Origin of the sequence: Nonomuraea sp. NPDC049480, from assembly GCF_044465905.1 — a bacterium.
Lineage (GTDB): Bacteria > Actinomycetota > Actinomycetes > Streptosporangiales > Streptosporangiaceae > Nonomuraea.
In genome coordinates, this window is sequence record NZ_JBITMD010000001.1 from 585,911 (window position 1) to 640,859 (window position 54,949).

General features: G+C 71.7%; 55 protein-coding genes (2 of these 55 cut by a window edge). 25 read left to right on the forward strand and 30 right to left on the reverse strand.

Annotated elements, in window-relative coordinates; translation table 11 throughout:
* Positions 1-849: the 5' portion of a flavin-containing monooxygenase gene (locus tag ACIBX3_RS02755; RefSeq protein WP_397112361.1), read on the reverse strand. 606 nt of this gene lie to the left of the window's left edge; 849 of the gene's 1,455 nt are visible here — the first part of the coding sequence; its start codon is at positions 847-849; the stop codon falls past the left edge of the window.
* Between the two features lie 97 nt (positions 850-946).
* A complete protein-coding gene (locus ACIBX3_RS02760; RefSeq protein WP_397112363.1) occupies positions 947-1,120 on the reverse strand; it encodes a hypothetical protein in 174 nt (57 codons plus the stop codon).
* A gap of 105 nt (positions 1,121-1,225) precedes the next feature.
* Between ACIBX3_RS02760 and ACIBX3_RS02765 the strand changes: the two genes are divergently transcribed.
* Together ACIBX3_RS02765 and ACIBX3_RS02770 are read left to right on the forward strand one after the other, a co-directional pair.
* Positions 1,226-2,008 (forward strand): SURF1 family protein, encoded by a 783-nt coding sequence (locus ACIBX3_RS02765; RefSeq protein WP_397112364.1) that lies wholly within the window; start codon positions 1,226-1,228, stop codon positions 2,006-2,008.
* A gap of 3 nt (positions 2,009-2,011) precedes the next feature.
* Positions 2,012-2,326: a DUF3817 domain-containing protein gene (locus ACIBX3_RS02770; RefSeq protein ID WP_397112366.1), complete on the forward strand. Its 315-nt coding sequence runs from the start codon at positions 2,012-2,014 to the stop codon at positions 2,324-2,326.
* Between the two features lie 21 nt (positions 2,327-2,347).
* On the opposite strand, the gene ACIBX3_RS02775 is transcribed toward ACIBX3_RS02770, so the two are convergent.
* The 3 genes from ACIBX3_RS02775 to ACIBX3_RS02785 form a co-directional block, all read right to left on the reverse strand.
* Positions 2,348-2,539 carry a hypothetical protein gene (locus ACIBX3_RS02775; RefSeq protein ID WP_397112367.1) on the reverse strand — a complete coding sequence of 64 codons (192 nt, stop codon included), beginning with the start codon at positions 2,537-2,539 and terminating at the stop codon, positions 2,348-2,350.
* A 106-nt stretch (positions 2,540-2,645) separates the two neighbouring features.
* The gene (locus ACIBX3_RS02780) at positions 2,646-3,716 is read right to left on the reverse strand and encodes a protein kinase (RefSeq protein ID WP_397112369.1); all 1,071 of its coding nucleotides are present in this window, start codon (positions 3,714-3,716) and stop codon (positions 2,646-2,648) included.
* A gap of 39 nt (positions 3,717-3,755) precedes the next feature.
* Positions 3,756-4,610: an arylamine N-acetyltransferase gene (locus ACIBX3_RS02785; protein WP_397112371.1), complete on the reverse strand. Its 855-nt coding sequence runs from the start codon at positions 4,608-4,610 to the stop codon at positions 3,756-3,758.
* A gap of 72 nt (positions 4,611-4,682) precedes the next feature.
* Between ACIBX3_RS02785 and ACIBX3_RS02790 the strand changes: the two genes are divergently transcribed.
* The 6 genes from ACIBX3_RS02790 (at position 4,683) to ACIBX3_RS02815 (ending at position 13,037) form a co-directional block, all read left to right on the forward strand.
* Positions 4,683-5,366: a response regulator transcription factor gene (locus ACIBX3_RS02790; protein ID WP_397112372.1), complete on the forward strand. Its 684-nt coding sequence runs from the start codon at positions 4,683-4,685 to the stop codon at positions 5,364-5,366.
* Positions 5,363-8,539: a DUF4153 domain-containing protein gene (locus ACIBX3_RS02795; RefSeq protein WP_397112374.1), complete on the forward strand. Its 3,177-nt coding sequence runs from the start codon at positions 5,363-5,365 to the stop codon at positions 8,537-8,539. Before ACIBX3_RS02790 ends, ACIBX3_RS02795 begins: the two co-directional genes overlap by 4 nt.
* Positions 8,540-8,547: 8 nt before the next feature.
* Positions 8,548-10,152, forward strand: a complete 1,605-nt coding sequence (locus tag ACIBX3_RS02800; RefSeq protein ID WP_397112376.1) for an amidohydrolase family protein — start codon at positions 8,548-8,550, stop codon at positions 10,150-10,152.
* Positions 10,153-10,376: 224 nt separating this feature from the next.
* On the forward strand, positions 10,377-11,450 hold the full coding sequence (locus ACIBX3_RS02805) for an alanine racemase (RefSeq protein ID WP_397112378.1): 1,074 nt from the start codon (positions 10,377-10,379) through the stop codon (positions 11,448-11,450).
* Positions 11,451-11,831, forward strand: a complete 381-nt coding sequence (locus tag ACIBX3_RS02810; protein WP_397112380.1) for a RidA family protein — start codon at positions 11,451-11,453, stop codon at positions 11,829-11,831.
* Positions 11,832-11,840: 9 nt separating this feature from the next.
* Positions 11,841-13,037 (forward strand): hypothetical protein, encoded by a 1,197-nt coding sequence (locus ACIBX3_RS02815; protein WP_397112382.1) that lies wholly within the window; start codon positions 11,841-11,843, stop codon positions 13,035-13,037.
* On the opposite strand, the gene ACIBX3_RS02820 is transcribed toward ACIBX3_RS02815, so the two are convergent.
* The 4 genes from ACIBX3_RS02820 to ACIBX3_RS02835 form a co-directional block, all read right to left on the reverse strand.
* Positions 13,034-13,414 carry a VOC family protein gene (locus ACIBX3_RS02820; RefSeq protein ID WP_397112384.1) on the reverse strand — a complete coding sequence of 127 codons (381 nt, stop codon included), beginning with the start codon at positions 13,412-13,414 and terminating at the stop codon, positions 13,034-13,036. The genes ACIBX3_RS02815 and ACIBX3_RS02820 overlap by 4 nt on opposite strands.
* Positions 13,398-14,162 (reverse strand): class I SAM-dependent methyltransferase, encoded by a 765-nt coding sequence (locus ACIBX3_RS02825; RefSeq protein ID WP_397112386.1) that lies wholly within the window; start codon positions 14,160-14,162, stop codon positions 13,398-13,400. The genes ACIBX3_RS02820 and ACIBX3_RS02825 overlap by 17 nt, the downstream gene beginning before the upstream one ends.
* Before the next feature lie 97 nt (positions 14,163-14,259).
* Positions 14,260-14,730, reverse strand: coding sequence for a Clp protease N-terminal domain-containing protein (locus ACIBX3_RS02830; protein ID WP_397112388.1), 471 nt, complete (start codon positions 14,728-14,730; stop codon positions 14,260-14,262).
* Between the two features lie 9 nt (positions 14,731-14,739).
* Positions 14,740-14,943, reverse strand: coding sequence for a hypothetical protein (locus tag ACIBX3_RS02835; protein WP_397112390.1), 204 nt, complete (start codon positions 14,941-14,943; stop codon positions 14,740-14,742).
* Between the two features lie 52 nt (positions 14,944-14,995).
* Between ACIBX3_RS02835 and ACIBX3_RS02840 the strand changes: the two genes are divergently transcribed.
* On the forward strand, positions 14,996-16,417 hold the full coding sequence (locus ACIBX3_RS02840; protein WP_397112392.1) for an FAD-dependent oxidoreductase: 1,422 nt from the start codon (positions 14,996-14,998) through the stop codon (positions 16,415-16,417).
* A 10-nt stretch (positions 16,418-16,427) separates the two neighbouring features.
* Here the strand turns inward: ACIBX3_RS02840 and ACIBX3_RS02845 are convergent, their stop codons facing one another.
* Both ACIBX3_RS02845 and ACIBX3_RS02850 read right to left on the reverse strand, forming a co-directional pair.
* Complete coding sequence (locus ACIBX3_RS02845; RefSeq protein ID WP_397112394.1) at positions 16,428-17,075, reverse strand: response regulator; 648 nt, start codon at positions 17,073-17,075, stop codon at positions 16,428-16,430.
* Complete coding sequence (locus ACIBX3_RS02850; protein ID WP_397112396.1) at positions 17,072-18,181, reverse strand: histidine kinase; 1,110 nt, start codon at positions 18,179-18,181, stop codon at positions 17,072-17,074. Before ACIBX3_RS02850 ends, ACIBX3_RS02845 begins: the two co-directional genes overlap by 4 nt.
* Before the next feature lie 94 nt (positions 18,182-18,275).
* On the opposite strand from ACIBX3_RS02850, the gene ACIBX3_RS02855 reads away from it, so the two are divergent.
* From ACIBX3_RS02855 to ACIBX3_RS02870, 4 genes are all read left to right on the forward strand, one after another.
* A complete protein-coding gene (locus ACIBX3_RS02855; RefSeq protein WP_397112398.1) occupies positions 18,276-20,012 on the forward strand; it encodes a gamma-glutamyltransferase family protein in 1,737 nt (578 codons plus the stop codon).
* Between the two features lie 106 nt (positions 20,013-20,118).
* On the forward strand, positions 20,119-20,319 hold the full coding sequence (locus ACIBX3_RS02860) for a hypothetical protein (protein WP_397112400.1): 201 nt from the start codon (positions 20,119-20,121) through the stop codon (positions 20,317-20,319).
* Positions 20,320-20,366: 47 nt separating this feature from the next.
* Complete coding sequence (locus tag ACIBX3_RS02865; RefSeq protein ID WP_397113378.1) at positions 20,367-21,206, forward strand: sulfite exporter TauE/SafE family protein; 840 nt, start codon at positions 20,367-20,369, stop codon at positions 21,204-21,206.
* Between the two features lie 55 nt (positions 21,207-21,261).
* A complete protein-coding gene (locus tag ACIBX3_RS02870; protein WP_397112401.1) occupies positions 21,262-22,641 on the forward strand; it encodes a sel1 repeat family protein in 1,380 nt (459 codons plus the stop codon).
* Here the strand turns inward: ACIBX3_RS02870 and ACIBX3_RS02875 are convergent.
* A complete protein-coding gene (locus ACIBX3_RS02875) occupies positions 22,638-23,006 on the reverse strand; it encodes a VOC family protein (RefSeq protein ID WP_397112403.1) in 369 nt (122 codons plus the stop codon). The genes ACIBX3_RS02870 and ACIBX3_RS02875 overlap by 4 nt on opposite strands.
* A 61-nt stretch (positions 23,007-23,067) precedes the next feature.
* On the opposite strand from ACIBX3_RS02875, the gene ACIBX3_RS02880 reads away from it, so the two are divergent.
* Together ACIBX3_RS02880 and ACIBX3_RS02885 are read left to right on the forward strand one after the other, a co-directional pair.
* Positions 23,068-23,385 (forward strand): PadR family transcriptional regulator, encoded by a 318-nt coding sequence (locus tag ACIBX3_RS02880; protein WP_397112405.1) that lies wholly within the window; start codon positions 23,068-23,070, stop codon positions 23,383-23,385.
* Positions 23,382-23,831, forward strand: coding sequence for a VOC family protein (locus ACIBX3_RS02885; RefSeq protein WP_397112407.1), 450 nt, complete (start codon positions 23,382-23,384; stop codon positions 23,829-23,831). Before ACIBX3_RS02880 ends, ACIBX3_RS02885 begins: the two co-directional genes overlap by 4 nt.
* Positions 23,832-23,837: 6 nt before the next feature.
* Here the strand turns inward: ACIBX3_RS02885 and ald are convergent, their stop codons facing one another.
* Together ald and ACIBX3_RS02895 are read right to left on the reverse strand one after the other, a co-directional pair.
* On the reverse strand, positions 23,838-24,947 hold the full coding sequence (gene ald / locus ACIBX3_RS02890) for an alanine dehydrogenase (RefSeq protein WP_397112409.1): 1,110 nt from the start codon (positions 24,945-24,947) through the stop codon (positions 23,838-23,840).
* A 57-nt stretch (positions 24,948-25,004) separates the two neighbouring features.
* Complete coding sequence (locus tag ACIBX3_RS02895; RefSeq protein WP_397112411.1) at positions 25,005-26,387, reverse strand: aspartate aminotransferase family protein; 1,383 nt, start codon at positions 26,385-26,387, stop codon at positions 25,005-25,007.
* A 248-nt stretch (positions 26,388-26,635) separates the two neighbouring features.
* On the opposite strand from ACIBX3_RS02895, the gene ACIBX3_RS02900 reads away from it, so the two are divergent.
* The gene (locus ACIBX3_RS02900) at positions 26,636-27,991 is read left to right on the forward strand and encodes a dipeptidase (protein ID WP_397112413.1); all 1,356 of its coding nucleotides are present in this window, start codon (positions 26,636-26,638) and stop codon (positions 27,989-27,991) included.
* A 274-nt stretch (positions 27,992-28,265) separates the two neighbouring features.
* On the forward strand, positions 28,266-28,919 hold the full coding sequence (locus tag ACIBX3_RS02905) for a class I SAM-dependent methyltransferase (RefSeq protein WP_397112415.1): 654 nt from the start codon (positions 28,266-28,268) through the stop codon (positions 28,917-28,919).
* Here ACIBX3_RS02905 and ACIBX3_RS02910 read toward each other — a convergent pair.
* Positions 28,897-29,445: a TetR/AcrR family transcriptional regulator gene (locus ACIBX3_RS02910; RefSeq protein WP_397112417.1), complete on the reverse strand. Its 549-nt coding sequence runs from the start codon at positions 29,443-29,445 to the stop codon at positions 28,897-28,899. The genes ACIBX3_RS02905 and ACIBX3_RS02910 overlap by 23 nt on opposite strands.
* Positions 29,446-29,539: 94 nt before the next feature.
* On the opposite strand from ACIBX3_RS02910, the gene ACIBX3_RS02915 reads away from it, so the two are divergent.
* Entirely contained in the window at positions 29,540-29,947 is a 408-nt protein-coding gene (locus ACIBX3_RS02915) for an ester cyclase (protein WP_397112419.1), read from the forward strand.
* Here the strand turns inward: ACIBX3_RS02915 and ACIBX3_RS02920 are convergent.
* The 3 genes from ACIBX3_RS02920 to ACIBX3_RS02930 all read right to left on the reverse strand — a co-directional run bounded on the left by ACIBX3_RS02920 (position 29,941) and on the right by ACIBX3_RS02930 (position 31,465).
* Positions 29,941-30,120, reverse strand: a complete 180-nt coding sequence (locus tag ACIBX3_RS02920; protein WP_397112421.1) for a hypothetical protein — start codon at positions 30,118-30,120, stop codon at positions 29,941-29,943. The two genes, ACIBX3_RS02915 and ACIBX3_RS02920, sit on opposite strands and share 7 nt — an antisense overlap.
* 13 nt (positions 30,121-30,133) lie before the next feature.
* Positions 30,134-30,733, reverse strand: a complete 600-nt coding sequence (locus tag ACIBX3_RS02925) for a helix-turn-helix domain-containing protein (protein ID WP_397112423.1) — start codon at positions 30,731-30,733, stop codon at positions 30,134-30,136.
* Between the two features lie 96 nt (positions 30,734-30,829).
* Positions 30,830-31,465 (reverse strand): winged helix-turn-helix transcriptional regulator, encoded by a 636-nt coding sequence (locus tag ACIBX3_RS02930; RefSeq protein WP_397112425.1) that lies wholly within the window; start codon positions 31,463-31,465, stop codon positions 30,830-30,832.
* A 73-nt stretch (positions 31,466-31,538) separates the two neighbouring features.
* On the opposite strand from ACIBX3_RS02930, the gene ACIBX3_RS02935 reads away from it, so the two are divergent.
* Both ACIBX3_RS02935 and ACIBX3_RS02940 read left to right on the forward strand, forming a co-directional pair.
* Positions 31,539-32,012, forward strand: coding sequence for a pyridoxamine 5'-phosphate oxidase family protein (locus tag ACIBX3_RS02935; RefSeq protein ID WP_397112427.1), 474 nt, complete (start codon positions 31,539-31,541; stop codon positions 32,010-32,012).
* Between the two features lie 20 nt (positions 32,013-32,032).
* Positions 32,033-32,683 carry an alpha/beta fold hydrolase gene (locus ACIBX3_RS02940; protein WP_397112429.1) on the forward strand — a complete coding sequence of 217 codons (651 nt, stop codon included), beginning with the start codon at positions 32,033-32,035 and terminating at the stop codon, positions 32,681-32,683.
* On the opposite strand, the gene ACIBX3_RS02945 is transcribed toward ACIBX3_RS02940, so the two are convergent.
* Positions 32,662-33,192 carry a cysteine dioxygenase gene (locus ACIBX3_RS02945; RefSeq protein WP_397112431.1) on the reverse strand — a complete coding sequence of 177 codons (531 nt, stop codon included), beginning with the start codon at positions 33,190-33,192 and terminating at the stop codon, positions 32,662-32,664. The genes ACIBX3_RS02940 and ACIBX3_RS02945 overlap by 22 nt on opposite strands.
* Before the next feature lie 110 nt (positions 33,193-33,302).
* Between ACIBX3_RS02945 and ACIBX3_RS02950 the strand changes: the two genes are divergently transcribed.
* The 3 genes from ACIBX3_RS02950 to ACIBX3_RS02960 all read left to right on the forward strand — a co-directional run bounded on the left by ACIBX3_RS02950 (position 33,303) and on the right by ACIBX3_RS02960 (position 41,358).
* Positions 33,303-34,166, forward strand: coding sequence for a LysR family transcriptional regulator (locus ACIBX3_RS02950; protein WP_397112433.1), 864 nt, complete (start codon positions 33,303-33,305; stop codon positions 34,164-34,166).
* Positions 34,167-34,187: 21 nt separating this feature from the next.
* The gene (locus ACIBX3_RS02955) at positions 34,188-34,814 is read left to right on the forward strand and encodes a LysE family translocator (protein ID WP_397112435.1); all 627 of its coding nucleotides are present in this window, start codon (positions 34,188-34,190) and stop codon (positions 34,812-34,814) included.
* A 109-nt stretch (positions 34,815-34,923) separates the two neighbouring features.
* Positions 34,924-41,358, forward strand: coding sequence for a hypothetical protein (locus ACIBX3_RS02960; RefSeq protein ID WP_397112437.1), 6,435 nt, complete (start codon positions 34,924-34,926; stop codon positions 41,356-41,358).
* Here the strand turns inward: ACIBX3_RS02960 and ACIBX3_RS02965 are convergent.
* The 5 genes from ACIBX3_RS02965 to ACIBX3_RS02985 are packed head-to-tail and all read right to left on the reverse strand — an operon-like array spanning position 41,345 to position 47,531.
* Positions 41,345-42,931 carry an acyl-CoA synthetase gene (locus ACIBX3_RS02965; protein WP_397112439.1) on the reverse strand — a complete coding sequence of 529 codons (1,587 nt, stop codon included), beginning with the start codon at positions 42,929-42,931 and terminating at the stop codon, positions 41,345-41,347. The genes ACIBX3_RS02960 and ACIBX3_RS02965 overlap by 14 nt on opposite strands.
* On the reverse strand, positions 42,931-44,079 hold the full coding sequence (locus ACIBX3_RS02970) for a thiolase domain-containing protein (protein WP_397112441.1): 1,149 nt from the start codon (positions 44,077-44,079) through the stop codon (positions 42,931-42,933). The genes ACIBX3_RS02965 and ACIBX3_RS02970 overlap by 1 nt, the downstream gene beginning before the upstream one ends.
* A gap of 2 nt (positions 44,080-44,081) precedes the next feature.
* Positions 44,082-45,101 carry a thiolase domain-containing protein gene (locus ACIBX3_RS02975; protein ID WP_397112443.1) on the reverse strand — a complete coding sequence of 340 codons (1,020 nt, stop codon included), beginning with the start codon at positions 45,099-45,101 and terminating at the stop codon, positions 44,082-44,084.
* Positions 45,098-45,997 (reverse strand): Zn-ribbon domain-containing OB-fold protein, encoded by a 900-nt coding sequence (locus ACIBX3_RS02980; RefSeq protein ID WP_397112445.1) that lies wholly within the window; start codon positions 45,995-45,997, stop codon positions 45,098-45,100. The genes ACIBX3_RS02975 and ACIBX3_RS02980 overlap by 4 nt, the downstream gene beginning before the upstream one ends.
* The gene (locus ACIBX3_RS02985) at positions 45,987-47,531 is read right to left on the reverse strand and encodes an acyl-CoA synthetase (RefSeq protein WP_397112447.1); all 1,545 of its coding nucleotides are present in this window, start codon (positions 47,529-47,531) and stop codon (positions 45,987-45,989) included. The genes ACIBX3_RS02980 and ACIBX3_RS02985 overlap by 11 nt, the downstream gene beginning before the upstream one ends.
* A 107-nt stretch (positions 47,532-47,638) precedes the next feature.
* On the opposite strand from ACIBX3_RS02985, the gene ACIBX3_RS02990 reads away from it, so the two are divergent.
* Positions 47,639-48,448: a crotonase/enoyl-CoA hydratase family protein gene (locus ACIBX3_RS02990; RefSeq protein ID WP_397112449.1), complete on the forward strand. Its 810-nt coding sequence runs from the start codon at positions 47,639-47,641 to the stop codon at positions 48,446-48,448.
* Between the two features lie 54 nt (positions 48,449-48,502).
* Here ACIBX3_RS02990 and ACIBX3_RS02995 read toward each other — a convergent pair whose 3' ends face one another.
* From ACIBX3_RS02995 to ACIBX3_RS03015, 5 genes are all read right to left on the reverse strand, one after another.
* Entirely contained in the window at positions 48,503-49,609 is a 1,107-nt protein-coding gene (locus ACIBX3_RS02995; RefSeq protein ID WP_397112451.1) for an NAD(P)H-dependent flavin oxidoreductase, read from the reverse strand.
* Positions 49,610-49,693: 84 nt separating this feature from the next.
* Positions 49,694-50,434 (reverse strand): SDR family NAD(P)-dependent oxidoreductase, encoded by a 741-nt coding sequence (locus ACIBX3_RS03000; RefSeq protein ID WP_397112453.1) that lies wholly within the window; start codon positions 50,432-50,434, stop codon positions 49,694-49,696.
* Entirely contained in the window at positions 50,431-51,750 is a 1,320-nt protein-coding gene (locus tag ACIBX3_RS03005) for an FAD-binding protein (protein ID WP_397112455.1), read from the reverse strand. The genes ACIBX3_RS03000 and ACIBX3_RS03005 overlap by 4 nt, the downstream gene beginning before the upstream one ends.
* Positions 51,747-52,634 carry a decaprenyl-phosphate phosphoribosyltransferase gene (locus tag ACIBX3_RS03010; RefSeq protein WP_397112457.1) on the reverse strand — a complete coding sequence of 296 codons (888 nt, stop codon included), beginning with the start codon at positions 52,632-52,634 and terminating at the stop codon, positions 51,747-51,749. Before ACIBX3_RS03010 ends, ACIBX3_RS03005 begins: the two co-directional genes overlap by 4 nt.
* Positions 52,631-53,551 (reverse strand): DUF3068 domain-containing protein, encoded by a 921-nt coding sequence (locus ACIBX3_RS03015; RefSeq protein ID WP_397112459.1) that lies wholly within the window; start codon positions 53,549-53,551, stop codon positions 52,631-52,633. Before ACIBX3_RS03015 ends, ACIBX3_RS03010 begins: the two co-directional genes overlap by 4 nt.
* Positions 53,552-53,668: 117 nt before the next feature.
* Between ACIBX3_RS03015 and ACIBX3_RS03020 the strand changes: the two genes are divergently transcribed.
* Entirely contained in the window at positions 53,669-54,922 is a 1,254-nt protein-coding gene (locus ACIBX3_RS03020; protein ID WP_397112461.1) for an acyltransferase family protein, read from the forward strand.
* Here ACIBX3_RS03020 and ACIBX3_RS03025 read toward each other — a convergent pair.
* Positions 54,859-54,949: the 3' portion of an ArnT family glycosyltransferase gene (locus ACIBX3_RS03025; protein ID WP_397112463.1), read on the reverse strand. Its footprint extends 1,739 nt past the window's final position; the window shows 91 of its 1,830 coding nt (coding positions 1,740-1,830); its start codon lies beyond the right edge, outside the window; it ends in the stop codon at positions 54,859-54,861. The genes ACIBX3_RS03020 and ACIBX3_RS03025 overlap by 64 nt on opposite strands.

A 54,949-nucleotide genomic window follows, 5' to 3' on the forward strand; every position in this document is an offset into this window, starting at 1 on the left:
GCCGATCAAGTAGCCGGGGGTGAGGGCGCGGCGTAGGCCCGGGTCCGGGACCTGCGCTTCCAGGTGCCTGAGGGCCAGCCGCTCGTGGGGCTTCATGAGGCTAGGGTGCACGGCGAAGCCCAGCGCCCTGGTCTCCAGGGCCCAGTAGACGGCGTAGCGGAGGGCCCTGGCCACGCCGGGCAGGCGGAGGAGCCGGCGTGCCCGCGGCGGGAAGGCGAGGTCGGGCTTCGGGAGGAGCCACGGGGCCGTGCGCTGGAAGACGGTCACGTGGGCGGCCGCCGGGGCGATCTGGGGCACGAACTGGGCGGCGGAGGCGCCGGTGCCGATGACGGCGACGCGCTTGCCGGTCAGGTCGGCCGAGTGGTCCCATTCGGCGGAGTGGAAGGCGGGGCCGGCGAACGACTCCCGTCCTGGTATTTCCGGAAATTTCGGGATGTGGAGGGCGCCGGTGGCGGAGACCACCGCGTTGGCCCGCAGGGTCTGGCCGTCGTCCGTGGTCACCGACCAGGCGCGGCGCTCGTCGTCGTACTCGAGGGCGGTGACGTTCTTGCCGTACCGGATGTGCGGGGTCACGCCGTACTTGGCGGCGCAAAAGCGCAGGTAGTCCTGGATCTCCTGCTGCGGGGCGAACATCCGGGACCAGCCGGGGTTGAGCTCGAACGAGTACGAGTACATGGGCGACGGCACGTCGCACGCGCAGCCGGGATAGGTGTTGTCCCGCCAGGTGCCGCCCGGCTCCGCCGCCTTCTCCAGGACGACGAAGTCGTGGTACCCGGCTTCCTTCAGCTTGATGGCCATGCAGATCCCGGCGAAGCCGGAACCCACGATCACTACCCCTGGGTCTGCCACGGGGACCTCCTATTGGACCATGCGTCCAATGTAGGCCAACGAGAGAACGACGAAAACCCGCCACGGCGTCGCGGCGGGCCGTCCTGGGGTCGGGGATCTACCGCAGGAGGAGGAAGGCGGCTACGCCGATGATCACGATCGCCGCGACGACCGCGATGATGGGCAGCAGGGGCGACTTCTTGGGCTTGGCCGCCGCCTCCTGCTCGCGCGCCTGCGCGAAGGCACGGAAGGCCTGGGTGTTGCCCGCGGGGTCGATGTGCTGGTCAGACATGGCCAGCAGCCTAGCGTGATCGGCTGCGACGTTTGTGCCTTTTTGCGGGATCTGTAGACGTCCCCTGGTGAGGGGACCACCCCACTCAGCGGATAGTTTTGGAGCATGCTCAGGACCCTTCTCTCGCCCCGCGTCATGGGGTTGCACCTGCTCACCATCGGGGTCCTGATCGCCTTCATCCTGCTCGGGCGCTGGCAGCTCGGCGTCTTCCAAGATTCGGGAAAGCCTCAGGCCACCACGGATCCCGGGCCCGTCGCGGCCGCGACGCTCGCCCCCGTGGGCGCGCAGCTGAGCGGCGAGGTCGTGGGCCGCAGGGTCACGGCGGAGGGCGTCTACGAGGCCGGCCGCCAGTTGCTCGTCGCCGATCGGCGGGCCGACGTCGACGCCCCCGGCGGCAACATCTCGCGGGACCAGGGCTACTGGGTGCTCACCCCGCTCAGGCTCGACGACGGCACGCTGATGCCGGTGGTGCGCGGCTGGGCGGCCAGGAGCGACGACCCCGCGGTGTCCGCCGTGCCGCAGGGCAGGGTGGCGGTGGCCGGGCGGCTACGGCCGCAGCAGGGCACCGACAGCGTGCAGCGGCGCGCCGAGGGACTGCCGGCCGGGCAGGTGCAGACGGTGTCCACCGGCGAGCTGGTCAACCTGTGGACGGGACAGAAGGTGCGTACCGGCTACGTGGTGGCGCAGCCGCCGTCCGGCTCGCTCACCCAGGTCAAGGTCGCGCCGCCGGCGGTGGAGGGCACGCTGACCTGGCGTAATCTGGCATACGCCGCTAACTGGTGGATCTTTGCCGGATTCGCCGTGTTCATGTGGTTCCACTTCGTACGCGATGCCGTACGAACGGATCGGGATCGTGGCAAATCCCCTGAGATGGCTCTGGAAGGTTAAATCGTGGAATCGGCCCTCAAGCCCTTCCGGGTGCTCGCCTACGTGGTCGGCGTCATGCTGCTCATCCTGTGCGTCGCCATGGTGCTGCGTTACGGCTTCGGCAACGCGGCCATGTCGAAGGTCACCGCGCCCATTCACGGCGGGTTCTACATGATCTATCTGATCGCGGTCATGAACCTGGGCATGAAGGCGCGCTGGAGCTGGCCGTACATGCTCGGCGTCATGCTCGGCGGCACAGTGCCGTTCCTGTCGTTCTACGTCGAGCGCAGGGTGACCCAGCGCGTGCATTCGGCGCTGGCGACCGCGGCGGAGGCCTGAAACGGCCCCCGCCGCCGGAGGTCAGCTGCCGATGCCGCGCCTGCGGACCCTCTTGAGCCGCTCACGCTGCGACGGGTCGAGCATCAGATAACCGACCACCGGGGCAGCGATCACGCCGAGGACTACCAGCAGGGTGACCCAACCGGGGAGGAAGATCAGCGAGAGCAGAACCGCGGCGCCTGCGCCAATGGCGTACTTCTGGACTGGCGACATCTTCAACATCCTCCGAACGCGGAGCGCGCGCCCCGCCTCTCTCACATTCTGCGTCGTCGATCCAACGATCGAGACCATCACGTTGGTTCCGAACTCGCGATGTATCTCAAATGTTGCGCGGTCGTCCCAGTGCCGTCAGCTCCCGGCGGACCTCGTCCGGCGACGGGCGTTCGGCCGGATTGCCCGACAGGAGCCTGAACAGCAGCGACGCCAGCGGGCCCGCCCGGCCCAGCGGCGCGCCCGGCGCGGGCGGCACCCCCTCGACGGCGGCGAACAAGGTGGCCCCGAGCGACCAGAGATCGGCCGCCGGGCTCTGGACGCCTTCGGGCGCGGTGTACGCCGGCAGGGTCCCCGAACGCAGCGACGGAAGCAGCGTCGCCCGGCCTGCGGCGTCGAGGAGGACGTTTCCCGGCTGCACCCCGCCGTGCACGCCCGGCCCGCGCCGGAGCCGGTCGAGCACCGCCAGCCCGATCGCGGCCACCTCGGCGGGCGGCAGCGGGCCCAGAGACTCGATGAGCCGGTCCAGCGGCTGGTCCACGGCCAGCCGTTCGAGCGTCTCGCGGATCACCTCGACCGGCGGTGGCCCGGTGGGGTTCAACATCGCCCTGATCAGCGACCTGAGCGGATCGGGGCCCTCGGCGGGCACCTGGCCGGGCGGCCGGCCCTCGACCGCGAAGTGCAGCGTGGCGCCCAGCGACCAGAGGTCGCCGGACGGCCACGTGGCGCGGCTGGGCAGCCCGAACCCGGTCAGCACCGCCCGGCCCGTCGTCGTGAGCAGCACGTTTCCCGGATCGACGTACCCGTGCACGATCGCCGCCGCGTGCGCGGCCGTCAACGCCGACAACACGCCGACGCCGACCCTGGCCGCCTGCATGACGGGGAGCGGGCGGCGTGAGCGCACGGCCTGCTCCAGCGACGCCCCGGACACGAACTCCATGACCAGCCACGGCGTCCCGTCCTCGACCACCACGTCGAGCACCCGCACGATCGAGCCGTGCCGCAGGACCATCGCCCGGCGTGCCCGGTGCAGCGCGGAGTCGCGCAGGTCGGCGGGGACCCGCAGCTCCCTGACCGCGACGTCACGGTGTCCGGACTCGTCGAAGGCCAGGCGTACCGATCCCGCGCCCAGGGGGTTGAGCAGCCGGTAGCGTCCCGAGAGCTTCCTGGTCTCTCCCATGTCGAGGTGCACGATAGCGTCCGTCCGTACCCGTGGCCATCACGCCGAGCCGCCGGCCAGCCAGGCCTCGTGCGCGTCGTACAACCTGTCCCAGAGCTTGTCCTTCTCCTGCGCGTCGACGTCGTCGAGTGGCAGGTGGAACACATCCGCCAGGGCCGCGTAGTAGTCGCGCGCCGTGTCCAGCGTGAGCGAGTGGGCGCCGGCCCCGATCCGGGACAGGACGAGCCCGCGCATGCTGTCCACGCCGGAGGCGTCGCGCCGCTGGACCACGGCCGTGCGGACGAAGGCGGACTCCGGCGACGTGGTCAGATGCCGGTGCATCTCCTCGAACGCCGACATGTCCGCCGCCTCCGGGGCGAAGTCCATGCCCAGGAACGAGCCGCTCGGGTCGTTGTCGAGCCGCCAGCCGCCGGGGGCCACCTCCGAGGGACGCAGGACGTACTGGAACGGTCCCTGCCGGTACGTGCCTGCGACCAGCGGGAGCGGCTCGTGCAACCCGTCGCCGAGACCGAGGTCCACCAGCCACTCGCCGCCCGGATTGTCCGCGGACGGCAGGCCGCGCACGGTGAGCACCAGGTGATTGGCGGTGACGGCGGGCTCGCGGTCCCGGGTTTGCACGCCGCCGACGTGCCTGGTCATGTCGTAGCCGAGCGCCATGGCCAGCGCGGAGAACGCCCCGTTGAGGTGGAAACAGTAGCCGCCGCGGCCGCCGATGATACGTTCGGCGGACTCGAGGGGATCGACGGTGGTAGGGCGGCCGAGCCAGATGTTCAGGGTCTCGTACGCCACCTTCTCGATGTGGGCGACGTGCAGCGCCCGCAGGCCGTCCGCGCTGACGGAGGCGTGGAGCAGGTCGGGCAGACCGATGCGGCGGAGGTATCCGGCAGTGTTCACCCGCCAAGTCTGCACCGTATGTGCACGCTTAAGGAGGTGTCGTCTGCACAGGCCCCTTCTAGGCTTTCGTACGTGGCAGAGCAGCGATGCATCCTCGTGGTCGAGGACGATGAGACGATCGCCCTGGCCGTACGGAACAGGCTGGCCGCCGAGGGCTTCGACGTGAGGGTGGCCGGCGACGGGCAGGACGCCCTCGTCCAGTACGGCAAGGCGGAGCCCGACCTGGTGATCCTCGACCGGCTGCTGCCGGGCCTCGACGGGCTCGAGGTGTGCCGGCGGATGCAGGCGGCCAGGCCGGTGCCGGTCCTCATGCTGACCGCGCTCGGCGACGAGACGGACGTGCTGGTCGGGCTCGGGGTGGGGGCCGACGACTACCTGGCCAAGCCGTTCAGCATGCGCGAGCTGGTGGCCCGGATCCACGCGCTGCTGCGCAGGGTGGAGCGGGCGGCCCAGCTCGCGGCCGAGGACACCGTGATCAGGGTGGGCGAGGTGGAGATCGACACCGCGGCCCGCAGGGTGTTCGTGCGCGGGGTGGAGGCACAGCTCACCAGGACCGAGTTCGACCTGCTGCGGCGGCTGGCCGAGCGGCCCGGCCAGGTCTTCGAGCGCGACCGGCTGCTGTCCGACGTGTGGGGCTTCTCCGAGGCCGCGGCGACCAGGACCGTGGACAGCCACGTGCGGGCGCTGCGCCGCAAGCTGGGCTCCGACGTCGTACGCACCGTCCACGGCGTCGGCTACGCCCTGGTGCGGCGATGAGGCCGCTCGATTTCCTCGGCCGGATCAAGGTCAAGCTCGGCATCGTGATCGTGCTGGCCGTGGGCACGGCCTTCGTGGTGAACGAGGTCGGCCTCGCCTCCGGGCTCTCCCGCGAGGTACGCATCGCGGTCGCCGTCGTCCTGGCGTTGCTCATGGTGCAGGTCCTGGCCATGGGGATGACCAAGCCGCTGCGCCAGATGGCCAGCGCCGCCCAGACGATCGCCAAGGGCCGCTACGGGCTGCGGGTCAGCGCCACCTCGCGGGACGAGGTCGGGGAGCTGGCCAGGGCGTTCAACGCGATGGCGGCCGACCTCGGCGAGGTGGACAGGCAGCGGCGCGAGCTCGTCGCGAACGTCAGCCACGAGCTGCGCACCCCCATCACCGGCCTGCGCGCCGTCCTGGAGAACGTCGTGGACGGCGTCTCCGCGCCCGACCCCGTCACCATGCGAACCGCGCTCGCCCAGACCGAGCGCCTCGGGCGGCTCGTGGCCCAGCTGCTCGACCTGTCGCGGCTCGACTCGGGCGCACGGCTCATCGAGGCCGAGGCCATCGAGCTGGCGCCGCTCATCGAGCAGGCCGTGCGCGAGGCCGGCCTGGCCCGGGACGACGTCGTGATCCGGGCCGAAGTTCCGGACGATCTGGTGGTGAAGGCCGACCCCGACCTGCTCGCGCAGGTCCTCGCGAACCTCCTCGACAACGCTGTACGGCACAGCCCGCCGGACGGGGTGGTGAACGTGACCGGCGTGGCCGATGGGGCCGGCGTGCGGATCGTCGTCGCCGACGGGGGGCCGGGGATCCCGGTGTCGGCCCGGGGGCGCGTGTTCGAGCGCTTCTCCCGGCTGGACGCGGGGCGGGCGGCGGACTCGGGGGGTGCGGGGCTGGGGCTGGCCATCGTGAAGGAGATCGTCGAGCTGCACGGGGGATCCATTCACATCGACGACTGCGCGGGGTGCCGCATGGTCGTCGGTTTACCAGGAAGGACGACGATGGCTGACGCGCCGTTAGAGTCGGACCAGCAGCGGAACGCGGCGGAGGAGACGCGGCCGGAGCCGGCCGCCGTCCCCGCCGAGGAGGCTGTGACGGTGGGGGCGGCCGACCGGGTCCCGTCCGAGGTCGGCGCCGTGTCGGGTGACCGCGCCTCGGGTGGCGTGACGGCCGGTGCCGCGAGCGGCGTGGGCGCCGTGGGTGCTTTCGGCGCCGCGGCGGCGAGTGGTCCGGGGATGTCCCCCGTGGTGCCCTTTCCGCAGCCCGCGGTGGGCAGCGGATTCGCCAGGATGATCGGTGGCGGCGTCGTCGGGGTGCTGGTCGGCTTCTTGGCCGGCATGTTCGCCGCCGTGCTCGTCAGCCTGACCGTCGGGGACGGGATGGCGCTCGTCACGCTCGTCATGTGCACCGCCGTCATGGGGGCCGTCGGTGCGGCGCTGGGGGCGAGCTCGGGACGCCGCGCCGCGGCCGCGGCCGCGGCCTACCACTCGGCCTACCACTCGGCCCAGTTGGCAGCGCCGGGTCAGCAAGGCGACCAGCCTACGGGCCGGTCCGTGAGCGAGACGGGGGGCCGGTCAGCGGTGGGAACAGCGGGTGAGCCGGTTGGGCAGACGGCGCATGGAGCAGGTCAGCCGGTCGGGCAGACGGCGGCGCAAGCAGCAGGTCAGCCGGTTGGGCACGCAGTCGCACCGTACCGGGGTCAGGCACCGCCGCCGTCCTATGTGCCGCCCCCGCTCTTCCCCAGGCCCGAACTGCCCGACCCGCCCCGGTGGCTCCTGCCCGCGGCGGCCGGAGCGGGGGTGTTCGCGGCCGTGGCGTTGCCGGAGGCGCAGGTCGGGCTGGGATTCGTGCTGGTGGCGATGGTGCTGGGCGCGGCGGCGCTGCCGGCGGTGGTGCGGCGGATGACGCCGTGGACGGTGGCGTTCGGCGTGACGGCCTACTGGCTGATCTCCATGGCGGCGGTGCGCGACGCCGACTGGCTGGTGGCGATCCTGCTCGTGGCGGGAGCCGGGCTGGGCGCGCTGGCCGTCTCGGGCGCGGGCGCGGGATGGGTCGGCGTGATCAGGGGCGGCGTGTCCGTGCTGCTGGCGCTGGGCCCGGTGCCGTGGTTCCTGTCCCCGCCGATCAAGAAGCTGACGGCCCGGCGGCGGATCATGCCGATGCTGGCCGCGCTGGGCATCACGGCGGTGCTGCTGCTGGTGTTCGGACTGCTGTTCAGCTCGGCGGACGCGGTGTTCGCCTCGTACGTGAAGCGGCTGACCACCACGCCGGAGTGGGCGGAGTCGGCGCCGGGGCGGATCTTCCTGTTCGCGGTCTTCGCCGTGCTGCTGGCGGCCGTGGTGCTGGTCGCGCTCAGGCCGGTGGTCGACCCGATGGGCCCCGGGACCAAGTTCAGCGTGAGCAGGAGCGTGTGGCTGCTGCCCCTCACGGCGGTGAACCTGCTGTTCGCGTCGTTCGTGGCGGTGCAGATCACGGCGCTGTTCGGCGGCAACACGCTGGTGCTGAAGACGGCCGGCCTGACCTACGCGGAGTACGCCAGGCAGGGCTTCTTCCAGCTCGTCGTGGTCAGCGTCTTCGTGCTCGCCATCGTCGCGGTGGCCGGCGGGCTGCTCAAGACCGAGCGCCGCGAGCGCTGGATGCTGGCCTGCCTGCTCGGCGTGCTGTGCGGGCTGACCATGGTGGTGCTGGCCTCGGCCCTGCATCGCATGAACCTCTACACCGACGCCTACGGCCTGTCCAGGCTGCGGATCTCCGTACAGGCCACGGTCTGGTGGCTGGGCACGGTGTTCGCGCTGGTGCTGCTGGCCGGTTCGGTACGGCTCACAGGCCGCGGCGCCGGCTGGCTGCCGCGGACGATCGTCCTGATCACCGGGCTCGGCCTGGGCGCGTTCGCGATCGTGAACCCCGACCTGCGGGTCGCGTACACGCAGGTGGAGGTGCGCGGCGTCACCAAGATGGACTCCGACTACCTGGGTGACCTCGGCGCGGAGGCGGTGCCGGCGCTGGACGGGCTGCCGGAGCCGCAGCGCAGCTGCGTGCTGGCCGACGTGGTCAGGGCCAACGGGCTGGACCGGCCCGACCCGTGGAACGGCTGGAACCTGGCCCGTACTCAGGCCCGCGACCTGCTGGCCGAGCGGCCGGTCGACTTCGCGGCCCGGTGCGGTGTGACGCCGTCGCGCTCTGGTTGAATCTTGGAGTGGGCTTCGACGTGGTCATCAGTGGGGGGCGGGTGCTCGACGGCACGGGCGCCCCGCCGTACCGCGCGGACGTGGCGATCGCCGGAGACCGGATCGCCGCGGTCGGCCGGTTGGACGGCGCTCAGGCGGAGACCGTGATCGACGCTGCCGGGCGGTTCGTGACGCCGGGGTTCGTGGACTGTCATGTCCACGGCGACGCGGCCGTCTTCGACCCGGCGGTGCAGCGGGCGGCGCTGCGGCAGGGGGTGACCACGTTCGTGCTCGGGCAGGACGGGCTGTCCTTCGCGCCCGGCTCCGCCGAGACCGTCGCCTACGCGGCACGCTACTTCGCCGCCGTCAACGGCCCGATCCCCGGGCGAGCGCCCTCCGGCGAGGCGCAGGAGCCGCCGGCGGGATCTCCCCGCGGGCCGGGCGGGCAGGAGGTGCCGGCCGGCGGCCCGCTGACGGTCGGTGACCTGCTCGGCTCGTACGACCGCGCGGTGGCGCTCAACACGGCCTACCTGCTCCCCCACGGCACCATCCGCTACGACGTCATGGGCCCGTCGTCCGAGCCGGCCTCGCCCGGTGACCTGGCGGCGATGGTGCGGCGCGTCGAGCGCGGCCTGTCGGAGGGCGCGGCCGGGCTGTCGAGCGGGCTCGAATACCTGCCGGGCCGCTACGCCTCGGCCGAGGAACTGGCCGTGTTGTGCGAGCCGCTCGGCGGCCTCCCGTACGTCACCCACATGCGGGCCTACGGCGCCCGCGCCGGGGTCGGCATGGCGGAGGTCGTGGAGATCGCCGGCCGCTCCAAGGCCGCCGTGCACGTCTCCCACCTGCACGGACCCGCCGATGTGCTGCTGCCGCTGGTGGATGACGCGCTGGCCGGGGACGTGGACCTGACCTTCGACACCTACCCCTACCTGCGGGGCAACTCGATCCTGGCCATGTACGTGCTGCCGCCGTCCGTGCCGGGCGCCGAGCCCGGCCGCGCGCTGGAGATGATCGCCTCGGACGAGTTGGACGGCTGGTGGCCGGCGCTGGCCGAGACGTGGCCCCGGCTGACCGTCTCGCACGCCCCCGGCATGGAGTGGGCCGAGGGCCTGACCATGGTGGCGGCGGCCGAGCAGGCGGGGGTGGGGCCGGCCGAGTTGTGCCGCCGCCTCCTCACGGAGACGCGGCTGGAGGCGGGCGTCGTGTTCGCCCGCCCCGACGAGGGGCCGGAGGGGGAGGAGTCTGTACGCCGGATGTTGCGCCACCCCTCGCACACCGGCGGCTCCGACGGCATCTACGTGGGCGGTCATCCGCATCCGCGGGGGTTCGGGGCGTTCGCCAGGTTTCTCGGACGGCATGTCAGGGAGCTGGGTGACTGGACGTGGCAGCAGGCCGTCGTGCACCTGGCCGGGCACCCGGCCCGGCGGTTCGGGCTGTCGGACCGGGGGCTGCTGCGGGCGGGGTCCGCGGCCGACGTGGTGGTGTTCGACCCGTCCGCGGTGGGCGACCGGGCGACGTACGCGGACCCGCGCGTGCTCGCGACCGGCGTCGACGACGTGCTGGTGTCGGGGGTCCGCGTGCTGGCCGGGGGCGAGCTGACCGGGTCCACGCCCGGCCGCGCCCTCCGCCCGTGATTCACCTCACGTCCCGCCCTTCGCGCCACGCGCCCTCCGGCCGTGATTCACCCTCACGTCCCGCCCTTCGCGCCACGCGGCCTCCGGCCGTGCTTTCCCTCATCTCCCGCCTTCCCGCCCTACCGCCCGAAGGCCCTCAGCCGGAGTACGGCGGGGTGGGGGCGTGCGGAGGGGTGTGGGCGCGGGTGTTGGGATAGGGTCGGACGCGAAATGAAAGGGGTGCCGTGCCAGCGTCGATCTTCGAAGGCGGGTTCGGCTTTCCGCTGATGGTGGTGCATCGGGACGCGTTGGAGCACAACGTCGCGACGATGGCGGCGTTCGTCCGCGACCACGGGCTGGAGCTGGCCCCGCACGCCAAGACGCACATGTCCGCCGAGATCGCCGCCATGCAGCTCGCGGCGGGCGCCTGGGGGCTGACCGTCGCCACGCCGCGGCAGGCCAAGACGGTCCGGGGCTTCGGAGCCGACCGGATCATGGTCGCCAACCAGGTCGTCGATCCGGCGGGGCTCGCCTGGGCGGCCGACGAGCTGGAGCGGGATGCGGCGTTCGAGTTCCTGAGCTTCGCCGACTCCGTGACCGGGGTGGACATCCTGGCCGGGCACGCCGGGGCGCGGCCGTTCGGGGTGCTGGTGGAGCTGGGCCACGAGGGCGGCCGGGCCGGCTGCCGCACGCTCGACGAGCTGTTGCGGGTCGCCGCGCACGTGCAGGAGACGCCCGGGGTCGAGCTGGCCGGGGTGGCCGGCTACGAAGGTGGGCTGTCGACCGCCGACGAAGTCCGGAAATATCTGGTTTCGTTGCAGGAGGCCGTCGAGTACATCCGCGTCAGGAACCCCATCCTCAGCGTGGGTGGCAGCCAGTGGTTCGACGTGATCGGGCGGGAGCTCGTCGCCACCCAGGCCAGGATCCTGCTGCGCAGCGGCGCGTACGTCAGCCACGACGACGGCTACTACCGCGAGCGCACCCCGTTCAACCGCATCGACGGCGAGCTGCGCCCGGCGCTGGAGGTGTGGGCGCACGTGCTGTCCACGCCCGAGCCCGGGCTGGCCATCGTCTGCATGGGCAAGCGGGACGCGCCCTATGACGAGGGGCTGCCGATCCCGCGGCGCGGCGGGGTGACCGTGCTGAAGATGCAGGACCAGCACGCGATCGTGCGCGCCGACGGGCTCAAGCCCGGTGACCTGCTGGCTTTCGGCATCTCCCACCCCTGCACCGCGTTCGACAAGTGGCGCGTGCTGCCGCTGGTGGACCGGGACTACCGTGTCGTTGGCACCATCAACACCAGCTTCCAGGGAGATTGAGTGAAAAAGGAGCTCCGCACCAGCGAGGGTGCCGCCCCCATCGGCGCCTACTCGCAGGGCCTCGTGGTGGGCGACTTCGTCTACACCTCAGGCATGGGCCCGCTCGACCCGCGGACCGGCGAGATCGTCGGCGACGACGTGGCCACCCAGACGCACCAGGTCATGCGCAACCTCGGCGCCATCCTCGCCGCGCACGGCCTCGGCTTCGACGACGTGGTCAAGTCCACGGTCCACCTCCAGCACCTGGAGCGCGACTTCGCCGCCTACAACGAGGTCTACAAGTCGTACTTCAACGCGCCGTACCCCGTACGCACCACCGTGGGATCCCAGCTGCTGGGCATCCTGGTGGAGATCGACTTCGTCGCGCACAAGAGCGCATAAGGTCGGTTCGTGGACAGTTCGGTTTACGTCTTCGTCGAGGACCTGCGCGGCGAGGGCGTCGAGCGGGTGCTCGACAGGATCAGCGGATATGGCGTGGGCGGGATCACCGTCGGGGCCGTGCACCACGCCTCCCGCGACGTCACCCCGCACGGGCTGTCCAGGCTGACCGTCCGGCACGACGGGGCGCACTTCGCCCCGCCGGCCGACCTGTTCGCCGGGCACCGGCTGTCGCCGGTGCCCGGTCATCTGGACGCGTTCGACGGGCTTCGGGAGGCCTGTGCGAAACGGTCCATGAAGCTCCACGGATGGACCGTTTTCCTGCGTAACGCCACGATCGGCATGGGACATCCGGACGTGACCGTGCGCGACTGCTTCGGCGACCGCGGCGCCCCGGCCGACCTGTGCCCGGCCCATCCGGACGTGCGCGAATACGCCGTCGCGCTGGCCAGGGCGGTCGCCAGGCTCGGGGTGGACAGCGTGGTGGCCGAGTCGCTGCACTTCCGGCCGCTGAAGGCGCAGCGGTCGTTCGTGCCGCTGGGGCCGATGGACGCGTACCTGTTCGGGCTCTGCTTCTGCGACTACTGCCTGCGGCGGGCCACCGACCTGGGCGTGAACGCGGAGGTGGCGCGGGAGGAGTGCGCGGGGATCGTGGGCCGGGTGTTCGACGGCGACCCGCCCGCGCAGGGCGAGGTGACCCGGGCGGCGCTCACCGCGTACGCGGGACCCGACGTCGTGGCCTACGCCCGGGCGCGGTCCGAGACCGTCACGACGCTGGTGTCGGAGGTGGCCTCGGCGGTGGCCGAGGAGGGCTCCCGGCTGGTGTTCATCGACTCGACGGGCGCGGTCAAGGGATACGCCGACGGGCTGCCGACGCCCGGCCTGGCGGCGCATGACGCCTGGCAGTTCGGGGTGGACCTGGTGGCGCTGGGCGACCTCGTGCCGGCGTTCGGGGTGCTGGCCTATGCGCGTGACGCGGCGCGGGTGGCCGACGACGTGGGTGCCTACCTGCGGTCCGTGGGCAAGGACCGGGAGGTGCGGGCGGTGCTGCGGCCGGGCTACCCCGACAGCGACTCCGCCGACCGGCTGGTGGCCAAGGCCCGCGCGGCGAAGGCGGCGGGAGCGCTCGCCGTCGACTTCTACGCGTATGGGCTGGCGCCGCACCCGGTGCTCGACCGCATCCCGGCCGCCCTGTCGGAAGCCCTCTAACCGATACCGAACAGGCAGAACTCGTTGCCCTCCGGGTCGGCCAGCGTCACCCACTCGTCGTACGTGGCCAGCAGGGTGGCGCCCAACTCGGTCAGCCGGGCGAGCTCGGCGTCGGGGTCGCCGGTCTCCAGGTCGAGATGGAGGCGGTTCTTGACGATCTTGCGTTCGGGCACGCGCACGAACCACAACCGCGGCGGCCCGCCCTCGACCAGCACCGTCGGGTCGTCCTCCGGGTCGTCGATCCCCTCGCCGCGCAGCCGCTCCAGCTCGGCCTCGTCGTACGGCGCCACGGCATAGCCCTCCAGCGCGGCGGCCCAGAACCTCGCCAGCGAGGCCGGGTGCCGGCAGTCCACCACGACGTCACGCAGCCTGGCCACGGGGCCTCCTCGCCTCGATGAGGAACCTGCTGGAATGCGCCACGAACGGCCCTTCGGCCTCGATCCGCTCGTGCAGCGCGCGCAGCTTGTCCTCGTACCGCTCGACCGAGAACCCCGGCACGATCCAGATCACCTTGCGCAGGAAGTAGATCACCGCGCCGACGTCGCAGAACTCCATCCGCAGCCGTTCGTACCGCAGGTCGACGACCTCCAGCCCGGCGGACTCGGCGGCCGCCCTGGCGTTGCCGGGATCGCGGTGCGAGCCGTCGTACGGCCCCATGAAGTATTCGGTCAGCTCGGCCACGCTCCACGGCCCGACCTGCTGGGAGAAGTAAGTCCCGCCGGGCCGCAGCACCCTGGCGATCTCCTCCCACCACGTCACCACCGGATGGCGGCTGCTCACCAGGTCGAAGACGCCGTCGCGGAACGGCAGCCGCGGCTCCTCGTCGTCGGCCACCACCCACGCCCCGCGCGGGCGCAGCCGGGAGGCGGCCAGCTTCAGGTTGGGCGGCCACGACTCGGTGGCCACGATCATCGGCGGCAGGGTGGGCAGGCCGGCCAGGATCTCGCCGCCGCCGGTCTGGATGTCGAGCGCGGCCCGCGCTGCGGCCATCCGCTCACCGAGGAGCCGGGAGTAGCCCCACGAAGGCCACTCCTCGGCGGCCCGCCCGTCGAGCCAGGAGAAGTCCCAGCCGTCCACGGAGACGGTGCTCGCCTCCTGGACGAGATCATCGTACGTGCGCCGCATCTTTCGACCTTGTCAGCGCCGCCCCGGGCCGATCAACCAAATTTCGTCACGCGCGTTGTCTGGCCGAGCAAGCTCGGCCGCGCTGGGATGGATCTCCTCACTCCGTTGCGGATCCATCCCAGCGGCTGCGCACTGCCACCCGGTCGATCCCGAGGTGGTCGACGAGCTGTGCGACGGGGTCGGGCCGGCGCTGCGCCAGCAGGGTGAGCGCGAGCTTCCGGTGTGCCTCCTCGGACCTGGTCTTCATCGTCGTGGCCTTGATGGCCTGGTTGATGACCGCACGGGCGCTGGAGGTGAGCGCGGTGCTGGGGACCGGTTTGTGTTTGCGCGGGATGTTCGGCAGGTCGCCGACCTCGATGCCGAGCATGCGCAACGCCTCCTTGTCGAGGTCGTCGAGCGCGGCCCGCGCCCCCTCCAGATCCACGCCCAGCACCCGCGCCGAGTCCGGGTGGTGCAGGAGGCCGAGCAACAGGTGCTCGGTGCCCAGGCGGCGGTCGCCCCGCTGCCTGGCCTCCTCGAACGCGGCCTTGATGACCACGTGGAACGGCGTCTTCTGTCTGCCCAACATCGCGAATCCTCACTTCCCGTACTTGGCGTGCACGGACTGCCGTGACATGCCGAGCGCGTCGCCTATCTGCTCCCAGGTCCAGCCCTGCTCTCGGGCGAGCGCGACCGACACCGCCTCGACCTGCTCGGCCAGCCGGTGCAGCGCGCCCACCGCCCGCAGCCCCATGGCCGGGTCGTCGGACCTGATCCGTTCGGAGAGTTCTGCTACGTCCACGCTGTCAGGCTAGGTTGACAACCCCAGGTTTGTCAATCTAGCCTGACACGCCATGGACGACATTGTGATCGTGGGAGCCGGACCTGTGGGGCTCATGCTCGCGTGCGAGCTGGCCCTGTCGGGGATCCGCCCGATCGTGCTGGAGAAAAGATCAGAGCCGAGCGAACTGCCCAAGGCCAACGGCCTCGGCGGGCAGATCGTCGAGCTACTCGACCACCGCGGCCTGCTGGAGCGTTTCAGCGAGGGCAGCCCGTTCGCGGGCCGGGCTCCGGGGTTCCCGTTCGGCTCGGTGCCGCTGCGGTTCGACGGGCTGGACGACATCCCCCTGCGGCTGTTGCTGATCCAGCAGCCGCGTATGGAGCGGCTGCTGGCCGAACGAGCGGTCGAGCTCGGCGCCGGTATCAGGCGAGGGTGCGAGGTTGTGTCCCTCTCCCAGGACACCGAGGGAGTGACGCTCGGCCTGACGGACGGCCACGTGCGTGCCCGCTACGTCGTGGGCTGCGACGGCGGGCACAGTCTCGTGCGGGAGCTGGCCGGGATCGGCTTCCCCGGCACCGCTGACGACCACGTGCTGCGGCTGGGCCACTTCAAACTGGACGGCGTCGCCGACCCCTTCAAACCTGTGGAGATGGCCGGGCTGGGACCGGGCTGGAACCGGACCTCGCGCGGCCGCGTGCTGCTCACCTCGCTCCGGCACGATGTGCTCATCGCCGGCGTTCGCGAGAAGAGCGGCCCACTCGACGGTCCCGTGACGATCGAGGACTTCCGCGCGGCTGTGCGCCGTGTGCTGGGCAGGGACCTGCCCCTGGGCGAGGCGATCTGGCTGTCGAGCACGGTCGCGCAGGCCAGGCTGGCCGAGCGGTACAGGACCGGACGGGTGTTCCTGGCGGGGGACGCCGCGCACCTCTTCCCCGCGGGCGGCTCGGCGCTCAACGTGGGCATGACCGACGCCGCCAACCTCGGCTGGAAGCTGGCCGCCACGCTCCGCGGCCGGGCACCGGGCGGACTGCTCGACACGTACGAGGCCGAGCGCCGCCCCGTCGCCGAGCGCGCCCTCGTGCAGACTCGCGCGCAGGCGGCCCTCGACCGCCTGGACGATGCGGACGGTGCCGCCCTGCGCGAGCTGCTCACCGAGGTGTTCGCCTTCGAGCAGCCCGCGCGCCACCTGGCCGCGCTGCTGCACGGCTCCGACGTACCGTACGGCTCCGCGCGGCATCCGCTGGTCGGCCGGTTCGTCCCCGACCTGGCGCTGGCGGACGGGCGCCGGGTGGCCGAGCTGATGCGCGCGGGCCGTCCCGTGCTCCTCGACCTGGGCGCCGGTCTCGCGCTCGACGACGACTGGATCGACGTGGTCCGGGCCCGCTCCGCCGAAGCCCCCGCCGACGCGCTGCTGATCCGCCCCGACGGCTACGTGGCCTGGGCGGGCGCAGAGGGCATGCCCGAGGCGGTGTCCGCCTGGTTCCAGTTGGCCTGACTGCATTTGGCTAAGCCCAGCCCGGCTTGACCAGCCCCGACTCGTACGCGATGACCACCAGTTGAGCCCGATCCCGGGCGTGCAGCTTCATCATGGCCCGGCTCACATGAGTCTTGGCCGTGGCCGGCGACATGAACAGCTTGGCGGCGATCTCGTCGTTGGTCATGCCGGTGCCGACCAGCGCGAGCACCTCGCGTTCGCGCTCGGTGAGCTGGTCGAGGCCGTCGACGGCGACCGGCTCCTTGGCGCGGGAGGCGTACTCGGCGATCAGGCGGCGGGTCACGCTCGGCGACAGCAGCGCCTCGCCGGCGGCGACCACCCGGACGGCCTGGATCAGCTCGGCCGGCTCGGTGTCCTTGACCAGGAAGCCGCTGGCCCCGCCGCGCAACGCCTCGAAGACGTACTCGTCCAGCTCGAACGTGGTCAGGATGATGATGCGCGGCCCCTCCGGCATCTGGCGGGTGGCGGTCAGGCCGTCGGTGCCCGGCATGCGGATGTCCATCAACACCACGTCGGGCCCGTGCTGCCTGGCCAGCCGCACCGCCTCCGCGCCGTCGGAGGCCTCGGCCACCACGGTCATGTCAGCCTGGGCGTCCAGCAGCGCCTTGAAGCCCGCCCGGACCAGCGCCTGGTCGTCGGCCAGCAACAGCTTGATCATGAGGTCTCCTCGGGTAGGGGCAGCCGGGCCTCGACCTGGAAGCCCTTGCCGGACGGGCCCGCGACCAGAGTCCCGCCCAGCGCGGCGGCCCGCTCGCGCATGCCGGGGATGCCGTTGCCGCTGCCCGACTCGGACAGTACAGCAGGCTTGATCGCGCCGTTGTCGGTCACGCGGACGACCAGCTCGCGGTCGGCGTACTCCAGGCGCACGGTCACCGCCGAGCCGGGGGCGTGGCGGGCGGCGTTGGTGAGCGACTCCTGCACGATCCGGTACGCGGCCCGCTCCACCGACGGCGGCAGCGGCCGCGAGCCTACGCGTTTGAGCGTCACGTCCATGCCGGAGCGCTCGATCAGCTCGTCGAGGCGGTCGAGCCCGGCCGTGGGCGAGCGCGGGGCGCCCTCGCGCAGCACGTTCAGCACCGAGCGCATCTCGCCGAGCACCTCCTTGGACGCCGTCTTGATGGTGGCCAGGGCGGTCCTGGCCTGGTCGGGGTTGTCGTCGATGAGGTGCAGCGCGGTCGAGGCCTGGACGTGGATGAGCGAGATGTTGTGCGCGAGCACGTCGTGCAGCTCCTGCGCCATGGTCAGCCGCTCCTCGCTGGCCTGCCGCCTGGTCTCCTCCTCGGCGGCGCGCTGCTGCTGGGCGCGCCGCTCGCGGGCGATCCTGATCAGCTCGGCCGCGACCATGAAGAGCAGGATGAACGACGAGACCGCCAGGTCGTGGAAGAGGCCGCGGGTCGGCTGCAGGGTGATCCACGAGTAGGCGATGAAGATCACGAGCGTGACCCCGGCCAGAGTCCAGGCCGTCAGCCGGTGACGATGCAGGACCAGCAGGAACAGCATGGCGATCGGCGAGAAGAACACGCCGCCGTAGGGATAGCCGCCCCAGACGTAGGCGTAGGTCGCCAGGAAGGTGACCAGGGCCGTGGGGATCGGGAACCTTCGGTGCAGGACGATCATCAGCGGCCCGGCCAGCAGCAACCCGTACGCCAGCGGGTCGAGTGGCTCCCTGTCCGGCTGCCCGCGCTGGGCGCCCTGCGACAGCGCGAGCTGGAGCACGGCCGCGATCAGGGCGAGATACGGGGCGAATCCGGACTTCGAGCGCACGTCTCAACGCTAGATCAATGCCCTGACCGGTGCATCATCTCCATGGCGCAGGGGGCCCTACCGCGATGGGCGTACCTGGGCCATGGTGGAGACCATGCGCCGAGCGATCGTCCCCGCAGCAGCAGTCCTCATCGCGCTCGTGCCGGCCCCTCCGGCGTCGGCCGAGCCCCAGCCCCAGACCCAGCAGAAGGTCCCGGTCGCCGAAGGGTACGGCGGCGCCGTCGCCACCGTCGACCTGGACGCCAGCAAGGCCGCCATCTCCGTGCTGAGGAGGGGCGGCAACGCCGTGGACGCCGCGGTCGCCGCCGGCGCGGTGCTGGGCGTCACGGAGCCCTACTCGTCCGGCCTGGCCGGCGGCGGCTTCATGGTCTACTACGACGCCAGGCAGCGTAAGGTCTTCACGATCGACGGCCGCGAGACCGCGCCGCAGGCCATGACCTCGACCACGTTGGAGGGCATCCCGTTCGAGGAGGGGGTCACCAGCGGCCTGTCGGCCGGTGTGCCCGGCACGCCCGCGAACTGGGACCTGGCCCTGCGCAGGTTCGGCACGATCTCGCTGGAGCAGGCGCTCCAGCCGGCGATCGAGGTCGCCTCCAAGGGCTTCGTCGTGGACCAGACCTTCCACGACCAGACCGCCGCCAACGCCGCCCGCTTCAAGGACTTCACCTCCACAGCGAAGCTGTACCTCCCGAACGGCGCCCCGCCGCCCGTCGGCTCGGTCTTCAGGAACCCCGAGCTCGCGGCCACGTACCGCGAGCTGGGCAAGCGCGGCCCCGGCTGGCTGTACGGCGGCCGGCTGGGCCAGGAGATCGTGGCCACCGTCAAGCGGCCGCCGGTCACCCCGGGCAGCACCCGCAACGTCCGTCCCGGGCTGATGGAGATGTCCGACCTGCGGGCCTACCGCGCCCTCATGCGCGAGCCCACGAAGATCTCCTACAACGGCATGGACGTGTACGGCATGGCGCCCCCGTCCTCCGGCGGTTCGACCGTCGGCGAGGCGCTCAACATCCTCGAGTCCCTTCCCGAGGTGGGCCTGCACGAGTACCTGGAGGCCTCCAGGCTGGCCTTCGCCGACCGCGGCAAGTACGTCGGCGACATCCCCGGCGTGCCGCTGAAGGAGCTGCTGTCCGACGGCTTCGCCAAGGAACGCGCCTGCCTGGTCGGCGAGACCGCGATGCCGCACCCGGCCGCGCCCGGCAGCCCGGACGGCTCGTACGAGCCCTGCGCCCAGCCCACCGGCAGCGCCACCCCGATCGCGGACGAGGGCCCGGAGACCACCCACCTGGTCGTGGCCGACCGCTGGGGCAACGTGATCGCCTACAACCTGACCATCGAGTCGACCGGCGGCAACGGCATAGTGGTGCCGGGGCGCGGCGTGCTGCTCAACAACGAGCTGACCGACTTCACCTTCGGCCCGGCGCCCGGCGATCCCAACCTGCCCGCCCCCGGCAAGCGGCCACGCTCGTCGATGGCGCCGACGCTGGTGTTCGACCACGGCAGGCCGGTGCTGGCGGCCGGCTCGCCCGGCGGCTCGACCATCATCACGACCGTGCTGCAGATCCTCGTCAACCGGTACGAGTTCGGGATGAGCCTGCCCGACGCGCTCGCCGCGCCGCGCGCCACCCAGCGCAACACCGCGCAGACGCAGGCCGAGCAGGCGTTCCTGGACCGGCACCGGGCCGAGCTGGAGGCCCGCGGGCACAGCTTCGCGCTCAACCCGGAGATCGGCGCCGCCACGGCGCTGGAGTTCCTCGGCCGGGGGCGCGTCCAGGCCGTGGCCGAGCCGGCGCGGCGCGGCGGCGGCAGCGCGATGGTGGTGATACCCCGGTAGGCACATGCCCCCCCAAACGTCACGAAGAGTGCCACAACTGTCACTGGCCGCAGCCAGGCAGCCGCGTTACTTTGCACATACGGCTACCTAGAAAGCAGGGAAAGTCATGCGGTCCATCGCCAAGTTCTGCGGCCAGTGCGACTGCGGTTGCCCCGAGCTCTTCGTCGACCACAACGCGCCCGAGGAGCGCCAGGTCGTCATCACCGACGACTTCGGGCAGCGCGTGGAGATGAGCCTCGACCAGTTCGGCTCGATCGTGGCGGCCGCCAAGAGCGGGTCTCTGGACAGCCTGGCGCTCGTCCACTGAGCGCGCAGGCCGCCACCCTGCTCGCCGGCGGAGTCGCCGCCGGGCTCCTGGCGGGGACCGCGACCTGCACCGCCGCGCAGGGCGGCCTGCTCATGGGCCTGGCCGGCCGATACCACGGGCGCGATCCGGCGCTGGTGGGATGGTTCCTGGCCGGGCGGCTGGTGTCGCACACGCTGGCCGGGGCGCTGCTCGGGCTGCTCGGCTCGGCCGTCAGCCCGCCGCCGGCGGCCCGCGCGGCATTGCTCGTCGCGGCGGGCACCATAGTGATCGTCTTCGCGGTCCGGCTCATGCGGCGCGGGCACTGCTCGGCGCATGAACCGGAAGGCGAGATCCCCCGGTACAAAGCGCCGCTGCTCGGCGCGGCCACCGTGCTCGTGCCGTGCGGCGTGACGCTCGGCATGGAGATGATCGCCGTCTCCAGCGGCTCGCCGCTGGCCGGGGCGGCGGCCATGGCGGGGTTCGTGCTCGGCACCGCTCCGGCGTTCGCGCTGCTCGGGTACGTTGTGCGGCGCGTCTCCCGCACCCGGCTCGCCAGGGTCGCCGGGCTGGTGGCCATCGCCGCCGGGCTCTGGTCCATCGGCGCCGGGCTCAACCTGGGCGGCTGGCTGCCCGGTCCCACGCCTCCCGAGTCGTCCGCCCCCGCCTCGCAGACGGTCACCGTGTGGGCCACACGCGACGGCTACCGCCCGGCCATGGCGCCGGCGCCCGCGGGCGTGCCGGTCGAGATCGTCTTCAAGCTCGCCGACCGGGGGTGCACCGCCACCGTCGCGATCGACGGGCGCGACGTCGCGCTGCCCGCCACCGTACGCCTGCCGCCACAACCGCCCGGCAGGTTGCGTTACGCCTGCGGAATGGGCATGTACGCGGGGTTCATCGACTTCTCATAGCAGCTTGTCGGCGATTACTGTTCGCAATCGCGCGATCACGTGCCAGTCTGTCGCCATGTCCTGGCAAGGAGAGGTGGCGGCGCCGGCCGTACCGGCGCCGCGCGTGGGAGACGAGCTCGAGCTGCTGGCCGCCGCGCAGGCAGGCGATCCGAAGGCCGCGCACCGGCTCGGCAAGCTCTACGCGCAGCACGGCGACCGGGCGGCCGCGAAGCACTGGTGGGAGCGGGCCGCCGCGGGCGGCAACGTCGACAGCGCCTTCAACCTGGGCATCTGGCACGAGAAGCACGGCAGCCTGGAGGACGCCGTCGCCTGGTACGAGACCGCCGCCACCACGGGCGACGCCGAAGCGGCGGCCAACCTGGCGACGCTCCTGCTGGAGCAGCGCGGCGACGTGCGGACGGCCAGGAGGTGGTACGAGAGCGCGGCCCGCGCCGGGTCCAGGATCGCGGCCCGCAGGCTGGCGCTGCTGTGCGAGGACGCCGACGAGCTCGCGGCGGCCCGTGAGTGGCACCGCCAGGCGGCAGGCGACGGCGACATGGCCTCGGCCCACGACCTGGGCTTCCTGGCGTACGCGGCGGGCGACGACGAGGAGACCGTGCGGTGGTGGGAGTACGCCGCGAGGGGCGGCCACGCCGAGTCCGCCTACTGCATGGGCCTCCTTCTCGACGCCGGCCGTGACCCCGAGGGCGCCGAGGTCTACTACCGGCTGGCCGCCAGGAGCGAGCACCCCGGCGCCGCCTCCCGGCTCGGCGGGATCGCGCTGTCCAGGGGCGACCTGCGCACCGCGCGGGCCTGGTTCGAGCGGGCCGCGAACGCCGGGCGCGTCGAGGACCAGCGGATGGCCGGATTCGTGTGCGTGGAGCTGGGTGACTGCGGGGCGGCCAGCCACTGGTTCGGCAGGGCGGCGGTCGGCGGGGACGCCGAGTCGGCCTTCAACTACGGGCTGCTGCTCATCGCCGAGTTCGACGACCTGGCGGGCGGCCGGCACTGGTTCCGCCAGGCGGCGCGGGCCGGCCACCACGGCGCCGCCGTCGAGCTGGGCGGGCTGCTGTCGGTGGCCGGCGAGCCGAGCGAGGCGTGGCTGTCCGACCCGCCGCCGCCCTCCTGGGCCCGTCCGGCCGAGCCGGAGCTGGCCGCGCGGGCCGAACTGGCGGCTGCCGCCACCGGCCGCAGGGGCGGGATATCGCTGGACGTGGCGGAGCTGACCGAGGTCCTGGGCACGTGGGATCTGGTGACCAGGCCGCTGCACGACCATTCGGACGTGATCGGATGGCTGATGCGGCGGAGCGGGCTGCACGCGAGCGCCATCGAGCACCTGGCGTCGGTACGCGGCACGCTGCTGCGCCCGGGCAGCGCCCCATGGCCGAGCCCGGGCGAGATCCAGCACGTCCTGGCCACCGCCCGCGATCTGCGGCGGCGATTGGGCGTCCGTTAACGCTGGCCGAGGTGGAACAGGTTGCCGTCGTCGTCCTTGAAGACCGCCGACCAGCCCCACGGCTGCTGCTGCGGCTCCTGGGTGAACTCGACGCCGCGGGCCGCCAGCTCCTCGTGCGTCTTGACGATGTCGTCGGCCTGGAACAGCACGTAGTTGGGCAGCTCCTTGGCCAGCACCGGCCACTTGGGATCGGCCTTGCTGATGACCAGCCCGGTGCCGCCGCCGGGCGGCTGGACCTCGATCCAGCGGTCCTCGCCGTACGGCATGTCCTTGGTGATCTCGAAACCCACCTTGCCGGTCCAGAAGTCGACGGCTCGCTGCTGGTCCTCGACGTAGATGGTGACCTGGCTGATGCCGAGCGCCATTGCTCCTCCTTGGGTTTATATCCGTGATGGATATAACCATCGTGGTGCTATGGTGTCAATCATGCTCACCGCCGCCGGGTTCCACGTGCTGCTCGCCCTGGCCAGCGGCTCAGGGCATGGCTACGCGGTGATGCGGTTCGTCGAGGAGATCAGCGGCGGCGCGGTGAAGCTGGGTCCGGGCACGCTCTACCGGACGATCAGCCGCCTGGTGGCCGACGGCCTGGTCGAGGAGACCGCCGACGCAGACCCCGAGGCGCCGCACGACGCCCGGAGGCGCTACTACAAGCTGACGCCGCAGGGCGAGCGGGCCGCGCGGGCCGAGGCCGAGCTGATGGCCCGCCTGGTGAGCGCGGCGAGTGAGGCAGGATTGATCGCATGACATCGCTACGCCCGCAGGGGCTCTGCCCGCACCTGTTCGTGCGCGACGCGGAGGCGGCGATCGCCTTCTACCGCGAGGGCCTGGGCGCGGTGGAAGTGTTCAGGAACACACTGTCCGACGGAGTGGTCCTCTTCGTGGAGCTGCAGCTCGGAGCGGGGCGGCTGCTGGTGAGCGAGGAGATGCCCGGCCTGGGCGCGCTGGCGCCGCCGACGCTGGGCGGCAGCCCGGTGCTCATCCTGCTGGAGGTGATGGACCCCGACGCGGTGGCCGAGCGGGCGATCGACGCCGGGGCCGAGATGGAGCAGCCGGTGCGGGAGATGTTCTGGGGCGAGCGGTACGGCGTGCTGCGCGATCCCTTCGGCCACCGGTGGGCGGTGACGACGGCCAGGGAGCAGCTCACACCCGACGAGATCGTGCGGGGCACGACGTACCGCCCAGAAGACTAGACGGGACTAGACGACCTCGGCGACCGGGGTGAACGGCAGGCCGAGCGCCTCGGCGACCGGCTCGTTCGTCAGCAGGCCGTCGTGCGTGTTGAGGCCGGCCGCGAGGCCCGCGTCCGCCTTGAGCGCCTCCCGCCAGCCCAGGTTGGCCAGCTTGACCGCGTACGGGAGGGTCGCGTTGGTCAGGGCGTACGTGGAGGTGTTGGCCACCGAGCCGGGCATGTTGGCCACGCAGTAGAAGACCGACTCGTGCACCTTGTACGTCGGCTCGGCGTGCGTGGTCGGACGCGAGTCCTCGAAGCAGCCGCCCTGGTCGATGGCGATGTCGACGAGCACCGAGCCCGGCTTCATGCGGGAGACGAGGTCGTTGGAGACCAGCGTCGGGGCCTTGGCGCCGGGGATCAGCACCGCGCCGATCACCAGGTCGGCCTGGAGGACCTCCTGCTCGATCGCGTACCGCGTGGAGACCAGCGTCTTGAGCCGGCCCTGGTAGACGGCGTCGATGGAGCGCAGGCGGTCGATGTTGGTGTCGAGCACGGTGACGTCCGCGCCCATGCCGACGGCGATCTGCGCGGCGTTCAGCCCCGACACGCCGCCGCCGATCACGACCACCTTCGCCGGCGCCACGCCCGGCACGCCGCCCGGCAGCACGCCGCGGCCGCCGTTGAAGCGCATCAGGTTGTACGCGCCCACCTGCGGCGCCAGCCGCCCGGCGACCTCGGACATCGGGGCCAGCAGCGGCAGCGCGTTGCCGACCTGGACGGTCTCGTACGCGATGCCCGTGGTCCCGGCGGTGAGCAGCGCGTCCGTGCAGGCGCGGGAGGCGGCCAGGTGCAGGTACGTGAACAGCACCAGACCGTCGCGCAGCCGCTGGTACTCCTCGGCGATCGGCTCCTTGACCTTGAGCACCATGTCCGCCTCGCCCCACACGGCGTCGGCGCCGTCGAGGATCTTCGCGCCGGCCGCGAGGTACTCCTCGTCCGTGATGTGCGAGCCCAGGCCCGCGCCCCGCTGGACGAGGACGTCGTGGCCGTTGCGCACCAGCTCGTGAACGCCTGCGGGCGTGGCGGCGACACGGTACTCGTGGTTCTTGACCTCGGCAGGAACGCCGATCTTCATTGCGGTGGATCCTTTCGGGAGCCGGCACACCGTTGTGCCGGGCTGAGGGGTGTCAGGTCAGATGCGGGCCCACGCCTCGGTGAGCACGCCGCGGAGGATGGAGCCGATCTCCTCGAACTCCTGCGGACCGGCGATGAGCGGGGGCGCGAGCTGGATGACGGGGTCGCCGCGGTCGTCGGCGCGGCAGTAGAGCCCGGCGTCGAACAGCGCCTTGGAGAGGAAGCCGCGCAGCAGCCGCTCGGACTCGCCGGCGTCGAACGTCTCCTTGGTGGCCTTGTCCTTGACCAGCTCGATGCCCCAGAAGTAGCCGGAGCCGCGCACGTCGCCGACGATCGGCAGGTCGCGCAGGTCGTCGAGGGTCTGCTGGAACAGCGGCTCGTTCTTGGTGACGTGGCCGAGCAGGTCCTCGCGCTCGAAGATGTCGAGGTTGGCCAGGGCGACGGCCGCGGAGACCGGGTGGCCGCCGAACGTGTAGCCGTGCGCGAACATGTTGTCGCCGTTCTTGAACGGCTCGAACAGCCGCTCGTGCGCGATCATGGCGCCGATGGGCGAGTAGCCGCTGGTCATGCCCTTGGCGCAGGTGATGATGTCCGGCACGTAGTCGAACTTCTGGCCGCCGAACATCGTGCCGAGCCGGCCGAACGCGCAGATCACCTCGTCGGACACCAGCAGAACGTCGTACTCGTCGCAGATCTCGCGCAGGCGCTGCCAGTAGCCGGGGGGCGGCGGGAAGCAGCCGCCCGCGTTCTGCACGGGCTCGGCGAAGACGGCGGCCACCGTGTCGGGGCCCTCCATCTCGATGGCGCGCGCCACGCGGTCCGCGGCCCAGAGGCCGTACTCCTCGGGCGTCATGCCCTTGACGCCGGAGATCTCCTCGGCCCGGTAGTGGTTGGTGTTGGGGACGCGGACGGACCCGGGCACGAGGGGCTCGAACATCTGCTTGAACGCCGGGATGCCGGTGATCGACAGCGCGCCCTGCGGGGTGCCGTGGTAGGCGATCTGGCGGCTGATGACCTTGTGCTTGAGCGGCTTGCCGGTGAGCTTGAAGTACTGCTTGGCCAGCTTCCACGCGCTCTCCACCGCCTCGCCACCGCCGGTGGTGAAGAAGACGCGGTTCAGCTCGCCGGGGGCCTGCGCGGCCAGGCGCTCGGCCAGCTCGGCCGCCTTGGGGTGCGCGTAGGACCACAACGGGAAGAACGCCAGCTCCTGCGCCTGTTTGGCGGCGGCCTCGGCCAGCTCCTGGCGCCCGTGCCCGACCTGGACCACGAAGAGCCCGGCCAGGCCGTCGAGATAGCGCTTGCCGTGGATGTCGTAGACGTACGATCCCTCACCGCGCACGATGGTCGGGATCTCGGACTGCTCGTACGCGCTGTGCCTGGTGAAGTGCAACCACAGGTGATCTTGCGCGGCCTTCAGGACGTCGTGTTCCGGCTGCGTCATGGGTATCTTCCCTCGTCTGTGAACTCCCCACAGTCTGCATGTTCACCTGGAGTTTGCCAAGCGAATCGGTCGCAGCATTGTGCAAGAAAATCGGGATCCGCAGAACCGCTCTGTAACAGCAACGAAATCCGCATGCGCATTGGCGTGGAAATCGTGGGGGTTTCGATGCGAAGCGGCCATCTGTGGTCCAATGAGAGCCAAACTGTCCAGATTCAGCTTCGACGAGAACGATCCCGGGGGACCGTCCCGTGACTCCTGACCAGATTGAGAGCGCAGTCGCCGCCTCGATGCCCCAGGCCATCGAGCAGCTCAAGCGGCTCGCCGCCATCCCCTCCGTGGCCTTCCCCGGGCACCCGGAAGAGCCGGTCCTCGCCGCCGCGGCGATGACGGAGGAGCTGCTGCGTTACGCCGGGCTGCCGCGGGTCCAGCAGGTGGCCGTCGAGGGCAGCTTCCCCGCGATCTACGGCGAGGCCCCGGCCCCGCCCGGCGCGCCGACGGTGCTGCTGTACGCCCACTACGACGTGCAGCCCGCCGGCGACCCGGCCGCGTGGCGCACGCCGCCGTTCGAGCCGACCCTGATCGACGGCCGCCTGTACGGACGGGGCTGCGCGGACGACAAATCGGGCATTATTTCCCACGTCACCGCCCTGCGCGCGTTCCAGGGCCGGTTCCCCGTGGGCATCAAGGTCATCATCGAGGGCCAGGAGGAGTACGCGGGCGAGCGCCTGGAGGCGTTCGTCGAGCGCAACCCGAACCTGCTGCGGGCCGACTGCATCGTGGTCGCCGACACCGGCAACCCGCGCGTCGGCGACCCGGCCGTCACCACGTCGCTGCGTGGCATGGCCGCCTTCACCGTCGAGGTCCGTACGTTGAAGGAGGCCGTGCACAGCGGGTCCTTCGGCGGCGCCGCACCTGACGCGCTGGCCGCCCTGATGCGCATGCTGAGTTCGCTGCATGACGACAACGGCGACATCCGGGTGCCCGGCCTGCCCCGCGGCTCGTTCCTCGGGCAGGGGCCGGCGGAGGAGGAGTTCAGGAAGACGGCGGGCGTCCTGGACGGCGTGTCGCTGGTGGGCGCGGGCTCGCTGGCGGACCGCCTGTGGGCGTCGTACGCGATCACGGTCACCGGTTTGGACGTGCCCACCGTGTCCGGAGCGGTGAACGCGGTGCAGCCGGCCGCGCGGGCCAGAGTGACGGTACGCGTGCCTCCGGCCGGGGACCCGAAGACGACGGTCAACGCGGTGGTGGAGTTCCTGCGGCAGGTGGCGCCGTGGGGCGTGCAGGTGTCGTTCTCCGACCTCACGGTGGGCTCGGGCTTCCAGGCGGACTCGGGCGGAAAGGCGCGGACGGCGCTGAACCGGGCGATGGAGCGGGCGTTCGGCCGCCCGCCGCGGGACGTCGGCGCGGGCGGCTCGATTCCGCTGGTGAACACGCTGCTCAAGCAGTTCCCCGCGGCGGAGATCCTGCTGTTCGGGGCCGAGGACGAGGACGCGGCGATCCATGCGCCCAACGAGCGGGTGGATCTGGAGGAACTGCGCAAGGTGGCGACGACGGAGGCGCTGTTCCTGCAGGAGCTGAGCCTGCCCTCGGCGCTGGGCGTGTAGGAACTCACCTCAGAGATGTGAGCATTCCTGGAGGAGTCGCTGGTGGGAGGGTTGTCCCCTCCGGCAGGCGGTCGGGCGCGCACCACTTCGCCTCCAGGATCTCCACAGAACGTCTCCCCCCGCTTCGCGTAGCCGGTGGGGAATCCCCATTGGCGGCCTTCGGGCCACAGCCGGTGGCTCCCAGGATCCCGGCGGGCGAGCGGACCCGCAACTCGTTGATCTTCCTTGTCCGCACGCCGGACAGTGCCTGTCGTCAGCCCGTAGGGTCCCGGTCATGAACTGGCAGACGTGGCATGACGAGTACGACCGCCCGAACTCGCGCCTGGCGCAGCGGCTGCAGGTCGTCCAGGATCAGATCCGGCGGGCGCTGGACGGCGCTTCCCCTGGTCCGCTGAAGGCGATCAGCCTGTGCGCGGGTCAGGGGCGCGATCTGCTCCCCGTGCTGAAGGAGCATCCGCGCCGTGACGATGTCCGCGCGCGGCTGGTGGAGCTGGATCCGCGCAACACCTCGGCCGCGCAGGACGCGGCCGCCGCTGCCGGGCTCGGGCGGGTCGAGGTCGTGACGGGCGATGCGGCGCTCGTCGACCTGTATCAAGGCATGGCACCGGCGGATCTCGTGCTGGCCTGCGGAATCTTCGGCAACATCAGCGATGACGACATCCGGCGTACCGTCGGCTTCTGCGCGCAATTGTGCGCCACGGGCGGGACGGTGATCTGGACGCGCCATCGTGGCGCGCCCGATCGGGTTCCGCTGATCTGTGACTGGTTCGAGGAGATCGGCTTCGAACGGCAGTGGGTGTCGGATCCGGAGGCGGGCTTCGGCGTGGGAGTTCATCGTTTCACCGGGCGGCCCCGGCCTCTGACGCCGGGCGAGCGGATGTTCCGGTTCGTCGAGTCTGACGTGCTCAACGAGTCGTCGTCGACGTGACGACGACGGTCAGGAGGCGTTCCGCCTGAGGCTGGTCCGTGGCGGCCAGGGCGATGCCCTTGACGAGGGTCAGCAGGTCGCGGACGTCGAGGTCCGGGCGGACGGCGTTCCCTCGCTTGGCCGCGTCCAGCAGTGCCGAGGCGGTGGTGAGCATGGAGCCGTGCCACTCGGCCACCAGGTCCGTGCTCTGCTCGTCCGTGGCGGCCAGGGCCAGGTCGCGTTTGGCCGTGATGTGGTCCATGAACAGGCGGAGCCACTCGTGGAGGGCTTCGGCGGGCGAGGTGGCGGTCAGCAGGGACTGGCCTCGGGCGCAGAGTTGGGTGACCTCGTCGGCGTAGACGGCCACCAGGAGGTCGGAGCGCGTGGGGAAATGTCGGTACATGGTGGCGCTTCCCACTCCGGCGCGGCGGGCCACCTCGTCCAGCGGGGCATCGGTGCCGCGTTCGGCGAAGACCTGGGCGGCGGCGGCCAGGAGCAGGTCGTAGTTGCGTTGCGCATCCGCGCGGCGTGGACGCGTGGCCACCATCTTTCCGCCTCCTTGCTAAGTGGGGATTTCCCCGGTTAGTGTAGCGGCGTGAGCGAAACGGGGACTTCCCCACTTAATGAGGAGGAGCGGCGGCATGGTGACGGCAGGTGAGGTGCATCGGCGGATACTCGAGGTCTATCCGGAGGTGATCGAGAGCGGGCGGATGGACAAGGGGCTGGCGTTCATCGATCCCGAGGTGATCGATCACCGGGGCGGCACGGACGGCGACCACTACGGGATCGACGCGTGGCGGGAGAAGTGGGAGCGGATGCGCTCCGGGGAGAGCGGGTTCCACGATGTGTCCGTGGTCGTCGAGCAGAACGTCGCGACGGATGATCTGTCGGCCAACGTCTACATCAGCCGGGGCACCCACACCGCGTCAGGACGCAGCTATGAGGTGCGGGGTTTGGACATGATCCGGGTGCGGGACGGGAGGATCGTGGAGCACTGGGCCGTACGGGATGCGGTGGCCATGCGCCACCAGCTCGGCCTCGATCAGTAAGGCACGGGGCGGCGGCGGACGAGGCGGAGACCCATTTCCACCAAGGCCCAGCCCAGGCGGGTCTCCCACGCGCGGACGACCGACGATCTGGGCGCCCTGCGGCGACGCTCCGCCTCGGCGCGTAGCTCCCGGGCTCTGACTTTCTCGACGTACAGGTACAGCTCTGGATCCATCAGGCTCTCCTTGTCAACGTCCGGGGCTCCAAGGGCGGAACGGGAAGCCGTACATGTGCACGGCGACGTTCTCGCGGCCCTCTGTGTCACCGGTCTCGGCGGCCGCCTTGCCGTGCGCCCGCCACTTCTCGGTCAGCTCGCGGAGCTCCTCGTGGAAGCGGAGCAACTCGTCGGCCGTGAGCGACATCAGGTCTTCGGAGCTGAAGGCCGCGCTACGCCAGGCGTCGTCCCAGGCCGGCTGCGTCTCCAGGTAGCTCTCGAACATTTCGTGCTGCTGACGGGCGTGCATGCGGCTCACGGCGGTGTGGGCGGCGGCGCGCTCAGGGGCGTCGCGGAAGTCCTCGTCCCTGGTGAAGAGGGGGCCGACCGGCTGCCACCAGCGCTCGCGGGCGTCCCCGCCGCTCCCCTGCGCCTCCTCGATGAGGCCGTGGGCGGCCAGCTTGCGCAGGTGGTAGCTGACCAGGGAGACGGCCTCGTCCACCTGGTCGGCGAGCTGCGAGGCCGTCGCCGTGCCCGCGACCTTGAGAGCGCGGTAGAGCTTCATGCGCAGCGGGTGCCCCAACGCCTTGAGCGTGTCGAGGTCCTTGATGCGATGGGTCTTCTCGGCCGCCATACCACCACGGTAGATACGAAAGGAAAGTTGCGCAATATTAGTTGCGCAAATTTCCTTTCGCGATCGGTCTGGCTGTATTCGCCCACCTGCCCCGGCTCAGGAACTCATCGCCGGACGCGGGAACAGGGTCAGGAAGCGGCGGACCAGTTCCCTGTCCCCTTCCACGCGTACCGCATCGCAGTCCAGGGAGGTGCCGGTGAAGACGAGCGCGCGGAGGGTGTCGGCGTCGGTTTCCAGCACCGCGGCCGGCTCGCCACGCGGGTCGCGGGTCAGGGTGAAGCCGGCGGGCGAGATCTCGGCCAGGAAGCGGTCCTCCCCCAGGCGCAGCTCGATGCGGGCGGCGAAGTCGCGCGCGGCCTCGGCGTCGAACGTCGAGCGCAGGGCGAAGGCGAGGGCGTCAGGGCTCAGGGAGTTGGCGGAGCGCATCGGCGTCCGGCTGCCCCAGCGGGCCAGCGCCAGAACCACCGGCTCCAGCTCCGTGCCACGCTCGGTCAGTTCGTAGACCCAGGCGGCGGCGGGCAGCGGCAGCTTGCGGCGGCGCACCACCTCGGACTCCTCCAGCTCACGCAGGCGCTGGGACAGCACGTTCTGGCTGGCGTTGGGCAGGCCCGTACGCAGGTCGGTGAAGCGCTTGGGGCCCAGCAGCAGCTCACGGACGATCAGCAGCGCCCAGCGCTCGCCCACATGGTCGAGCGCGCGGGCGACACCGCAGGGGTCGTCGTAAGTCCTCATCTCGCACCAACTTCTTGTCATTACTAAGTTCTTGGTACTATTTTAGGACTAACCACGAAGGAGGGCAAAGGCCATGAGCGAACTTCCGCAAGGAGACGTCAGACTGCTGGACCACGAGGTCGCCAGAAAGCTGCTCACATCCACAGAGCTCGCCCGGGTGGCCTACGTCGCCAAGGACGGGACGCCGCGCGTGCTCCCCATGCTGTTCCACTGGAACGGCGAGGAGCTCGTGCTGCCGACGTTCAGCGGGTCGGCCAAGCTGCCGGCGCTGCGGGCGCGGCCGGACGTCGCGATCACCATCGACGTACCGGGACCGCCGCCCGAGGTGCTGCTGATCCGGGGGCGTGCGGAGATCATCGAGGTCGACGGGCTGCTGCCCGAATACCGGGCGGCCCATCACCGGTACTACGGCGAGGAGCAGGGCGAACGCAACCTGGCGCAGGCCGACCAGCCCGGGGTCAGAATGGGGCGGATCGCCGTCAGGCCGACATGGGTCGGCGTCCTGGACTTCCAGACGCGTCTGCCCGGCATCCTGACCCGCTCCTGATCTGTTCGGAGGTACGGAGAATGGCGACGTTCGTGCTGATCCACGGCGGCGGAGGTTCGGCCTGGGACTGGCATCTGCTGGTCGAGGAGCTGCGCGGGCGCGGGCACGAGACCGTGGCGGTGGACCTGCCGGTCGAGGACGAGTCCGCCGGACTGTTCGACTACGCCGACACCGTGGTCGAGGCCGTCGGCGAACGCCGGGACCTGGTGGTGGTGGCGCACTCGTGGGGCGGGTTCGTCGGCCCGCTGGTCTGCGCCCGCGTTCCCGCCGAGCTTCTGGTGCTGGTCACAGCCATGATCCCGGCGCCTGGCGAGCCGCCGGCCGACTGGTGGGACAACACCGGGATGGGGCACAAGGACATGAGCGACCCGATCGGGTTGTTCCTGCACGACGTGCCCAGGGCGCTGGCCGAGGAAGAACTCGCGAGAGGGCGCGGGCACGCGGAGAAGGCGGTGCTGGAGCCGTGGCCGCTGGACGCGTGGCCGGACGTGCCCACCAGGTTCCTGCTGTGCCGTGACGACCGGTTCTTCACGCCGGAGTTCATCCGCGGCGTCGTACGCGACCGGCTCGGCATCACGCCCGACGAGATCGACGGCGGACACGCCCCGATGCTCGCGCGGCCCAAGGAGCTGGCCGAGGTACTGGAAGGTTATCTGACCGGCAGGTCGTAGACCCGCCGCACGCTGCTGCCGAGCCGGCTCACGTCGGCGCCGTACACGTGCACCGACACCCCGACCTCGCCGCTGATGTTGCGGACCTTGTGGATGTCGCCGGGCGGCGCGAAGCCGCTGACCTCGCCCGGCCGGGTGTCGGCTCGCCCGATCTCCACGAGGTGATCGCCCATGTCCCGGTAGAGGGTTTCGTGCTCGATGCCGCTGAGGATGCCGAACGTACACCACGACACGTGGTCGTGGATCACCGTGTCCTGACCGGGCCGCCACACCACGGCCACGATCGAGAAGTCCTCCTGGGCGTGCAGCAGGTGGGAGACGTACCCGTCGGGTGAGCCAGCGCGTTCCTGCGGCGTGAGGATGTCGAGGCCGGGCAGGCGGGCGCGGAGCAGGTCGGCGACGACGTACGCGGTCGCGCGCAGCCCGAGCCGCCGAGCCACGATTCCGGAAATGCCGGTCACGAGGGCGTCGAGTCCCGGCCTCGCGATGACGGCGGCGGAACCATTCATGGGATCCCCCTAGGGAAAACAGATAACCGTCCTTCCCCTTCTACGGTGCTACGCCGCGACCAATAGGTCCAACAGAAGTTTTCTAGTCCATCCATAGATATGGTTGATGGATGCTGGATGTCACCCGTCTGCGCGTCCTTCTCGCCGTCGCCCGCAAGGGCTCGCTGACCGCGGCCGCCAAGGAATTGCACTACTCGCAGCCGTCCGTCAGCCACCACCTCGCCCGGCTGGAGGCGGAGACCGGCGCCCGGCTCATCCAGCGGGCGGGCCGCGGCATCAGGCTCACGGAGGCGGGCCGGCTGCTCGCGGAGCGGGCCGCGGAGATCATCGGCCGCCTCGACGCCACCGCCGAGGAACTGGCCGCCCACGTGGGGCTGCGTTCGGGACGCGTACGCCTGGCCGCCTTCCCGTCCGCGCTCGGCACCTTCATCCCGAAGGCCGCCACGTTGCTCGGCGACGCGCATCCCGGGCTGCGCCTGAGCCTCACCGAGACCGAGCCGCCGGAGGCGCTCAGGCTGCTGCGGGCCGGGCGGGTCGACGTGGCGGTGGTGTTCCGGTACGACGACACCGCGCCCGAGGACAGCGGCATCAACATGATCCATCTCCTCGACGACCCCAGCTACCTGGTCTCCGGCGCGCCGACGGACGGCCGGCTGGCCGATCACGCCGGGGCGCCCTGGATCGCGGGCTGCGACCGGTGCCGCAGCCACCTGCTGGACATCTGCGAGAAGGCGGGGTTCGAGCCGCGGATCTCGTTCACGAGCGACGACATCGTGGCCGTCCAGGCGCTGGTGGCGGCCGGGCTCGGCCTGACGATGCTGCCGGGGCTCGCACTGCGTGCTCACCGGCACCCTGACGTGCAGGTGGCGGAGGTGCCCGGCTCGACCCGGCACGTGTACGCCGCCGTCTACGGCGACGCGCCGCACCCGCCGGCCACCGGCGCGCTGCTGGAAGCGCTGCGGGAAAGTCTTTGACGCCGCTTCTACGATGGCCCCATGCCAGATATATCGACACTCGTCCTCTTCTGTGTGGCCACGCTCGGCCTGCTCCTGGTGCCGGGGCCGGCCGTCCTCTACATCGTCACCCGGAGCGTCTCCCAAGGCCGGTCCGCGGGACTGATCTCCGTCCTGGGCGTGCACACGGGCTCCGTCGTCCATGTGGCCGCGGCGGCGCTGGGCATCAGCGCGCTGCTGTCCGCCTCGGCCACGGCGTTCACCGTGGTCAAGTACGTCGGCGTCGCTTACCTGGTCTACCTCGGCGTACGCAAGCTGATGCGGCGGGATGAAGGCGAGGAGGCGATCGAGCTGCGGGTGCAGTCGAAGCAGCGGCTGTTCTGGGAGGGGTTCGTGGTGAACGTGCTCAACCCCAAGACCGCGATCTTCTTCCTGGCGTTCCTGCCGCAGTTCGCCCTCCCGGAGGCCGGCCCCATCGGGCCGCAGATCCTGTTGCTCGGGGTGCTGTGGATCGTGCTGGGGATGGCCTCCGACGGCACGTACGCGATGCTCGCCTCGGCGCTCGCCGGCAAGGTACGCGCATCCGCGCGGGTGCGGCGGAGGCTCGACGTGGGGAGCGGGGTCGTGTACCTCGGTCTGGCGGCCTGGCTCACAACCGAGAAGGCGTGACAAGCCAGGAAATTTCCGGCCTAGAGTGCGATAGTGAGATCAAGCGCTGATCAGGGGACGGCAGGTCCTGACTGACGTACGTAAGAGGCCTATAGGCGGAGCCATGGACATGCCACCACACCGCCTCGGGCTCGAGCGGGCCGTCGAGGTTTATTCGGGGCACGACGAGCTCGCCGGCGTGACCGGCTCGGGCTATGCGATCGGCGCCGATCTCGTGCTGACCTCTGGAGACGTGGTCGATCCCGAGCTGCCGTGTCAGGTGCGGGCGGCGTGGTCCGGGCGGTGGGTGCCGGCCGAGCAGGTGTGGCGGGGGCGCGGCGGTACGGGGGCCGTGCTGCTGCGGGTGATCGGCTCGTCCTCGGATGACACGCTGGGCGGTCCGGAGACGGGTGACGCGCTGGGTGGTTCGCCGTGGAATGAGACGTCGGGCGGGTCGCCGTGGAGCAAGGTCCCGGGCATCGGGCACGTCCGCTGGGCTCGGGTCGCCACCTCCGACGGTGCGGGATCGTACCGGCTGCGCTGCGTGGCCCGGGGGTTTGCCAGGGCGGGGCAGCGGGCCGGGTTCAGGGCCGCGGAGACGGTGTCGGGGTTGGTGGACCCGCCCACGGGCGCGGTGTCCGAGGCCCTGGCGGTCAGCGTGCTCACGCCTGAGCCGGAGTCCATGCCGAGCTCCCTCTGGGAGGGACTGTCCGGCGCCGCCCTGCTCGCCGAACCCGGCAGGCAGATCATCGGCGTGATCGTCGCCGGTCGCGACGGCGACGCCCGCCGGCGCCTGGACGTCGTCCCGGTCACCGCGCTGCTGAGCGACGAGAGGTTCCGGGAGCTGGCGTGCGTACAGCCAGGGCGGCTCGAGACCGTGGCCGAGGGCGACCCGTCGGTGATCCTGCCCGATCTGCTGTCCCCTGCCCGGGAGAAACTGCCGCCTGACTGCCCCGACTGGAGGCTGCTGGCGCCGCGCCACGCGGTGGTGCCGTTCCTGGGCAGGGACGAGGAGCTGGCGCGGCTGAGAGAGTGGGCCGCCGAGCCTGGGGCGCTGTCGATCGCGGTGCTGAGCGGGCGCAGCGGCACAGGGCGGACCAGGCTGGCGAGCGAACTGTGCGAGGAACTGGCCCAGGCGGGCTGGGACGCCGGCTTCCTGCCGTTGGACGCCGTCTGCTGCCCCCTGTCCGGCGAGCCGGGACCACCTGCCGACGGCGGCACGGCACCCAGCGAGGTGACGGGGCGCGGTGTGGCGTTGGAGGCGTTGCGGCCGACGTTGCTGGTCGTCGACCATCCCGAGCCCTCCTCGCCGCTCGTCGGGGAGCTGGTGCGGCGGCTGGCGAAGCACCAGCACAACCCTCCCGTACGGATCCTGCTGCTGGTCCGCGAGCCGGGCGACGCCGAGTGGTGGCGGCGGCTGGACACGGCGGCGGGCGGGTGGCTGCGGCGGCTCAACACCACGACGGTCCAGCTCAACACCCGTCCGCTGACCCTGGCCGAGCGGACGGAGCACGCGCTGACGGCCATGAAGGCGTTCGCCGCCAGCAGGGCCGCCCTGCCCCCGCCGCCGCCTCTCGACGACCCGGAGTACGGCCTGCCGCTCCACGTCCACCTGGCCGCCCTGATGCACCTGAGCGACGGCGGCACCGAGCCGGCGGGCTGGGCGCAGGCTCACGACGGCGGGGCGGCGGCCGATGCCCGGCCGGTCGGCGGGGTGGGTGGCCACGACCGCTGGACGGGGGTGGCCGGCGGGCTCGTCGGCCGGTTCCTGGCGCGTGAGTACGAGCAGTGGGCGCAGGCCTGGCCCGTCCGGCATGAGCGGGTGGACGACGTGACGGCGCGGCAGGCCGTGGCGGTGCTCACGCTCACCACTCCCACACCTGGTGAGCTGCCCGGCCTGCTGACGACCGTTCCCGGCCTCCGAGCGCCGGTTCCGCCTTCTCCCGAAGCCGGCGCGGCGGCGCGCGCTGATGACGGCGAGGGGTTCGACAACCGGCTCCTGAACGTGGCACGCTGGCTCGGCCTGATCTTCCCCGGCGACGTGCGGCTGGTTCCGCTCGGGCCGGACGTCCTGGCCGAGCGGCTCCTGGCCGAGACCGAGGGCCTGAACGAGCTCGTGCTCGCCTTACATGATCACGAAGGTCGGACGCCGCAGCATCTCATACGCATGCTCGACATCCTCCGCCTGTCGGCGGGCTCCACGCGGGTCAGGTCGGCGCTGCGGTCGCTGGTGGTGAGCAGGATCGGCATGCTGGTCTCGGAGGCCGCGGCCGCCCCGGCCACGCGGCTCGGGGACGCGCTCAACGCCGCGCTGGGACTGTTCGCCGACGACCGGCGGATCGCGGGCGCCGTGGCCGGGCTGCCGGTGCGGCGGGATACGCGGCTGGGGCTGCGGACCCTCGATGTGACGCTCGGCGAGCTGGCCGTACGTCGCCTGCGGGCCAGAGACGAGCCGATCGTGCTGGCCGGGGCGCTGTCCGTGCTGTCGGGCCGGCTGGCGGCCGTGGGACGGGTGGGCGAGGCGGTCGTCGCGGCCGCGGAGGCGGTCGAGATCTTCGCCGCCGCTCCCCCGTACGAGGCGGCCGGGGCGCGGGCGGAGGCCCTGTACAACCTGGGTTCGTGCCTGCTGCTCGCGGGCGAGCCCGGCAGTGCGCTCAAGCCCGTGCAGGAGGCAGCGGCCAGGTTCCGCATCCTGGCCGAGGACCAGGGCCAGGGCATGGCCGGCGCGGGCAGGGATGACGAGCGGGTCCGGTATGACCAGGCGCGGGCCGGCTACAACCTGGCCTGTGCGCTGGTGGGGCTCGGGCGGACTGACGAGGCCGTCGGGGCGTTCCAGGCGGCGGGCGGCGATCCCGACGTGGTGGCGGATCTGGCAGGGCTGCTGTCCGTGCTGTCCACGGCCGCCGCCGCAGAAGACGCGGCCGGAGCGGCCGGAAGGGCGGTCCCCCAGACCGGAGCCCGACCTGGGAGGGCGGCCGGCCCGAACGGAGCCCGCGCAGGAAGGGCTGCCGCTTCGGTGAGGGCTGGAGCGGTCCCACCGGCCGGGGCAGGCGGAGCGGTCGCGGCGGCGGTGCCTCTGGGCGCGCCCGCGGCGTCGCTCGACCCGATCGTGCCCGACCCGCCCGCGGCGGCGCCCATCGTCCCCGAGCCGCTGGCGCCGCTGGACGCGCTCGACCCCCCGAGCCTGTCCGAGCTGGCCGCCTCGCTCATCGCCGCCGCCACCACGGCCGTCAAGAACGTCGCCCTCACGAACCGCGACCTGGCCCACCACCTTCACCTCCTCGCCATCTGGCTGCACGACCACGGCAGGACCGCCGACGCCCTGATCCCGGCGAGCGAGGCGGTGGCGCGGCTGCGCGGGCTGGCCGCCGAGGAGCCCGGGCTGCGGTTCATGCTGTCCGAGGCCACCGGTCTGCTGTCCAAGCTCCACGGCGAACTGGACGACCTGGACGCCGCCGCCCGGTCCGCCGCCGAGGCCGTGCGGAATCTGCGGGCGCTGGTCGCGCTCGAACCGGGCGAGCACCGCTCCGCCCTGACCGAGCGGCTGCTCGACCTGGGCGAGCTGCTGCTGCTCGACGACCGGCCGGACGAGGCGCTCGACCCGTTGCAGGAGGCCATGGGCGTGGCGGCCGAGCGGCACGCGCGGGCCAGGGCCCGGCGGCTGCTCGGGCTGTGCCTGGACGAGCTGGGGCGGCCCGTGGACGGCTTGGCGCAGCTGAAGATCGCGGCCGAGCTGTACGACGTCCTGAGCTCGGAGAACGATTCCTATCGGCGCCATCTCGCCGAGGTACGGACCAGGCTGGGCCGCGTGCAGCCGCCTCCGGCCCCGGGCGGCGCCCGGCACTGGATGCTGGCCCTGGTCACCGGGCGGCCGGAGGACGCCGTGGCCAGGGCTGAGCAGCTGCTGGCCGAATGCCGCGAGGCCGTCGAGGCCGTCGAGGACGCCGCCGAGCCGCGGACCGACGAGATCCACGCGTACGTGTCCGCCCAGGCCATGCTCGCCCGCGCCTGGTCGGACGCCGGCCGGGCGGCGGACGGGTTCGCGCTGGCGCTGCAGGCGTCCGAGCTGCTCCAGGGGCACACGGCTCCAGGGTCGCGCTCGCACGGGGCTCCGCTGGTTACGCAAGCTGCCGCTCTCCGCCCCAGACTCGCCGCTCCGGTACCTGATCGGCCGCACGCGATCGCGGTCGGCCAGGTCGCGGCGGCGCTCGGGCGTACGCTCGTGGGGCTCGGACGCCACGACGAGGCCGTGCCGCACCTGCTCACCGCCGTCGAGTCCCACGGACAGGCGGGGGCGAGCGCGGCCTCCGGCAAGGAGCTGGCCGAACTGCTCGTCCTGGAGACCGTCGCGCTGTCCTGCGCGACCTCCCCGAAGGAGGCGGAGGCGGAGGCGGCGGCGGACCGGCTGGTCAGGTTGTACGCCGCGCTCGTGTCGGAGGGCATCGAATCCCCCGTCGCCCTCGCCGGGGCGCTGCGCCTGCAGGGCGGCATCCGCTTCGCCAGGAAGGACTTCCAGGGCGCGCTCACGTCGGCCACCCGGGCGCTGGACGTCCTGACGCCGGAGTCCACCAAGGACACACGGCTGGTCACCGCCGCCTGTCTGGAGCTGAGCGGCCTGTGCCTGGCCGAGCTGCACGAGGACGCCGCCGCCGCGGCGAAGCTGGCCGAGGGCACGGCGCTGCTGGCCGAGTACGGCGCCGCGCCTCCCGACCTGGCCAACGTGCACCTGCTGGCCCTGGTACGCCTGGCCATGCTGCGGGCACGCGAGGATGGCCCGGCCGCCGGGACCGTCCTGTACGCCCGGATCCTGGAGATGCGCCCGCTCCCCGAGCCCGACGTGCTCAGGACGCTCGTCGAGGAGCTGTCCGCGTACGTGGGCGACCTGCCCGAAGGCGCCGATCCGGCCGCGCTGCTGCCGTCGCTCACGGCGTTCACCGAGGCCCTGGAACGGCAGGTGCCGGTGAGCCCCGACCCCGACCTGCACGACAGGTACGCCCGATGCCTGTCCACCCTCGGCGCCGCGGCCGCGCGGGCGAACGACACCGGCAGCGCCGTCCTGGCGGCCCGGCTGGCCGTCCGCGTCCACCGCGGCCTGGCGGCCGGAGCGGCGAGCCCGGGGCGGAGACCGGCAGCTCGCGTAACCAGCGGAGCCCCGCGCGAGCGCGACCACGGACACGTGCCGGGGGCGTACCGCAGCGGGCTGGGCCTGGCGCTGGCCGCCCTGGCCCGGCTGGACCCCTCTGACCTCACCGTCGTCGAGCAGGCCATCGCCCTGCTCGACGAGGAGGCGAGCAGCAGGGAGCTGGCGGCCGCGCTCGGCCGGTACGCGGCCGGGCTGCTGGAACGCGGCAGGGTGGTGGAGGCCCTGGCGCACTGTGAGCGGGCCGCGGACCTGTGCGACGAGCTGGACGACCCGGCCGTGGCCGCCGCCACCTACGCCCAGCTGGGCGCCACCCTGGCCGCGCTGGACCGCCCGGTCGCCGCGCTGGAGGCGACCACCTGGTCGCTGGCCGAGCTGAACCGGGCGCGGGAGCGGGGCCAGGAGCTGCCCGAGATACGCGCCCGGGCCATCCACGTCAAGGGCCAGGTGCTGCGGGACTCGGGCAGGGGGCAGGAGGCGCTGACCCACCTCATCGAGGCTCTGAAGATCTACGTCCGGCTGCCGAAGCCTGCGGCCGCCGCCGAGGTCGCCGCGGTGGTCGCCGACGACCTGCTGGCGTCCGGGCGGGCGGAGGAGGCCGCCGAGTACGCCAGGATCGCCACCACCGGGCACTCCGAGGGGACGGTCAAGCACGCGCTGGCCGTCCAGCGGCTGACCAGGTGTCACATGATGCTGGGCGAGCTGGCCGAGGCCAACGCCCTGGTGGAGCGGCTGATCCCGGTGGCCAGGCGATCGCCGGGCGATCTCACGTGCCGGGCGATCCTGGCCGACGCGCTGGCCCAGAGCTCGGAACTGCTGCCGCTGCTGCGGCTGGACGACGGCACCAAGGCCGAGGCCAGGGCCCGCGAGGCCATCGCGATCTACGACGACCTCATGACCACGGGCATGAACGCCGAGGCCCTGCACACCAGCCGGGCGGGCGCCAGTCTGACGCTGGCCTCCGCGCTCAGGATGCGGAACCTGGCCGCGGACGCGGTGCAGCCGCTGCGCGAGGCGGTCGCGACGCTGGAGCGGCACGCCCCGGGCACCGGGCAGCTGTCCGGGCTGCTGTCCAGGGCGATGCTCATGCTCGGCGACGCGCTGATGGAGGCGGGCCGGCCGCTGGAGGCCGGCCTGGTCTTCCACCGGGGCACGCAGGTGACGCGCGACATGTTGTCCAAGGCGGTGGCGCACGCCCGGCTCGGCTTCTGCCAGCGGGAGCTGGGCAGGGACGACGCGGCCGACGCCGCGCTGCGGGTCGCGTCGGTCCTGCTGCGCGAGCTGATCGCCGACGACAAGGACGAGAGCCTGGCCGAGCTGCTGCGCGACGTGCTGCACGGCAGGCTCAAGCTGCTGGAGAAGGCGGGCAAGAACGACGAGGCGCTGCAGGTCGAGAGCGACCTGCGCGCGCTCAGGACCCGCTAGCCACCACCGTCTCCCGCGCCCACCGGTAGTCGGCCTTGCCGGCGGGCGAGCGCACCATCTCGGCGACGAACGCGTACGAACGGGGCACCTTGTAGCCCGACAGCAGCTTCCTGCAGTGCTCGTCCAGCTCCCCGACCGTGACCTCGATGCCCGGCCGCGGCTCGATCACCGCCGCCACCCTGTTCCCCCACCGTTCGTCCGGCACCCCGGTCACCACCGCGTCGAACACCGACGGGTGTCCCTTGAGCACCGCCTCGACCTCCTCGGGGAACACCTTCTCGCCGCCGGTGTTGATGCACTGGGAGCCCCGGCCGAAGACGTTCACGGTGCCGTCGGCGTCGACGGTCGCCAGGTCGCCGGTCAGCAACCACCGCGTCCCCTGCTCGTCGGTGACGAACGTGCGGGCGGTCTTGTCCGGGTCGTTGTAGTAGCCGAACGCCACCCGCCCCGACCTGGCCACGGTCCCGAGCTGCCCGGACCCGTGCTTGACGGGCCGGCCCTTCTCGTCCAGCACGGCCAGATTGACCACGGAGTTGGGCTGGTAGCGCAGGCCCTTCTCGGGCGACGACCCGGCCACGCCCGACGCGGTGTAGCCGGACTCGGTGGAGCCGAAGTTGTCCAGGATCATGGCGTTCGGGAGCAGCTCCTGAAGCCGGTCGCGAACCGCGCCGGTCAGGATCGCGCCGGTCGAGCTGATCGCGAACAGCGACGAGACGTCGTAGGAGCCCTTCGCCAGCGCCTCGGCCATGGGCCTGGCCATGGCGTCGCCGGTGATGCTGATGGTGTTCGCGCGCTCGCGCTCCACCGTCCGCCACACCTCGGCGCCGTCGAACTTGCGGACGTACGCGACGCTCCCGCCCATCCACCAGGTGATGAACGTGGCCATCTGCGCGGCGCCGTGCATCAGCGGTGCGGCGGGCAACATGACCAGGGGACCCGCCCCGACCGCCGCGTCGATCACCTCCTGCGGGGTGGCGCGCGGCTCGCCGTACGGGTTGCCGCCGCCGAAGCCCATGAACAGGTCCTCGACGTGCCACATCGCGCCCTTGGGCATGCCGGTGGTGCCGCCGGTGTAGATGATGTACACGTCCTGCCCGGAGCGCGGCGGGAAGCCCCTCTCGGGCTTGCCCCGCTCCAGGGCGGTCTCGTACGGCACCGCGGAGCCGATCGCCGACTCCCCGCCCACCGAGATCAGGTGCTCAAGCAGCGGCGCCTGGCCGGCGACCGCGGCCACTCGCGCGTCGAACTCGACGTCGTAGATCAGCGCCCGGATGTCGGAGTCCCGGTAGAGGTAGAGCAGTTCGGACTCGACGTACCGGTAGTTGACGTTGATCGGCACGGCCCGGATCTTGAGCGCGGCCAGCATGCCGGCGATGTACGGGATGCCGTTGTAGAGCTGGATCCCGACGTGCTGGCCCGGCTGGATGCCCAGGTCCATGAGGTAGTGGGCGAGCCGGTTGGCCTCGGCGTCCAGCTCCGCGTAGGTGCGGCGGTCGTCGCCGCAGACGACGGCGGGCCGGTCCCCGATCGCGTCCGCTAACCCCTCGTACAAGTCCGCGTGGTTGAACTCCATTAGGGCTTCTCCCGTCCGACGATCCACATCGCGAAGAACTGGGCTCCCCCGCCGTACGCGTGGCCGAGCGCCGTCCGGGCGCCCTCCACCTGGTGCTCTCCGGCCATCCCGCGCACCTGCAGCGCGGCCTCGGCGAACCTGATCAGCCCGGACGCCCCGATCGGGTTGCTCGACAGCACCCCGCCCGAGGCGTTCCACGGAATGTCACCGTCCAGAGCCGTGGCTCCCGACTCGGTGAGCTTCCATCCCTCCCCTTCGGCCGCGAACCCCAGGTTCTCCAGCCACATCGGCTCGTACCAGGAGAACGGCACGTAGGTCTCCGCGACGTCGATCTGCCGCCGCGGGTCGTCGATGCCGGCCTGGCGGTAGACGTCGGCGGCGCAGTCCTTGCCCCCCTGCGGGGTGACCATGTCGCGGCCGGCGCGGAAGATCGGCTCGGAGCGCATGGCGGTGCCGTGCACCCAGGCCGGAGTGCCGGTGACCGCCGACTCCGAGGACAGGACCATCGCGCAGGCGCCGTCGCTGGACGGGCAGGTCTCCAGGTAGCGGATCGGCTCCCAGAGCATGGGCGTGGACTCGACCATCTTCTGGTCGATTCCGGGGATCTTGAGGTGCGCGTAGGGGTTCTTGAGCGCGTTCTGCCGGTCCTTGACGGCCACCAGCGTGCCGATGTGGCCGGGGGCGCCGGACCTGCGCATGTACTCGCGGATGTGCGGCGCGAAGTAGCCGCCCGCGCCCACCACCAGCGACGAGCTGAACGGCAGGTGCGTGGACAGGGCCCAGGTGGCGTTCGACTCCGACTGCTTCTCGAACGCCACGACCAGCACCCGGTCGTGCACGCCGCCCTGGATGAGGCTGGCGCCGACCAGCGCCGTGGAGCCGCCGACGCTGCCCGCGGTGTGCACCCGCATCATCGGCTTGCCGGCCGCGCCGAGCGCGTCGGCGAGGTACGCCTCCGGCATCATCACGCCCTCGAACAGGTCCGGCGCCTTGCCGATGACGACGGCGTCGATGTCCTTGAACGTCAGCCCGGCGTCCTGCAGCGCCCGCAGCGCCGCCTCGCGCACCAGCCCGGCGATCGACACGTCCCTGCGCCGGGTCGTGTAGTGCGTCTGCCCGACGCCGATGACCGCACAGCGGTTACCCATGATCAGGCCTCCAGTACGGTGACGAGGTTGTGCTGCAGGCACGGCCCGCCGGCGGCGTGGGCGACGGTGCGGCGCGCCTGGCCGTCGAAGACGCGCCGGGCCGCCTCGCCGATGCGGATGAGCCCGGTGGCCATGACGGGGTTGGCGGCCAGCGGGCCGCCCGACGGATTGATCACGGTGTCGCCGGTCAGCTCCAGCGCCTCGCGCAGGATGATCTCCTCGTGCGGGAACTGGGCGTGCAGCTCGGCCACCTCGACGGGACCCTTGCCCACCCCCGCGGCACGCGCGGCGTCGGCCGCGGCGGCCGACCGGGCCAGATCCCGCATGCCCAGGTAGTGGGGCTCGATGCGATGCGCGATGCCCCTGATGTAGGCGGGACGGGAGCACAGCCGCGTGGCCAGGTCGCCCGCCGCGAGCACGATCGCGGCGGCGCCGTCCGTGACCGGCGGCACGTCCGTCTGCTTCAGCGGCTGGACGGCGAAGTCGTCTCCCTCCGGCTCGGGCAGGTCGAGCGCGTACGGGTTGCTCCGGCCGTCGGCGCGGCTGCGGCGGACGATCTCGTCCAGCTCCTTCCGGTCCGCGCCCACGGCGGCGGCCTGGAGCGCGGCGTAGGAGAGCTGGTCGAGGCCCAGCGGGGCCAGATAGTAGGGGTCGAGCTGGAGCGTCATGATCGTACGCAGGTCGCCGAGGGACGACTTGCCGAAGCCGTAGACCAGGGCCGAGTCGATGTCGCCGTGCTGGAGGCGCACCCACGCCTCGTACAGCGCCCAGGCGCCGTCCATCTCCACGTGGCTCTCCGAGATGGGCGGCCAGGCGGCCAGCGCGTCGAGCGCCGACACGAACGAGAACGGCGCGCCGGCGAGGTAGTCGCAGCTGCCCGAGCAGGTGAAGCCGAACCTGTCGAGCCCGGTGCGCTCCTTGACCTCGTTGATCACGGGCAGGATCAGCTCGGGCTCGCTCAGCCCGGCGTCGTGGGTGGTGTGCCGCGTCTGGGCGAACGCGACGATCGCGACCTCTCTCATGACAGCTCCACGTCGGGCTCGCCGGTGGGGGCGAACCAGCGGATGTTCGCCATGGACGCCGTGCGCTCGCTCTCGGGCACCCACACGGCCTTGACCCGCATGCCCTGGCGCACCTCGTGCGCGGGCACGTCGCCGACCAGCGTGATCATGGGGATGTCGGCTCCGTCGATCAGGATGTACGCCGACACGAACGGCACCTGGGGCGCCCGCGGGTCGGGCAGGTTGTTGATCGCGAACGTGGTGATCGTGCCGGTGTCCGGGAGTTCGAGCGTGTCGGGGATGGGCTTCCCGCATTCGGGGCAGGCCGCGCGGTAGGGCACGTACACCTTGGCGCACCGCTCGCAGCGGCCGCCGAGGAACACGCCGCGCTGGACGCCCTCCAGGAAGACCCGCAGCGCGCCGCCGGCCTGGAGGCGGTATTCGGAGCGCACGGTGGAGACGATCTTCGTGACCTCGGGGGCGAAGTGCGAGATGTCGGTGATGTGGCCCGTGGGCTGGTCGCGCCAGATCGGCCAGACGCGCATCCCGGTCTCCATCGCCTTCACGTGCTCGGGAAGAACCGCGTGCACCAGCGCCGTGTCCGCCCCGTCGAGCTTGATCAGCGCCCAGGCGAAGGGGCGGTCGAGCGGGTGGCCGTCCAGCGGCTCGTGGACCCAGGTCCACGCGGTGACCGTGCCGGCCGGGCCGACCTCGGTGTACTCGGCGGTGACGGGCTCGCCGGTCGCCGGGTCGTACTCGAGAGGCGGCACCAGCACCCGGCCCTCGGCGGTGCGCACCCCGACGATGCGCCGGGCGCGCAGCTCGCTCAGGAACCGGCCGACCACCGGCCCGGTCGAACGTGTGTAGCCGCCGGGGAACTCCAGGACGTGCTGAGCTACCAGCGGATCAGATGGCACGGTCGTGTCCCTCCCAGTACGGGTCGCGGAGCTTGCGTTTGAGCAGCTTGCCGTTCGGCTCGCGGGGCATCTCGGCGATGAAGTCGATGGTCCTGGGCCACTTCATCCTGGCCAGGCGGCCCTCCAGCGAGGCCAGCAGCTCGGCGGCCAGCTCCGGTCCCGGCTCGACGCCTTCCGCGGGCTCCACCACGGCCTTGATCTGCTCGCCCCACTCCTCGTCCGGGATGCCGAACACGGCCACGTCCGCCACCTTCGGGTGGATCATGAGCTCGTTCTCGATCTCGGCGGGGTAGATGTTCGCCCCGCCGGAGATGATCATGTCGGCCTTGCGGTCGCAGAGGAACAGGAAGCCGTCCTCGTCCAGGTAGCCGATGTCGCCGACGGTGAAGTGGTCCTTGAGCCGGTTCGCGGCGGTCTTGGCGGGGTCGCCTTTGTACTCGAACTGGACGCCCATCATCTTCATGTAGATCGTCCCGGGGGTGCCGGTCGGCACCGGCTCCCCCTCGTCGTCCACGATGAGCAGCTCGCTGATCGGCCAGGCCTTGCCCACCGTGCCCGGGTGGGTCTTCCAGTCCTGGGGCGTGGCAAGGGTGCCGCCGCCCTCGGTGGCCGCGTAGTACTCGTACACGCAGTCGCCCCACCACTCCAACATGGCCCATTTCACCGGAACGGGACAGGGGGCGGCGGCGTGGATCATCCACTTCAGCGAGGACAGGTCGTACTTCGCGCGGGTCTTCTCCGGCAGCGCGAGCAGGCGCTTGAAGTGCGTCGGCACCAGGTGGGAGTTGGTGACCCGGTAGCGCTCGCAGAGCCGCAGCAGCTCCTCGGCGTCGAAGCGGTCCATGTAGACCAGCGTGTGCCCCATCTGCAGGGCCGTGCCGCCGAACTGGGTCACGGCGGTGTGGTAGCACGGGGACGTGATCAGGTGGGCGTTGGGCCGGCCCGGCGTGATCCCGAACAGGCCGAGCAGGAATGTCATCAGCTCGGCGGAGTCGTCCGGGTCCAGGCCGTTCAGCGCGCGTTTGACGCCCTTGGGCTTGCCGGTGGTGCCCGAGGTGTAGTGCATGGTGGCGCCGGCGGTGCGGTCGGCGGGCGCGGTGCCGGGGTGGCCGTCGACGAGCTCGTTCACCGGCCTGAATCCCTGCTCGTCCCCGAAGACGAAGCGGCGCTCGGGCGCGACGACCTCGGCCGCGCGGGCGCCCTCGCTCAGGAAGCGGGGATGGACGAAGAATGCCTTCGCCTCGCTGTCGGAGACGATGTAGGCGATCTCGGGTCCGGTGAGATGCCAGTTGATCGGCGTGTAGTACCAGCCGGCCTGCAGGGCGGCCAGATAGAGCACCAGGCCGTCGGCGCCGTTGGGCACCAGGCCGCAGATGCCGTCGCCGGGTTTGAGCCCGAGGTCGCGCAGGCCGTGGACGAGGCGGTTCGCTCTGGCCAGGAGATCGCCCGCGCGGTGTTCCGTACCGTCGGGGTCCACGGCCGCGATCCACTCGGGATCCGCCTGCGCCAGCCTCCAGAAACCGAGCGTGCCCATTTGCACTCCCTTGTGGCAAAACAGGAACCTGTTCTCGTTTGCTGGTGGGAGCGTATCCTGGGGCGCAATGCGTAGCAAGCGCTTGATTAAACACTCCGGAGGCATCTGTGGAGCTCCTTCCGATCAGCACCCCCCACTGCCGGGTCGAACGCGACGATCACGTCCTCATCGTCACGATGAACCGGCCGGAAGCCCGCAACGCGCTCTCCTCGGACATGCTGATCGGGCTGGCCTCGGCGTGGGCGTACGCGTCGGCGGAGCCCGGGGTCCGGGTGGCGATCCTGACCGGCGCGGAGGGCACGTTCTGCTCCGGCGCCGACCTCAAGGCCATGGGCCAGCCGTCGACGGACCCGGAGGTCCAGGCCAGGGCCGCGCAGATTCCCAACTTCCATTGGAAGGGCCTCCTGCGCGAGGACCTGCCCACCAAGCCGATCATCTGCGCGGTGGAGGGGTACGCGGTGGCCGGGGGGACCGAGCTGCTGGTCGGCACGGACCTGCGGGTGGTGGCCGAGTCGGCCACGCTCGGGCTCTTCGAGGCCAAGCGCGCGCTGTTCCCCATGGGCGGCAGCGCCGTGCGCCTGCCCCGGCAGATCCCCTACTGCCACGCCATGGACCTGCTGCTGACCGGCCGCGCGATCACGGCGGCGGAGGCGTTGTCCATGGGGCTGGTCAACCGCGTGGTCCCGGACGGGCAGGCGCTGGCGGCGGCCCGCGAACTGGCCGACGACGTGGCCTCCTCCGGGCCGCTGGCGGTCCAGGCAATCCTGCGGACGTACCGGGACACGCTGGCGCTGTCGGAGCCGGAGGCGCTGAAGGTGTCGGACGACCTCGGGTGGCCGGTCATCGGCTCGGAGGACGCCAAGGAGGGCGCCCGGGCCTTCCGCGAGAAGCGCCAGGCGAACTACCAGGGACACTGATGAAAAGAGGGCGGCCCGCGTGCGAGCCGCCCTCTCCCGTATCGGTGCGGTGCGTCAGTCCTGGGTGAGGCGCGACAGCCGCTCCAGCGCCTCGGCGTACTCCTCCACCATTCCGAACACCACGTCCTTCGTCGACCGGACCTGGTTCGTGATCCCGATGATCTGCCCGGCCGGGAACGTGGCCAGCTCCGAAGCCTCCGACCGGCCGATCCGCCGCAGCGCGTCCGACACCAGCATGAACTGCAGCGGCATCGGCAGCGTCCCCGGCGACTCCTCCGACTCCCAGGCGTCCGTCCACTCGTTCTTGAGCAGCCGCGCCGGCTTCCCGGTCCAGCTGCGCGAGCGGACGGTGTCCCGGGAGGTGGCCTCCAGGATGCGGCGCTTGGCCATCTCCGGCGTGTCGGCCTCTTCGACCGTGAGCCAGAGGGAGCCGGTCCACACCCCTTCCGCGCCCAGCGCCATCCCCGCCGCCATCTGACGGCCGTTGCCGATGCCGCCGGCCGCCAGGACGGGGACGTCGACGGCGTCCACCACCTGCGGGATCAGCACCATCGTGGAGATCTCGCCGGTGTGGCCGCCGGCCTCCGTGCCCTGGGCGACCACCACGTCCACCCCGACCTCGACCTGCTTGAGCGCGTGGCGGGGCGTGGAGGCGAGGGCCGCGACCTTCACTCCGTGCGCGTGCGCCAGCTCGACGACGTCGGCCGGAGGCGGGCCCAGGGCGTTGGCCAGGAGGGCGATGGGGTGACGCAGGGCGACCTCGACCTGCGGGCGGGCCGTGGCGTCCGTCCAGCCGAGCAGGACCTTGCCGGCGTCCGACTCCGAGGACAGGGCCGGCACCCCGTGCTTGGCCAGGAGGTCCTCGACGAACGCGCGGTGCCCTTCGGGGATCATCGACTGCAGCCGGCCCACCAGCTCGTCCGGGGCGAAGTCGGCGCCCTCGTACGAGGCGGGCATGACGACGTCCACGCCGTAGGGTTTGCCGTCCACGTGGTCGTCGATCCACTTGAGCTCCATCTCGAGCTCTTCAGGCGTGAAGTAGAGCGCTCCGAGCACCCCCATGCCGCCCGCGCGGCTGACCGCGGCGACCACGTCTCTGCAGTGGCTGAAGGCGAAGATCGGGAGTTCGATTCCGAACATGTCCGTGACACGTGTCCGCATGAGCCGACGATAAGCCGCAGAACCAGCAAACTGCAACGCGTTCTACTCTAGAACCTTTGCTCGGTCATTACCCTGGAACGAGTTCTATCGCGGCATCCTGCGCCAGAGCGCGCGCGGCAGCAGCCGCAGCGCGCCGAAGACGGGCCCGAGCGCGCGCGGCACCCAGACGGACGACCTGCCCTCGCGCAACGCACCCACCGTGGCCAGCGCCACCTGGCGGGGCGTCGAGGACATCGGGGCGGGGGTGAGCCCCTTCGTCATCCGCCCGATCACGAAGCCCGGCCGCACGATCAGCACCCGTGCGCCCGTCCCGTGCAGGGCGTCGCCGAGCCCCTGGGCGAACCCGTCGAGCCCGGCCTTGGCCGAGCCGTACACGAAGTTGGCCTTGCGCACCCGCGCCCCGGCCACCGACGACAGCACCACGAGCGTGCCGTGCCCCTGCTCGCGCAGCACCTTGGCCGCGTGCAGCCCCACGGACACGTGGGCGCCGTAGTTGACCGCGACGGCCTCGGCGGCGGCGGCGGGCTCGGCGTCGTAGCCGGCCTGGCTCCCCAGCACGCCGAACGCCGAGATGACCACGTCGAGGTCGCCCACCAGCTCCACCGCCTTGGCGAAGACGGCGACGTGCCCATGGACGTCCAGCGCGTCGAACGGCACGACGTGGACCTCCGCGCCGCCGAGGTCGGGCGGGTCGAACGCCCCCCGCACGGCCAGCACCACCCGGCTCGCGCCCAGCCCTGCCAGCAGCCTGACGATCTCCAGGCCGATCTCGCTGCGCCCGCCGAGCAGCAGCACGGTGTCGACCGCGCCGAGAGCGTTCTTCACAACCGCAGCCTCCTGGCCAGGTCGGAGCGGAACAGGCCGGCGGGATCGGCCTCGTCCCTGATCCGCCGCCACCGTTCCAGCTCGGGATACATGGCCGCCATCATGTCAGCGCGCAGCCGCGCGTCCTTGGCCAGGTAGACCCGCCCGCCAGCGGCCGCCACCCGCCGGTCGAAGCCGCGCAGCAGGCCGGCCAGCCCGCGCTGCCCGGCGGGGACGTCCACCGCCAGGGTCCAGCCGGGCATGGGGAACGACAGCAGCCCGCCCGATCCCGGCCCGAACCTCTTGAGCACGGGCACGAACGACACGACGCCGTGCGCCGACAGTGACCCGACGATGTCGCGCAGCGTCTCCTCCGCGCCGAAGGGCACCACGAACTGGTACTGGACGAAGCCTCGGGAGCCGTACATGCGGTTCCAGCCGTCGACGACGTCGAGCGGGTGGAAGAACGGCGCGATGCCCTGCGTGATCGTCCGTCGCCGCGGCGTCTTGCGGTACCAGACCTCGTTGAACGCGCGCACGCTCAGCCCGTTGAGCAGCCCGCCGGGCGCCCACGCGGGTGCCCGCAGGAGCGCGCCGGGCGCGAAGGCCGGCGGCTCCTTCCCCTCGGCACGCGGCGCGTGATCGCCCCTGGTGAGCACTCCGCGCCCCATCCGGCGGCCCCGGGCGAGCAGGTCGATCCAGGCCACCGTGTAGCGGTGGCGGTCGTCGGTGGCCGCCATGGTCGCCAGCGTCTCGTCCAGGTCGGCGGTGCGCTGCACGTCCACCCGCATCAGCGAGGTCTCGATGGGCACGCAGCCGAACACGGCCTCGGCGACCACGCCGGTCAGCCCCATGCCGCCCACGGTGGCCAGGAAGAGCGGATCGCCGGGGCGGAGGGTGCGGACCGTCCCGTCGGCGGTCACCAGGGTGAGCGAGTGGAGGTGCGCGCCGAAGGAGGAGTCGCGGTGGTGGTTCTTGCCGTGGACGTCGGCCGCGACGGCGCCGCCGACGGTGACGTGCCGGGTGCCCGGGCTGACGGGGACGAACCAGCCCCGGGGGACGAGCGCCGTCATCAGGTCGTGCAGGCTGACCCCGCCGGAGGCGGTCACCACGCCGCTGACCTCGTCGAACGTCCACGCGTCGAGACCGGTGCAGTCGAGGACGAGGCCGCCGGCGTTCTGCGCGGCGTCGCCGTACGACCGGCCCAGGCCGCGCGCCACCACTCCCCGCCCCGGCGCGGTCGCGATCAGCTCGCGCAGCTCCTCGACCGAGCGGGGCCGTGCGAGCTCGGCCGGGGTGGGCGCCGTGCGCCCCCAGCCGGTCAGGAACGACGTCATGTGTAGATCCCCAAGGCGACCAGGACAACGAGGCCGGCGGCGAAGAGCAGCGTCGGCCGATCCCGTAGCACGAGCTCCTCCGGCTCCTCGCCGCTCCCCCGGTCCACCAGCAGATTGTGCCGCAGCACGAGCAGGAGGAACGGGATGATGCTGAGTCCGTAGAACAGGTCGTGGTGCGCGTTGAGCGCCCACAGGCAGTACGTCACGATCATCGCGCCCGAGCACATGATCCGGACCTGGGCCAGGTAGGCGGGCGAGTAGGCGGCCAGCGTCGCCCGCGTCCCCGTCACCCCTTGGGCCCTCAGCTCCGCCTCCCGCTTGCCCGCCACGAGCTGCAGCGCGGCCAGCGAGACCACGACCAGGAACCACCCGGTGACCGGCACGTCGACCGCCACCGCCCCGGCGTACGCCCTGATCACATGGCACCCGGCGACCGCGATCAGGTCCACGACCTCCTGGTGCTTGAGCCACAGCGTGTACGACAGCGTCAGGGCGATGTACCCGGCGACCACGGCAGGAGCCTGCCAGCCCCCCGTCAAGGCGGCGACGGCGGGCGCCAGGACCAGCAGGGCGACGCCGGTCACGTAGGCCGCCCGCACGGACACCGCCCCGGACGCGATCGCCCTCCGCCGCTTGCGTGGGTGCAGGCGGTCCGCCTCCACGTCGGATGCGTCGTTGATCAGGTAGGCGCCGCTCGCGGCCAGGCAGAACGCGGCGAAGACCAGCAGCGCCGCGAGCAGGCTGCGCGGCTGGCCCAGCACCCCGGCGGCCATGGGCGCGGCCAGGACCAGCACGTTCTTGACCCACTGGCGCGGCCTGGCCGCCCTGACCAGCGCAAGCGCCGGCGCAGCCGTCCTGGGCCGCGCGACCACTTCCTGGCTCATGCGGCCTTGCGGCCGCGCACGGTCAGCAGGATCCCGAGCGCGAGCAGCACGATGCCCACCACCGCCAGCACGATCGGCACCGTGGTCCGGATCAGGGTGATCTGGCTCTTGCCCTCCCGCGCGGTGGTCACGAGCTCGTTGACGGTCTCGTCGGTCATCTTGGCCGTGGCCACGAAGGCCTTGGAGCGCTCGATGCCGTCCTGGCTCTTGAGCACCTCGTTGCGCTGCTGCTCCTGGCGGACGGGCGCGCCGGTGGTGGGCTCGATCCAGAAGGTGTTCGTGCCGGAGTAGAAGCGGTCGAGCTGCACGTCGCCCGAGTCGCCCATGCCGAACCAGGCGGCGGGCGCGTTCAGGGTCTGCGTCTTGGTCTCGGGGACGGCCTGCTCGAACTTGTACGTGTTCAGCCCGTTGACCTGCTCCTCGCCGACGAACTTGGCCTCGTACGCCTTGCTCGTGGTCGAGTTGAAGACCAGGTAGGTCTTCTTCTCCACGTCGAACGGGAACTTGTAGATCTGCCCCTGGAGCTGCACCGGAGCCTTGTCGATGCTGACGCCGCAGCAGTTGACCCCGACGCCGGAGCGCTTGTCGAAGGCGCTGCGCCGCTCGGTGAAGTTGATGCCGGGCTTGCCGTTGGTGACGTCGTTCACGGCGGTGAACTCGTCCCACACGACCCGGTCGCCGGCCGCCTCCTTCACGTCGCCGCGAGTGGTGACGATGATGTCGAGGTCGGCGGTCAGCACCTTGCCGTCCGGGACGCTGAAGTACTGCGCGCCGGAGGCCCGGAGCTTGGTGATGCCGTAGTGATCGCCCGCGGCGGCCATGAGCGCGGGCGCCACCTGCATACGCACCAGGGGGGACAGGACGATGAGGAATGCCCCGACGGCGATGAGAACGCTGCCAACGACGACCCGGTTCATGGACCCTCCATGTGCAGGTGCACGGACGCCTGTCTGGGTGGTTAAGTGACTGAAACTAGTTCTACTCGCCGGTATGTTATTGCGGTGAGTGACCAACGTCACCAGGGATGCGGAAACGTGACCGAAACAGGTTCTACATCGGCGGGGGTGCCGGCGGTCTCCGGACACCAGTCCTCCCTCGACGGGATACGCGCCGTGGCCGCCTTCGCCGTCCTGATCTTCCACGTCGCGATGGAGGCGGGAACGGCGCTGGAGCCGGGTTTCCTGGGTGGCGTGCTGTCCAGGGGTGAGATCGGCGTGCCGATCTTCTTCACGCTGTCCGGCCTGCTGCTCTACCGCCCCTGGGCGGCGGAGGTCCTGATCGGCGACCGGGCTCCGGACACGCGCCGCTACCTGTGGCGGCGCTTCTTCCGCATCATCCCCGCGTACTGGCTGGTGGTGGCCGTGGCCCTGATGTTGTGGGGCGAGGCGCACCGGTCCGATCCGTGGACGTGGTCGCAGATGGTGTTCCTGGTGCACATCTACGACACGAGCCCGTGGTGGTTCGGCCTCGGGCCCAAGGGGCTGGGCCAGATGTGGAGCCTGGCGGTCGAGCTGACGTTCTACCTCACGCTCCCGCTGATGGCGGCCGCGCTGCGACGGTTCGCACTGGGGGCGGGACCGGACCTGAGGGCCAGGGCCAGGCGGTTGCTGATCGGGCTGGCGGTCTTCGGCGCCCTGTCGTACGTGTACACGATCTTCGAGTACTTCCCCGAGTACCGGCCATGGATGAACGTGTGGCTGCCGCGCTCCTGGACGTTCTTCGTGCCGGGCATGGCGCTCGCGGTCCTGACCGTCTGGGCCAGGGCGGAGGACGGCCGCGTCCGCCGCCTGTGCGCGGCCTTGGCGGCCTCCTGGGGCACGCTGTGGCTGATCGCCGGGCTGGCCTACCTGATCGCCTCCACCCCGGTGACCGGGCCGCGCTTCGTCGGCCTGGGCGGCATCTGGACCGCGTTCTACGAGCAGGGCCTCTACACGGTCATCGCCTTCTGCCTGGTCGCGCCCGCGGCCCTGGAGCCCGAGCGGCCCACGCGCGTGCGCGCGCTGCTCGGCGGGCGGGTCATGAGCTATCTCGGCCGCATCTCCTACGGCGTCTTCCTGTGGCAGTTCGTGGTCATCTACCTCTGGTACGACTTCACCGGGCAGCGGCCGTGGACCGGCAACCTGCTCCTCAACCTGGTCGCGATCAGCGCGCTGACGATCGCGCTGGCCGGCCTCACGTACCGCTACGTGGAGGAGCCGGCCAGGCGGCTGATCCGCTTCGTCCCTCACAGTGCCGGAGGCGCGGGCCCCGGCTCGCCGAAGGCCACCGCCCTGAGGCAGAACGCCTGACCCTGGCCGCCGGCCGCGACGATCCGC

What these genes read in the sequence shown, in the direction of transcription:
- ACIBX3_RS02935 (WP_397112427.1), top strand. Translation starts at nt 31,539, where the DNA reads ATGAGCGAACTTCCGCAAGGAGACGTCAGACTGCTGGACCACGAGGTC.
- ACIBX3_RS02795 (WP_397112374.1), top strand. Translation starts at nt 5,363, where the DNA reads ATGAGGCCGCTCGATTTCCTCGGCCGGATCAAGGTCAAGCTCGGCATC.
- ACIBX3_RS02860 (WP_397112400.1), top strand. Translation starts at nt 20,119, where the DNA reads ATGCGGTCCATCGCCAAGTTCTGCGGCCAGTGCGACTGCGGTTGCCCC.
- ald (WP_397112409.1), bottom strand. Translation starts at nt 24,947, where the DNA reads ATGAAGATCGGCGTTCCTGCCGAGGTCAAGAACCACGAGTACCGTGTC.
- ACIBX3_RS02885 (WP_397112407.1), top strand. Translation starts at nt 23,382, where the DNA reads ATGACATCGCTACGCCCGCAGGGGCTCTGCCCGCACCTGTTCGTGCGC.
- ACIBX3_RS02765 (WP_397112364.1), top strand. Translation starts at nt 1,226, where the DNA reads ATGCTCAGGACCCTTCTCTCGCCCCGCGTCATGGGGTTGCACCTGCTC.
- ACIBX3_RS02845 (WP_397112394.1), bottom strand. Translation starts at nt 17,075, where the DNA reads ATGATCAAGCTGTTGCTGGCCGACGACCAGGCGCTGGTCCGGGCGGGC.
- ACIBX3_RS02840 (WP_397112392.1), top strand. Translation starts at nt 14,996, where the DNA reads ATGGACGACATTGTGATCGTGGGAGCCGGACCTGTGGGGCTCATGCTC.
- ACIBX3_RS02895 (WP_397112411.1), bottom strand. Translation starts at nt 26,387, where the DNA reads ATGACGCAGCCGGAACACGACGTCCTGAAGGCCGCGCAAGATCACCTG.
- ACIBX3_RS02915 (WP_397112419.1), top strand. Translation starts at nt 29,540, where the DNA reads ATGGTGACGGCAGGTGAGGTGCATCGGCGGATACTCGAGGTCTATCCG.
- ACIBX3_RS02965 (WP_397112439.1), bottom strand. Translation starts at nt 42,931, where the DNA reads ATGGAGTTCAACCACGCGGACTTGTACGAGGGGTTAGCGGACGCGATC.
- ACIBX3_RS02955 (WP_397112435.1), top strand. Translation starts at nt 34,188, where the DNA reads ATGCCAGATATATCGACACTCGTCCTCTTCTGTGTGGCCACGCTCGGC.
- ACIBX3_RS02775 (WP_397112367.1), bottom strand. Translation starts at nt 2,539, where the DNA reads ATGTCGCCAGTCCAGAAGTACGCCATTGGCGCAGGCGCCGCGGTTCTG.
- ACIBX3_RS02910 (WP_397112417.1), bottom strand. Translation starts at nt 29,445, where the DNA reads ATGGTGGCCACGCGTCCACGCCGCGCGGATGCGCAACGCAACTACGAC.
- ACIBX3_RS03005 (WP_397112455.1), bottom strand. Translation starts at nt 51,750, where the DNA reads ATGACGTCGTTCCTGACCGGCTGGGGGCGCACGGCGCCCACCCCGGCC.
- ACIBX3_RS03015 (WP_397112459.1), bottom strand. Translation starts at nt 53,551, where the DNA reads ATGAACCGGGTCGTCGTTGGCAGCGTTCTCATCGCCGTCGGGGCATTC.
- ACIBX3_RS02870 (WP_397112401.1), top strand. Translation starts at nt 21,262, where the DNA reads ATGTCCTGGCAAGGAGAGGTGGCGGCGCCGGCCGTACCGGCGCCGCGC.
- ACIBX3_RS02960 (WP_397112437.1), top strand. Translation starts at nt 34,924, where the DNA reads ATGCCACCACACCGCCTCGGGCTCGAGCGGGCCGTCGAGGTTTATTCG.
- ACIBX3_RS02985 (WP_397112447.1), bottom strand. Translation starts at nt 47,531, where the DNA reads ATGGGCACGCTCGGTTTCTGGAGGCTGGCGCAGGCGGATCCCGAGTGG.
- ACIBX3_RS02780 (WP_397112369.1), bottom strand. Translation starts at nt 3,716, where the DNA reads ATGGGAGAGACCAGGAAGCTCTCGGGACGCTACCGGCTGCTCAACCCC.
- ACIBX3_RS02995 (WP_397112451.1), bottom strand. Translation starts at nt 49,609, where the DNA reads ATGCGGACACGTGTCACGGACATGTTCGGAATCGAACTCCCGATCTTC.
- ACIBX3_RS02970 (WP_397112441.1), bottom strand. Translation starts at nt 44,079, where the DNA reads ATGGGTAACCGCTGTGCGGTCATCGGCGTCGGGCAGACGCACTACACG.
- ACIBX3_RS02930 (WP_397112425.1), bottom strand. Translation starts at nt 31,465, where the DNA reads ATGAGGACTTACGACGACCCCTGCGGTGTCGCCCGCGCGCTCGACCAT.
- ACIBX3_RS03010 (WP_397112457.1), bottom strand. Translation starts at nt 52,634, where the DNA reads ATGAGCCAGGAAGTGGTCGCGCGGCCCAGGACGGCTGCGCCGGCGCTT.
- ACIBX3_RS02920 (WP_397112421.1), bottom strand. Translation starts at nt 30,120, where the DNA reads ATGGATCCAGAGCTGTACCTGTACGTCGAGAAAGTCAGAGCCCGGGAG.
- ACIBX3_RS02825 (WP_397112386.1), bottom strand. Translation starts at nt 14,162, where the DNA reads ATGCGGCGCACGTACGATGATCTCGTCCAGGAGGCGAGCACCGTCTCC.
- ACIBX3_RS02925 (WP_397112423.1), bottom strand. Translation starts at nt 30,733, where the DNA reads ATGGCGGCCGAGAAGACCCATCGCATCAAGGACCTCGACACGCTCAAG.
- ACIBX3_RS02975 (WP_397112443.1), bottom strand. Translation starts at nt 45,101, where the DNA reads ATGAGAGAGGTCGCGATCGTCGCGTTCGCCCAGACGCGGCACACCACC.
- ACIBX3_RS02875 (WP_397112403.1), bottom strand. Translation starts at nt 23,006, where the DNA reads ATGGCGCTCGGCATCAGCCAGGTCACCATCTACGTCGAGGACCAGCAG.
- ACIBX3_RS02830 (WP_397112388.1), bottom strand. Translation starts at nt 14,730, where the DNA reads ATGTTGGGCAGACAGAAGACGCCGTTCCACGTGGTCATCAAGGCCGCG.
- ACIBX3_RS02855 (WP_397112398.1), top strand. Translation starts at nt 18,276, where the DNA reads ATGCGCCGAGCGATCGTCCCCGCAGCAGCAGTCCTCATCGCGCTCGTG.
- ACIBX3_RS02950 (WP_397112433.1), top strand. Translation starts at nt 33,303, where the DNA reads ATGCTGGATGTCACCCGTCTGCGCGTCCTTCTCGCCGTCGCCCGCAAG.
- ACIBX3_RS02760 (WP_397112363.1), bottom strand. Translation starts at nt 1,120, where the DNA reads ATGTCTGACCAGCACATCGACCCCGCGGGCAACACCCAGGCCTTCCGT.
- ACIBX3_RS02905 (WP_397112415.1), top strand. Translation starts at nt 28,266, where the DNA reads ATGAACTGGCAGACGTGGCATGACGAGTACGACCGCCCGAACTCGCGC.
- ACIBX3_RS02945 (WP_397112431.1), bottom strand. Translation starts at nt 33,192, where the DNA reads ATGAATGGTTCCGCCGCCGTCATCGCGAGGCCGGGACTCGACGCCCTC.
- ACIBX3_RS02880 (WP_397112405.1), top strand. Translation starts at nt 23,068, where the DNA reads ATGCTCACCGCCGCCGGGTTCCACGTGCTGCTCGCCCTGGCCAGCGGC.
- ACIBX3_RS02940 (WP_397112429.1), top strand. Translation starts at nt 32,033, where the DNA reads ATGGCGACGTTCGTGCTGATCCACGGCGGCGGAGGTTCGGCCTGGGAC.